52 protein-coding genes and 2 pseudogenes (1 of these 54 cut by a window edge) are annotated in these 55,791 nt (G+C 72.7%); 29 read left to right on the top strand and 25 right to left on the bottom strand.

The features are described from left to right. Positions 1 to 169: 169 nt before the first annotated feature. From IF19_RS0125505 to IF19_RS0125435, 15 genes and pseudogenes are all read left to right on the top strand, one after another. Positions 170 to 997, top strand: coding sequence for an isocitrate lyase/phosphoenolpyruvate mutase family protein (locus IF19_RS0125505; protein WP_229318417.1), 828 nt, complete (start codon positions 170 to 172; stop codon positions 995 to 997). Positions 998 to 1,045: 48 nt separating this feature from the next. Beyond that, positions 1,046 to 1,414: pseudogene (locus IF19_RS1000000136460) on the top strand (pyridoxal-phosphate dependent enzyme); the annotation flags it as partial. A 502-nt stretch (positions 1,415 to 1,916) separates the two neighbouring features. Further along, the gene (sbnB, locus tag IF19_RS0125495) at positions 1,917 to 2,948 is read left to right on the top strand and encodes a 2,3-diaminopropionate biosynthesis protein SbnB (protein WP_050499002.1); all 1,032 of its coding nucleotides are present in this window, start codon (positions 1,917 to 1,919) and stop codon (positions 2,946 to 2,948) included. Further along, the gene (locus IF19_RS0125490; protein WP_234313232.1) at positions 2,945 to 4,681 is read left to right on the top strand and encodes an amino acid adenylation domain-containing protein; all 1,737 of its coding nucleotides are present in this window, start codon (positions 2,945 to 2,947) and stop codon (positions 4,679 to 4,681) included. The genes sbnB and IF19_RS0125490 overlap by 4 nt, the downstream gene beginning before the upstream one ends. A 1-nt stretch (position 4,682) precedes the next feature. After that, positions 4,683 to 5,840, top strand: a complete 1,158-nt coding sequence (locus IF19_RS0125485) for a nucleotidyltransferase domain-containing protein (protein ID WP_030276995.1) — start codon at positions 4,683 to 4,685, stop codon at positions 5,838 to 5,840. Further along, complete coding sequence (locus tag IF19_RS0125480) at positions 5,837 to 6,772, top strand: amino acid kinase family protein (protein WP_030116107.1); 936 nt, start codon at positions 5,837 to 5,839, stop codon at positions 6,770 to 6,772. Before IF19_RS0125485 ends, IF19_RS0125480 begins: the two co-directional genes overlap by 4 nt. Then, on the top strand, positions 6,769 to 7,893 hold the full coding sequence (locus tag IF19_RS0125475) for a pyridoxal-phosphate-dependent aminotransferase family protein (RefSeq protein ID WP_030116108.1): 1,125 nt from the start codon (positions 6,769 to 6,771) through the stop codon (positions 7,891 to 7,893). The genes IF19_RS0125480 and IF19_RS0125475 overlap by 4 nt, the downstream gene beginning before the upstream one ends. A gap of 64 nt (positions 7,894 to 7,957) precedes the next feature. Then, positions 7,958 to 10,258 carry an FAD/NAD(P)-binding protein gene (locus tag IF19_RS0125470; protein ID WP_234313231.1) on the top strand — a complete coding sequence of 767 codons (2,301 nt, stop codon included), beginning with the start codon at positions 7,958 to 7,960 and terminating at the stop codon, positions 10,256 to 10,258. Further along, entirely contained in the window at positions 10,255 to 10,998 is a 744-nt protein-coding gene (locus tag IF19_RS0125465; protein ID WP_030116110.1) for a maleylpyruvate isomerase family mycothiol-dependent enzyme, read from the top strand. Before IF19_RS0125470 ends, IF19_RS0125465 begins: the two co-directional genes overlap by 4 nt. Before the next feature lie 147 nt (positions 10,999 to 11,145). Next, positions 11,146 to 11,697 (top strand): thiamine pyrophosphate-binding protein, encoded by a 552-nt coding sequence (locus IF19_RS0125460; RefSeq protein ID WP_030116111.1) that lies wholly within the window; start codon positions 11,146 to 11,148, stop codon positions 11,695 to 11,697. Position 11,698: 1 nt separating this feature from the next. Next, positions 11,699 to 12,247, top strand: a complete 549-nt coding sequence (locus IF19_RS0125455) for a thiamine pyrophosphate-dependent enzyme (protein WP_199807284.1) — start codon at positions 11,699 to 11,701, stop codon at positions 12,245 to 12,247. Positions 12,248 to 12,280: 33 nt separating this feature from the next. Continuing rightward, a complete protein-coding gene (locus tag IF19_RS01000000134970; RefSeq protein ID WP_032746695.1) occupies positions 12,281 to 12,550 on the top strand; it encodes an acyl carrier protein in 270 nt (89 codons plus the stop codon). Between the two features lie 23 nt (positions 12,551 to 12,573). Beyond that, complete coding sequence (locus IF19_RS0125445; RefSeq protein ID WP_030116114.1) at positions 12,574 to 13,596, top strand: FomB family phosphonate monophosphate kinase; 1,023 nt, start codon at positions 12,574 to 12,576, stop codon at positions 13,594 to 13,596. Continuing rightward, complete coding sequence (locus IF19_RS0125440; RefSeq protein WP_030116115.1) at positions 13,593 to 14,444, top strand: EamA family transporter; 852 nt, start codon at positions 13,593 to 13,595, stop codon at positions 14,442 to 14,444. Before IF19_RS0125445 ends, IF19_RS0125440 begins: the two co-directional genes overlap by 4 nt. A 13-nt stretch (positions 14,445 to 14,457) precedes the next feature. After that, positions 14,458 to 14,919 (top strand): CYTH domain-containing protein, encoded by a 462-nt coding sequence (locus IF19_RS0125435; RefSeq protein WP_030116116.1) that lies wholly within the window; start codon positions 14,458 to 14,460, stop codon positions 14,917 to 14,919. Positions 14,920 to 15,048: 129 nt separating this feature from the next. Here the strand turns inward: IF19_RS0125435 and IF19_RS0125430 are convergent, their stop codons facing one another. The 4 genes from IF19_RS0125430 to IF19_RS0125415 all read right to left on the bottom strand — a co-directional run bounded on the left by IF19_RS0125430 (position 15,049) and on the right by IF19_RS0125415 (position 19,263). Further along, the gene (locus IF19_RS0125430) at positions 15,049 to 16,029 is read right to left on the bottom strand and encodes a hydroxyacid dehydrogenase (protein ID WP_030116117.1); all 981 of its coding nucleotides are present in this window, start codon (positions 16,027 to 16,029) and stop codon (positions 15,049 to 15,051) included. Positions 16,030 to 16,130: 101 nt separating this feature from the next. After that, entirely contained in the window at positions 16,131 to 16,982 is an 852-nt protein-coding gene (locus tag IF19_RS0125425; RefSeq protein WP_030116118.1) for a carbohydrate ABC transporter permease, read from the bottom strand. Then, positions 16,979 to 17,923, bottom strand: a complete 945-nt coding sequence (locus tag IF19_RS0125420) for a carbohydrate ABC transporter permease (RefSeq protein WP_030116119.1) — start codon at positions 17,921 to 17,923, stop codon at positions 16,979 to 16,981. The genes IF19_RS0125425 and IF19_RS0125420 overlap by 4 nt, the downstream gene beginning before the upstream one ends. Continuing rightward, positions 17,920 to 19,263, bottom strand: a complete 1,344-nt coding sequence (locus IF19_RS0125415; RefSeq protein ID WP_030116120.1) for an ABC transporter substrate-binding protein — start codon at positions 19,261 to 19,263, stop codon at positions 17,920 to 17,922. Before IF19_RS0125415 ends, IF19_RS0125420 begins: the two co-directional genes overlap by 4 nt. Before the next feature lie 333 nt (positions 19,264 to 19,596). Here IF19_RS0125415 and IF19_RS0125410 point away from each other — a divergent pair, with 333 nt between their 5' ends. Next, positions 19,597 to 21,504 (top strand): DUF2264 domain-containing protein, encoded by a 1,908-nt coding sequence (locus IF19_RS0125410; RefSeq protein ID WP_032747916.1) that lies wholly within the window; start codon positions 19,597 to 19,599, stop codon positions 21,502 to 21,504. Between the two features lie 133 nt (positions 21,505 to 21,637). Here IF19_RS0125410 and IF19_RS0125405 read toward each other — a convergent pair whose 3' ends face one another. Together IF19_RS0125405 and IF19_RS1000000138455 are read right to left on the bottom strand one after the other, a co-directional pair. Next, on the bottom strand, positions 21,638 to 22,474 hold the full coding sequence (locus IF19_RS0125405) for a substrate-binding domain-containing protein (RefSeq protein ID WP_234313237.1): 837 nt from the start codon (positions 22,472 to 22,474) through the stop codon (positions 21,638 to 21,640). A 78-nt stretch (positions 22,475 to 22,552) separates the two neighbouring features. Then, a pseudogene (locus IF19_RS1000000138455) lies at positions 22,553 to 22,711 on the bottom strand (DeoR family transcriptional regulator); the annotation flags it as partial. A gap of 242 nt (positions 22,712 to 22,953) precedes the next feature. Between IF19_RS1000000138455 and IF19_RS0125400 the strand changes: the two are divergent. Then, positions 22,954 to 24,459: a right-handed parallel beta-helix repeat-containing protein gene (locus IF19_RS0125400; protein WP_223872432.1), complete on the top strand. Its 1,506-nt coding sequence runs from the start codon at positions 22,954 to 22,956 to the stop codon at positions 24,457 to 24,459. A gap of 114 nt (positions 24,460 to 24,573) precedes the next feature. Here the strand turns inward: IF19_RS0125400 and IF19_RS0125395 are convergent, their stop codons facing one another. From IF19_RS0125395 to IF19_RS0125380, 4 genes are all read right to left on the bottom strand, one after another. Beyond that, complete coding sequence (locus IF19_RS0125395; protein ID WP_030116124.1) at positions 24,574 to 24,903, bottom strand: hypothetical protein; 330 nt, start codon at positions 24,901 to 24,903, stop codon at positions 24,574 to 24,576. A 12-nt stretch (positions 24,904 to 24,915) separates the two neighbouring features. Then, the gene (locus IF19_RS0125390) at positions 24,916 to 25,173 is read right to left on the bottom strand and encodes a hypothetical protein (RefSeq protein WP_030116125.1); all 258 of its coding nucleotides are present in this window, start codon (positions 25,171 to 25,173) and stop codon (positions 24,916 to 24,918) included. A 287-nt stretch (positions 25,174 to 25,460) separates the two neighbouring features. Further along, positions 25,461 to 25,757 carry a hypothetical protein gene (locus tag IF19_RS0125385; protein WP_030116126.1) on the bottom strand — a complete coding sequence of 99 codons (297 nt, stop codon included), beginning with the start codon at positions 25,755 to 25,757 and terminating at the stop codon, positions 25,461 to 25,463. A 219-nt stretch (positions 25,758 to 25,976) separates the two neighbouring features. Then, entirely contained in the window at positions 25,977 to 27,083 is a 1,107-nt protein-coding gene (locus IF19_RS0125380) for a M23 family metallopeptidase (RefSeq protein WP_030276991.1), read from the bottom strand. A gap of 284 nt (positions 27,084 to 27,367) precedes the next feature. Here IF19_RS0125380 and IF19_RS0125375 point away from each other — a divergent pair, with 284 nt between their 5' ends. After that, positions 27,368 to 27,907, top strand: a complete 540-nt coding sequence (locus IF19_RS0125375) for a protein-tyrosine-phosphatase (RefSeq protein ID WP_030116129.1) — start codon at positions 27,368 to 27,370, stop codon at positions 27,905 to 27,907. A gap of 136 nt (positions 27,908 to 28,043) precedes the next feature. On the opposite strand, the gene IF19_RS0125370 is transcribed toward IF19_RS0125375, so the two are convergent. The 3 genes from IF19_RS0125370 to IF19_RS0125360 all read right to left on the bottom strand — a co-directional run bounded on the left by IF19_RS0125370 (position 28,044) and on the right by IF19_RS0125360 (position 31,081). Further along, positions 28,044 to 29,522 carry an FGGY-family carbohydrate kinase gene (locus tag IF19_RS0125370; RefSeq protein WP_030116130.1) on the bottom strand — a complete coding sequence of 493 codons (1,479 nt, stop codon included), beginning with the start codon at positions 29,520 to 29,522 and terminating at the stop codon, positions 28,044 to 28,046. A gap of 126 nt (positions 29,523 to 29,648) precedes the next feature. After that, complete coding sequence (locus IF19_RS0125365) at positions 29,649 to 30,422, bottom strand: DeoR/GlpR family DNA-binding transcription regulator (protein ID WP_030116131.1); 774 nt, start codon at positions 30,420 to 30,422, stop codon at positions 29,649 to 29,651. Between the two features lie 5 nt (positions 30,423 to 30,427). After that, positions 30,428 to 31,081: a histidine phosphatase family protein gene (locus IF19_RS0125360; protein WP_030116132.1), complete on the bottom strand. Its 654-nt coding sequence runs from the start codon at positions 31,079 to 31,081 to the stop codon at positions 30,428 to 30,430. A gap of 236 nt (positions 31,082 to 31,317) precedes the next feature. Between IF19_RS0125360 and IF19_RS0125355 the strand changes: the two genes are divergently transcribed. The 6 genes from IF19_RS0125355 to IF19_RS0125330 all read left to right on the top strand — a co-directional run bounded on the left by IF19_RS0125355 (position 31,318) and on the right by IF19_RS0125330 (position 38,574). After that, positions 31,318 to 32,367 carry a 2-hydroxyacid dehydrogenase gene (locus IF19_RS0125355; RefSeq protein ID WP_030120621.1) on the top strand — a complete coding sequence of 350 codons (1,050 nt, stop codon included), beginning with the start codon at positions 31,318 to 31,320 and terminating at the stop codon, positions 32,365 to 32,367. 107 nt (positions 32,368 to 32,474) lie between these two features. Beyond that, complete coding sequence (locus IF19_RS0125350) at positions 32,475 to 33,932, top strand: FGGY-family carbohydrate kinase (RefSeq protein WP_030276989.1); 1,458 nt, start codon at positions 32,475 to 32,477, stop codon at positions 33,930 to 33,932. 120 nt (positions 33,933 to 34,052) lie between these two features. Continuing rightward, entirely contained in the window at positions 34,053 to 35,135 is a 1,083-nt protein-coding gene (locus IF19_RS0125345; protein WP_030116137.1) for a substrate-binding domain-containing protein, read from the top strand. Between the two features lie 92 nt (positions 35,136 to 35,227). Continuing rightward, on the top strand, positions 35,228 to 36,094 hold the full coding sequence (locus IF19_RS0125340; protein WP_030116138.1) for an ATP-binding cassette domain-containing protein: 867 nt from the start codon (positions 35,228 to 35,230) through the stop codon (positions 36,092 to 36,094). After that, on the top strand, positions 36,091 to 37,350 hold the full coding sequence (locus IF19_RS0125335) for a sugar ABC transporter permease (RefSeq protein ID WP_234313230.1): 1,260 nt from the start codon (positions 36,091 to 36,093) through the stop codon (positions 37,348 to 37,350). Before IF19_RS0125340 ends, IF19_RS0125335 begins: the two co-directional genes overlap by 4 nt. 48 nt (positions 37,351 to 37,398) lie before the next feature. Continuing rightward, the gene (locus tag IF19_RS0125330) at positions 37,399 to 38,574 is read left to right on the top strand and encodes a hypothetical protein (RefSeq protein ID WP_030276987.1); all 1,176 of its coding nucleotides are present in this window, start codon (positions 37,399 to 37,401) and stop codon (positions 38,572 to 38,574) included. Between the two features lie 25 nt (positions 38,575 to 38,599). Here the strand turns inward: IF19_RS0125330 and IF19_RS0125325 are convergent, their stop codons facing one another. Genes IF19_RS0125325 through IF19_RS0125300 form a run of 6 tightly spaced genes read right to left on the bottom strand, consistent with a single transcriptional unit; the run spans position 38,600 to position 43,116 of the window. Then, the gene (locus IF19_RS0125325; protein WP_372340721.1) at positions 38,600 to 39,304 is read right to left on the bottom strand and encodes an urease accessory protein UreD; all 705 of its coding nucleotides are present in this window, start codon (positions 39,302 to 39,304) and stop codon (positions 38,600 to 38,602) included. A gap of 59 nt (positions 39,305 to 39,363) precedes the next feature. Further along, entirely contained in the window at positions 39,364 to 40,116 is a 753-nt protein-coding gene (gene ureG / locus IF19_RS0125320) for an urease accessory protein UreG (RefSeq protein WP_030116144.1), read from the bottom strand. Beyond that, positions 40,109 to 40,774, bottom strand: coding sequence for an urease accessory protein UreF (locus IF19_RS0125315; protein WP_030116145.1), 666 nt, complete (start codon positions 40,772 to 40,774; stop codon positions 40,109 to 40,111). The genes ureG and IF19_RS0125315 overlap by 8 nt, the downstream gene beginning before the upstream one ends. Continuing rightward, positions 40,774 to 42,477, bottom strand: coding sequence for an urease subunit alpha (locus IF19_RS0125310; protein ID WP_030116146.1), 1,704 nt, complete (start codon positions 42,475 to 42,477; stop codon positions 40,774 to 40,776). Before IF19_RS0125310 ends, IF19_RS0125315 begins: the two co-directional genes overlap by 1 nt. 1 nt (position 42,478) lies before the next feature. Beyond that, positions 42,479 to 42,817 (bottom strand): urease subunit beta, encoded by a 339-nt coding sequence (ureB, locus tag IF19_RS0125305; protein WP_030116147.1) that lies wholly within the window; start codon positions 42,815 to 42,817, stop codon positions 42,479 to 42,481. After that, positions 42,814 to 43,116 carry an urease subunit gamma gene (locus IF19_RS0125300; protein WP_030116148.1) on the bottom strand — a complete coding sequence of 101 codons (303 nt, stop codon included), beginning with the start codon at positions 43,114 to 43,116 and terminating at the stop codon, positions 42,814 to 42,816. The genes ureB and IF19_RS0125300 overlap by 4 nt, the downstream gene beginning before the upstream one ends. A gap of 289 nt (positions 43,117 to 43,405) precedes the next feature. On the opposite strand from IF19_RS0125300, the gene IF19_RS0125295 reads away from it, so the two are divergent. Then, positions 43,406 to 44,626, top strand: coding sequence for an NAD(P)/FAD-dependent oxidoreductase (locus IF19_RS0125295; protein WP_050493923.1), 1,221 nt, complete (start codon positions 43,406 to 43,408; stop codon positions 44,624 to 44,626). Further along, a complete protein-coding gene (locus IF19_RS0125290; RefSeq protein WP_030116150.1) occupies positions 44,607 to 45,548 on the top strand; it encodes a sigma-70 family RNA polymerase sigma factor in 942 nt (313 codons plus the stop codon). Before IF19_RS0125295 ends, IF19_RS0125290 begins: the two co-directional genes overlap by 20 nt. Before the next feature lie 14 nt (positions 45,549 to 45,562). Here IF19_RS0125290 and IF19_RS1000000138450 read toward each other — a convergent pair whose 3' ends face one another. Next, a complete protein-coding gene (locus tag IF19_RS1000000138450; RefSeq protein ID WP_234313228.1) occupies positions 45,563 to 46,234 on the bottom strand; it encodes a hypothetical protein in 672 nt (223 codons plus the stop codon). A 135-nt stretch (positions 46,235 to 46,369) separates the two neighbouring features. Here IF19_RS1000000138450 and IF19_RS0125280 point away from each other — a divergent pair, with 135 nt between their 5' ends. Further along, entirely contained in the window at positions 46,370 to 46,642 is a 273-nt protein-coding gene (locus IF19_RS0125280) for a DUF3253 domain-containing protein (protein ID WP_030116152.1), read from the top strand. Between the two features lie 114 nt (positions 46,643 to 46,756). On the opposite strand, the gene IF19_RS0125275 is transcribed toward IF19_RS0125280, so the two are convergent. Then, positions 46,757 to 48,295: a glycoside hydrolase family 43 protein gene (locus tag IF19_RS0125275; protein WP_106973586.1), complete on the bottom strand. Its 1,539-nt coding sequence runs from the start codon at positions 48,293 to 48,295 to the stop codon at positions 46,757 to 46,759. A 146-nt stretch (positions 48,296 to 48,441) separates the two neighbouring features. On the opposite strand from IF19_RS0125275, the gene IF19_RS0125270 reads away from it, so the two are divergent. Both IF19_RS0125270 and IF19_RS0125265 read left to right on the top strand, forming a co-directional pair. Next, positions 48,442 to 49,059 (top strand): GNAT family N-acetyltransferase, encoded by a 618-nt coding sequence (locus tag IF19_RS0125270; protein WP_078580473.1) that lies wholly within the window; start codon positions 48,442 to 48,444, stop codon positions 49,057 to 49,059. A 112-nt stretch (positions 49,060 to 49,171) separates the two neighbouring features. Continuing rightward, on the top strand, positions 49,172 to 52,579 hold the full coding sequence (locus tag IF19_RS0125265; protein ID WP_030120614.1) for a S8 family peptidase: 3,408 nt from the start codon (positions 49,172 to 49,174) through the stop codon (positions 52,577 to 52,579). A 109-nt stretch (positions 52,580 to 52,688) separates the two neighbouring features. Here IF19_RS0125265 and IF19_RS0125260 read toward each other — a convergent pair whose 3' ends face one another. The 4 genes in view from IF19_RS0125260 to IF19_RS0125245 are tightly spaced (at most 60 nt apart) and all read right to left on the bottom strand, a layout consistent with a single transcriptional unit that may run on beyond the window. After that, on the bottom strand, positions 52,689 to 53,270 hold the full coding sequence (locus tag IF19_RS0125260; protein WP_030116157.1) for a hypothetical protein: 582 nt from the start codon (positions 53,268 to 53,270) through the stop codon (positions 52,689 to 52,691). Next, positions 53,267 to 54,757: a sensor histidine kinase gene (locus IF19_RS0125255; protein ID WP_050493922.1), complete on the bottom strand. Its 1,491-nt coding sequence runs from the start codon at positions 54,755 to 54,757 to the stop codon at positions 53,267 to 53,269. Before IF19_RS0125255 ends, IF19_RS0125260 begins: the two co-directional genes overlap by 4 nt. Further along, positions 54,754 to 55,437: a response regulator transcription factor gene (locus tag IF19_RS0125250; RefSeq protein ID WP_030116159.1), complete on the bottom strand. Its 684-nt coding sequence runs from the start codon at positions 55,435 to 55,437 to the stop codon at positions 54,754 to 54,756. The genes IF19_RS0125255 and IF19_RS0125250 overlap by 4 nt, the downstream gene beginning before the upstream one ends. A gap of 60 nt (positions 55,438 to 55,497) precedes the next feature. Next, a protein-coding gene (locus IF19_RS0125245; protein WP_030116160.1) for a class I SAM-dependent methyltransferase crosses the window boundary here: on the bottom strand, positions 55,498 to 55,791 show its 3' portion. The gene runs 333 nt beyond the window's last position; 294 of the gene's 627 nt are visible here — the last part of the coding sequence; the start codon falls outside the window, past its right edge; the stop codon is at positions 55,498 to 55,500.

Raw genomic sequence — 55,791 nt, 5'->3', positions numbered from 1 at the left:
GGCGTTCACCCCGGGAGCCAGCCAGAAGGCAGGGAACTGCAAGAGGCAAGTCCTTGCCCAGACATTGCTCAAGCATTGCCTACAACGGCGTAGAGCGATTCGATCAACCACATCGAACGATTCAGGAGTCTCAGGCGTGCAGCGGTCCATCCATCCTTCATTTCGCTCTGTGCTGGCCGACAACGAGATAGTTCGTGTGGCGGGCGCCAACCACGCCCTCGGCGGGCTCCTCGCCGAGGAGGCCGGGTTCCAGGCCGTCTGGTCGTCCAGCCTCGAGGTCTCGGCGTCGCGGGCTCTGCCCGACGCGAGCATCCTGAGCATGACCGAGTACCTCGAGGCGGCCGCCAACATCCAGAAGGCGCTGCGGATCCCGGTCGTCGCCGACTGCGACACCGGCTACGGCGGCAACCTCAACGTGGCCCACATGGTCCACGAGTTCGAGGCGGCCGGCATCACGGCGATCTGCATCGAGGACAAACTGTTCCCGAAGATGAACAGCTTCGCCGCGGGTGGCCAGACCCTTCTCGGCACCAAGGAGTTCGCCGACAAGATCCGCACCGCCAAGGCGGCCCAGGCCACCCAGGACATGTTCGTCATCGCCCGCACCGAGGCCCTCATCAGCGGGCTCGACGTCGACGCGGCCCTCGAGCGGGCCCGCGCCTACGCCGACGCCGGCGCCGACGCGGTCCTCGTCCACTCCAAGGTGAAGACCCGTGACCAGGTCGTCGGCTTCCTCGAGGGCTGGGACAACCGCGTTCCGGTGGTCATCGTCCCGACGACCTATCCGGACTGGCACATCGACGAGATCAAGCAGGCCGGTGTCTCCGTCGTCATCTACGCCAACCAGGGGCTGCGCGCCACCGTCAGCGCGCTGCGCGAGACCTACCGCTCCGTCTACGAAACCGGCGACTCCACGGCGGTCGAGAACTCCATCGCCTCCGTGCAGGACATCTTCGCGCTCCAGGGTCTGGAGGCCTGGCAGAAGCTGGACGTCTGAGCGCCGGACGGACCGTAGGGGGCGGGACGAAAGAAGCGGAAACGACTCTTGGCCATCATCTCCACAGCGGACGAACTGTTCGACAGCGACGTCTACGTCGACCTCGGGCACACGCTCCGCATCCCGTTGCACCTCAAGTGCGAAGGTTTCAACTTCGCCGGCTCCGTGAAGCTCAGGGCCGCCACCTCCATGGTCGCGTCGGCACTCCGGCTCGGCCTGATCGACGAGCACTCCACCATGGTCGAGTCCTCCTCGGGGAACCTCGGAGTGGCGCTCAGCGTGGTGGCGGCGGCCCGCTCCCTCCGGTTCGTCTGTGTCACCGACCCCAAGTGCAACCCCGCCACCGTCAAGCTCATGCGGGCCTTCGGCAGCGATGTCGTCGTCGCCGACCGGCCCGACGCGGACGGCGGTTACCTCACCGCCCGCAAGACCCTCGTCCGCGAGCTGTGCTCCCGCAACTCCGGCTACGTGTACCCGGTGCGGCGGTGCACAGAAGCCTCGAAGGGAACCGGGCCGAGGTCATCGACCTGGTGGAGGCCGCCTACCGCCGCCACGGCGAGGGCGGCACGGGGGGGCGGGCCCGGCGCCGGGGCCCCCGCGGGCGCCCGGCGCCGGGGGGGGCCCGGGGGGGGGGAGCCGATGCCGCTGGTCGAGGCGACCCCGATGGACGAGATCGTCCGGGTCCACGAGCGCGACAGCGTACGGATGTGCCGTCGCCTCGCCCGGCACGGGTTCCTCATGGGCGGCTCCACCGGAACCGTCGTCAGCGGCGCCGCCCGCTGGCTGGAGCGGCACGACCCGGCCGGCGCCCTCACCTCGGTGGCCATCTCCGCCGACATGGGCGACCGCTACATCGAAACGGTTTACGACGACGCCTGGGTGCGGAGCATCTACGGCGACCTCGACAAGGAACAGGAAGATACCCGGTGCGGCGGTGCACAGAAGCCTCGAAGGGAACCGGGCCGAGGTCATCGACCTGGTGGAGGCCGCCTACCGCCGCCACGGCGAGGGCGGCACGGTCAACCCTCCCTCGTACTTCCTGCGCTTCCCCGACCGGCCCACCGCCCGGATCATCGCCCTGCCGGCCTCGGTCGGCGGTACGGACGACACCGAGGGCACCGGCGGTGTGGACGGGATCAAGTGGATCTCCAGCTTCCCCACCAACCTGGAGCGGGGCGTCCCGCGCGCCTCCGCCGTACTGCTGCTCAACGACCCGGTCACCGGCTACCCGTACGCCTGCCTGGAGGGGTCCATCATCAGCGCGGCGCGCACCGCCGCGTCGGCCACCGCCGCGGCCCGCCGGATCGCCGCCCAGCGCGGCACCACCCCGCGCCGGATCGGCTTCTTCGGTACGGGACTGATCGCCCGCTTCATCCAGGACTACCTGACCGAACTCGCCTGGGACGTCGACGAGTACCACGTCTTCGACCTGAGCGAGGAGTACGCCTCCTCGTTCGGCAAGCAGGTCCTCGAACCCACCGGCCGGCCGGTCGTGATCCACGACTCCGCCGAGGAGCTCGTCCGCTCCTGCGACCTGGTCGTCTTCGCCACCACCGCGGGAACGCCCCACGTGACCGACCCGGACTGGTTCTCCCACCACCCGGTGGTCCTGCACGTCTCGCTGCGCGACCTGGGCACCGACGTGATCCTCGACAGCGTCAACATCGTCGACGACGTGGAGCACGTCCTGAAGGCCGACACCTCGGTGCACCTGGCCGAACAGCTCACCGGCGGTCGGGAGTTCCTCGACGGCACCTTCTACGACGTGCTCACCGGCGACGTCACCGTCCCCGCCGACCGGACCGTGGTCTTCTCCCCGTTCGGGCTCGGCATCCTCGACCTCGCGGTCGGCGCGCACGTCCACCGCAGGGCCGTCGCCGCCGGCGAGGCCGTGCCGATCGGCGGCTTCTTCCACGAGCTGGACCGCCACCAGAGCGCGGGTGCCTCGTGACCGCGTCCTCCCCCGCGTCCACGTCCGGCTCCGTGTTCGCCGCCGCCACCGCGTTCGCCCCGCTGCCGCTCGCGGACGGCGCGGCGGCCCGCGCCACGGCGCTCTCCCTGGGCCGGTCCGCGGAGTTCGACACCTGCACCGGCGTCCTCCACCACGTCACGCGGTTCGCCGCCGCGACCCCGGACGCGCCCGCCGTCATCGACGGCGACACCACCCTGACCTACCCGGGGCTGCTCGCCCGCGCCGCCCGCGTCCGTACCGCCCTCGTCGCGGCCGGCTGCGGCGCCGGCAGCGTCGTCGCGGCCGTCGGCGAGCGCTCGGCGGACACGATCGCCGCGTTCCTCGCCCTCGAAGGGCTCGGCGCCGTCTACCTCCCCCTCGCCACCGACTGGCCGGCGCAGCGGGTCACCGAGGTCCTCGAACGCGCCGCGGCAAGCCACCTGCTCGACTACTCCGCGGCCCCGGACGGCACCCCGAACGGCGGCCCCGGCGGCGAGACCGCCGTCAAGGCGGCCGCAGGACTCGGCGTCACCGTCGTCGGCGCGCCCGGCCCGGACGCACACGGAACGGACAGCCCCGACGCCGACCCGTACGGCTCCGACGGCCGCGACCAGTCCCGCGAGCCCCGCTACTGCATCTTCACCTCCGGCACCACCGGCCGCCCGAAGGGCGCGGCCGTCGAGCACCGGGGCATGGTCAACCACCTGTGGGCGAAGGTCTCCGACCTGGAGTTCTCCGCCGGCGACCGGCTCGCGTTCACCGCGCCGCTGGTCTTCGACATCTCGATCTGGCAGATGCTCACCCCGCTGCTCGTCGGCGGAGCCGTCGTCGTCGTCCGGCAGGAGGACCTCGCCTTCCCGCGCCGCGTGCGGACGGTCCTGGAGCGCACGGGTGTCACCGTGGTCGAGCTCGTTCCCACCGTCGTCGGCTGGCTCGTCGGGGAGGCGGAGCGCCGCGCCCCGGTACTGCCCGCACTGCGCTGGCTGATCTCCACCGGCGAGGAGCTCCGCCCCGAGCTCGCCGCCCGCGCCCTCGCGGCGCTGCCGCACGCACGCCTCCTGAACGCGTACGGGCCGACCGAGTGCTCCGACGACGTCACCCACCACGAGGTGACCGCCGCCGACACCACCAGGCCCCGGCTCCCCGTCGGCGGGCCCGTCGACAACGCCCGGCTCTACCTGCTCGTACGCGACGAGGACGAGGGCCCGTGGCGGGCCGCCGAGCCCGGCGAGGCCGGCGACCTCTTCGTCGGCGGTGTCGTCGTCGGCCTCGGGTACGTCAACGACCCCGAGAACAACCCCCGCGCGTTCTTCACCGACACCGTCGACCCGGGCTCCCCCACCGGCCGGCTCTACCGGACCGGCGACCTCGCCCGCTTCGAGGACGGCGTCGTGCTCTACCTGGGCCGCGTCGACCGCCAGGTCAAGGTCGCGGGGGTGCGCATGGAGCTCGACGAGATCGAGGCCGTCCTGCTGCGCCACCCGGCCGTCGACCGCGGGGCCGTCACCGTGCCCGTCGTCGACGGACACCCCGTGCTCGCCGCCCACTACACGGTCCGCGGACCCGTGACGCCCGAGGAGCTCCGCGCGCACCTGGCGGCCTCGCTCCCCGAGGCGATGGTGCCGCGCCGGCTCACCGAGCTGGACGCGCTCCCCCTGACCCCCAACGGCAAGACCGACCACCGTGCGCTGCGGCAGCTCACGCAGGACGGCACGTCCCCCGCAGAGGTGTGACATGGCAGACAAGACCGACGCCCGCGAACTGACCGCCGAGGACCTGCCGGTCCACTCCCGGCTGCTGCTGAGGATGGCCAGGCTGCGTCTCGGCGCCGACGACATCGCCCGGATCCGCGACCTCGCGAGCCGCCCCGAGCTGGACTGGGGCGCGTTCCTCGAGGCCGCCGCCTGGCACAAGCTGCTGCCGCTCATCGGCCGCCACGTCGACCGGCACCGCCTGGACCGCAAGGCCGGCGAACAGCCCGGCTTCCCGTACCCGTGGGTGTTCACCGGCGCCTACCTCGCCAACCGGGCCCGCAACCAGGGCCTGTCCGACGAGTTCGGCCGGGTCTTCGCCGAGCTCTCCGCCGCCGGGCTGCGCTTCGCCGTCCGCAAGGGCTTCTCCCTCGGCGAGGGCGAGTACCGCGATCCGGCGCTGCGCCGGATCGCCGACCTCGACGTGCTGCTGGCCCGCGAGGACGCCCGCGCCGCCCACGAGGTGCTGCTCCGGCTCGGCTACATCCAGGGCAAGGTCGCCGAGGACGGCGAGCGGATCGAGCCGTACAGCCGCGAGACGCAGGCGTTCTGGAAGATGAACCTCAGCAACCAGCTGCCGTACCGCAAGCCCGGCGGCCGCCCCGACATCACCGACTTCAACGTGGACATCTGCCACGACATCTTCCAGAAGAAGTCCGGGATCAGCGCGGGCGCCGGCGAGCTGCTCGACCGGGCCGTCCCCGTCGTGCTGTGCGGCGCGCCCTCCTTCGAGCCCGCGCCGGACGACCGGCTCCTCGACCTCTGCTCGCACCTGCACAAGGAGGCCACCAGCCTCCACTTCATCGAGGACCGCCAGGACCTGCAGCTGAGCAAGTTCCTCGACCTCGCCCTGGTCGCCGAGGCGTGCGGGGAGGACGCCTGGCAGCGGTTCCTGAAGCGGGTCGAGGCCGTCGGCGCCGAGGCGATCGTCTACTACTCGCTGCACTTCACCTCGGTCCTCTACCCGGAGGCCGTACCGACGCGCGTCCTGGACGCGCTGCGCCCCGAGGACACCGCGTACCTGGAGCTGTACGGCTCCCTCGACGGGCAGAGCTCCCGTTGGGAACAGCCCTTCCTGGAGCGGCTGTTCAACGCCCGCCGGCACACCGCCGGGACCGTCTCCAACGTCCCGCTCCAGTGAACGCGGCCGTCACGTCGACCGTCCCCGCCCCCGCGACGGTGCCGGGCCCGGCGCCCGCGCCGGGCGGGGAGCCGGGGCTGCTCGTCCTCAAGGTCGGCGGCAGCCTCCTCTCCGACAAGCGGCACAGCGGGCAGACGGATCACGAGGCGATCGGCGCGTACGCCTCCGAGGTCGCCGAGCTGCTGAAGGCGCACCCCGGCCGGATCGTCCTGGTCACCGGCGGAGGCGCGCTCTGCCACCCGGTCGGGCTGCGCATCAAGGCAGCCCAGGACGACCCGTACGCGGCCGTCGCCCTGACCGAACCGGCCTTCCACATGCGCTGGGCGTGGACCACCGCGCTCCGCGCCCGCGGGGTGCGGGCCGTGCCGCTCCAGACGACCTCGATGCTCAACGAGCTGCCCGACGGCACCGCCGTCACCGAGACCGGCGTGGTGTCCCGGCTCCTCGCCGAGGGCGCGCTGCCGGTCCTCTCCAGCGACTGCGTGGTCACCGCCGCCGGCGCCCTGCGCATCCTGAGCAGCGACGACGTCCCCGGTGTGGTCCTCGACGCGGCGGTGGCCCCCGGCCCCGTCCGGGTCGTCGCCCTCACCGACGTGGCGGGTATCCACCTGACGCGGGACCCGGAGAGCCCGGTCCTCCCGTACCTCGACCCCGACGACGTGACCGCCGTACGGCGGCTGTTCTGGGACGACGCGTGGGACGCCACCGGGGCCATGGAGGGCAAGGTCGAGGCGCTCGCCGCGCACGCCCGCCGGGGCGCCGAGTGCGTCATCACCCGCGGAGACAACGGCCCGGGCGGTCTGCGGCACCTCTTCGCCCCGCTGGACGCCTGGCCCGCCGACGTCCCCCGGACCCTGATCCGGCGCCGTACCCCGGCGGCCACCACGGCCGCCACCGCCGCCACCGAACCGTCCCAGGAGGACCTGACATGACCGGCACGACCGGACGGCCCGACCGGGTCGTCCTGCTGAACCCGGGGCCCGTCAACGTGCACGACCGGGTCCGCGCCGCCCTGGCCGGACCCGACGAATGCCACCGCGAGCCCGAGTCCCAGGCGCTCCTGGGCACCGTCGGCGGCAAGATCACCGAGGTGTGCGGGGCCGGCCGTGACAGCCACGCCACCGTCCTGTTCACGGGTTCCGGCACGGCCGCCCTGGAGGCGGTCCTGAGCTCGGTCGTCCCCGCCGACGGCCGCCTGCTCGTCCTCGACAACGGGCACTACGGCGAGCGGCTGCTGCGGATCGCGGACGTCCACGGCATCGCGACCGTCCGCCTGGAGTTCGGCTGGGCCGTGCCCCTGGACCTCGACGCCGTCGACGAGGCGCTCGCCGCCGACGCGGGCATCACCCATGTCGCGGTGGTCCACCACGAGACCAGCACCGGCATGCTCAACCCGCTGCGCGAGCTCGGCCCGCTGGTCGCCCGGCACGGGCGCTCGCTGATCGCCGACGCGATCAGCAGCCTGGGCGCGGAGGACCTGGACGTCGTCCGCGACAGCGTCGACTGGTGTGTGGGCACCGCCAACAAGTGCCTGGAGGGCATGCCGGGCATCAGCTTCGTGTGCGCGCCGCGCGAGCGCCTCGAAGCGCTCGCGGACGTGCCCGCCCGCACCTTCTACTTCGACCTGTCGGCGAACTACCGCGCCCAGGTCGTCAAGGGCAGCCCCCAGTTCACGCCGGCCGTCCAGGTCCTGCGCGCGCTCGACGCGGCGCTCGACCTCACCCTCGCCGAGGGAGTCGCGGCCAGGACCGCCCGCTACGCGGCGCGGGCGGCGGAGATCCGCGCCGGTCTGGAGGAGCGCGGCATCGAGCTCCTCCTGCCGCCGGAGCGGCGGGCCGGCTCGATCACGAACGCGCACCTCGCGAACGGGATGACGTACGACGAGCTGCACGACGGTCTCAAGGAGCACGGCTACGTGATCTACGCGACCCAGGAGAAGTCCGCCGGGGTGTTCCGCCTCGCCAACATGGGCCAGTTGACCGGCGAGGACATCGCCGGCTTCTTCCGCGCCTTCGACGAGGTCGTCGCCCGGTGCGCGCCCTCGACCCGATGATCCACCCTGCCGAGAAGACCCGGAAGAGAGATGGAGCGGTGAGCCGGTGACTACCGACAATTCCGTGAACGCTGCGCCCCTTCACCTGGCGATCGTGGGCGGCGGTCCGACCTGCACGTACGTCCTGGAGCGGCTCGCCGCCCTGGTGCGCGGCCGGCGGGACCCGGTGGCCCTGGAGATCGTCGTCTACGACCTCTCGGGCGAGTTCGGGCCCGGCCAGGTGCACAGCCCCGACCAGACGAGGACCAGCTACCTGAACCGCGTCGTCGGCCAGGTCGCGTTCGCCGCCGACGAGAGCGTCGTCGACGCCGGGCCGCTGCTGTCGGCCGTCGAGCGGCCGACGCTCCTCGAATGGTGCCGCAAGAAGTTCGAGGAAACCGGCGACCCGATCTACGACATGGTCGCCGAGGACTGGCCGAAGCGGTTCGTGCACGGCGAGGCCCTGCGCGACCAGTTCACCGGCTACGTGGAGATCCTGCGCGCCACCGAGGGCGTCGAGGTGACGCTGCGGCAGGCCGAGGTCGTCGACCTGGAGGAGCGCGGGGACCGGTTCGCCGTCCTCACCGCCGACGGCGCGCCCGCCTACGAGGCGGACTACGTCCTCATGCTGACCGGACACTCCTCCAACCGTCCCGAGCTGGACCCGCGCCAGGCGCACCTCGCCCGGTTCGCCGCCGAGCACGAGGCGCGCCTGGTCCCGTCCGCGTACCCGCTGGAGCGGTCCCTCGACCCGGCGTACACCGGTCCCGGCACCACCGTCGCCTGCCTCGGGATGGGGCTCACCGGCATCGACGTGCTGCTGTACCTCACCGAGGGCCGCGGCGGCACGTTCGAGCGCGACGCGGACGGCGAGCTCCACTACGTGCCGTGCGGAGCCGAGCCGGACTCGATCGTCGCGTTCAGCCGCTCGGGCCTGTTCACCTTCGCCCGGCCGTACAACGAGAAGGAACGCGACATCGCGTCCCTGGAGTACAAGGGCCCGTTCCTCACCGCGGGGGCCGTCACCGAGCTGCGCCGGACGGTCGGCGTGCCGAACGTCATCGGCGGCGCCCCCAAGCGCCAGCTCGACTTCGAGCGGCACGTCTTCCCGCTGATCCTGCTGGAGATGGCGCTGCTGCAGTACGGCGTCCAGTACGGCCCCGAGTTCCGCGAGGCCGCGATCGCCGCCGCGCGGCCGGCGTACGAGAAGTTCCTCGCCGACGCGGACGCGTTCGCGGACCACCAGGAGGCGGGCGATTTCCTCGTCGCCCCGGTCGAGGAGCTGGCCCTCGCCGTCGGCGAGCGGGTGGACGACGTCCTGACGGGCCGCACCGCCCTCGCGGTGCACGCCGGCGGGGAGCCGGCCGACCGGGACAGCGCCGGCCTGCCGCCGGTCGACCGGGCGGTGCGCGCGTTCCTCACGGTCGTGTACGGCGCGGAGCGCACCGAGGCGCTGCTGTCCGAGGCGGCCGACCCGCACGTGTTCGCCGCCGCGGTCGCCGCCGCCGAGTCGCCCTGGCGGCACGCCACTTCGGCCTCCGAGCACCGCTTCTCCTGGGAGCGGACCATCAACCCGGTCCCGGTTCCGGAGGGCGGCTACACGAGCCCCGAGGAGTACGTGGAGACGTTCCTCGACTTCCTCGACCGGGACATCCGCTGGGCGGCCCAGGGCAATCTGAGCAACCCGGCGAAGGCGGCGGCCGACGCCGCCTGGCGCGACATGCGCGGCGTCGTCATCGAGGCGGTCGACTTCGGCGGCCTCCTCGCCTCCTCGCACCGCACCTTCCTCGGCGTCTACACCCCGCACCACAACCGGCTGTGCCAGGGCGCGTCGGTGGAGGCGATGGAGAAGGTCACCGCGCTCATCAGGAGCGGGCGCGTCGACGTCTCCGTCGGCCCCGGCGCGCGCCTCGAATGCGACGAGGAGCGCGGCCTGTTCCGCGTCGACGGCCCGGCCACCGGCGCCGCGCGGTACGCGGACGTCCTCGTCGACGCGCGGGTCCATGGCTTCGACGCCGAGCGGGACGTCATGCCCGTCTACCCGAACCTGCTCCGCCGCGGCATCGTCCGCAAGTGGGCCAACCCCGGCCTCGGCGAACCCGACTTCGTGCCCGGCGGCCTGGACCTCACCCCCGAGTTCCACCCGGTCAGGGCGGATGACAGGGTCGAGTCACGGATCACCTTCCTGGGTCCGCCCAGCGAAGGGGTGATGTACCACCAGATCGGCGCGCTCCGGCCGAACAAGGACCACCACGTCATCCGGGACATCCTCTGCTGGATCCACGCGTTCATGCCGCGGGAGGACTCGTCCCCGGCGCAGGGGTCCACGGCGCAGCCGCCCGCGGCCGGAGCGATGACGAAGGAACTCGAAAGGAACCCCTCATGAGCACCACCATCGACTACACGGCGTACGAGTACGGCGGCATCGACGTCCCCGAGCGGCTGAAGGAGATCCGCGCCGCGCACGAGCGGCTGCGCGCCGCCGTCGCGGAGATCACCGAGGAGGGCGCCCGCGAGGCGATCCACCTGCCGGGCTGGACGCGCGGCCACGTCCTCATCCACCTCGCCGACCTGTCCCGGGCGTTCGCCCGGCAGGCGCGGTACGCCGCCGAGGGCCGGACGATCGAGGTGTTCGACGGCGGTCGGCCCACCCGCAACCGGCGCATCGAGGAGCTGCACGACCGCCCGGTCGAGTGGCTGCGCGAGCAGCTCGACGAGGGCCTCACCGCCCTTGAGGAGGCCTGGGACGCCCTCGGCCCCGACGGCTGGGAGCGCCCCTGCGAGTACCGGAACTCGCCGCTGTTCGCGACCCAGCTCGCCTGGTGGCGCGAGTCCGAGCTGCACACGGTCGACCTCGCTGTCGGCCGTTCCTCCGAGGAGTGGAGCACCGCGCTCTCCTCGCACGTCGTCTCCTTCCTCACGGTCCGCCTGCCCGAGGGCCTCGTGCTGACCGCGGAGGACACCGGCGAGGAGTGGTCCACGGCGGCCGAGGGCGCGACCCCGGTCGCGATCCGCGGCTCGCTGCTGTCGCTGGCCGCCTGGATCTGCGGCCGCCCGCACCCGGCCGTGCCCGTCGTGGACGGCGACCCGGCCACCGCGCTCCCCGAGCTCAACGCCTGGCCGTAGGACGGCCGGCACGGGTGGGCCCGCATGACGCGGGCCCACCCCGCTCCCCAGGGGGTGTCCGCGGCCTCACCGGTCGGACACCCCCGGATTCCGCGAGCCGCCGACCCCGGCCGCGTGACCCGTACTCAGGAGAAGAGTCCCCTCCCCATGACAGACGCCCAGACCCTCACCGCGGAGCGGTCCGCCGCCGCCCCGGGCCGCCGGAGCGCGGCGGAGATCCTCGTCCAAGCCTTCGTGGACCGCGGGTTCACCCACTTCACCGGCGTCCCCTGCTCGCTCCTCAAGGGCGTCTTCCGCGTCCTCGAGTCCGGCGAGGGCCCCGCCGAGGGCGTCTCCTACCTGCCCGCGCCCCGCGAGGACTCGGCACTCGGCGTCGCCTCCGGCCTGTCTGCGGCCGGCGCCAAGCCGGTGGTCCTCATGCAGAACTCGGGCCTGGGCTACTCGCTGAACGTGCTGACCTCGCTCAACCTCATCTACGACCTGCACGTGCCGCTGATCGTCAGCTGGCGGGGCCACGACGGCAACGACGCCGTCGAGCACGACATCATCGGCAGAGAACTCCTCAACCTGCTGGACGTGTTCGGCCTGCGCCACACCGTCTTCGACGCGACCGACCCGTACGCCTCCGTCGAGCGCTGCCTCGCGGCGTCCGAGGACGGCCTCTCGACCCCCGTTCTCATCGTCAAGGAAGGCATCTGACGTGTTCGGCATCCAGGACGCGATCCGCGCGGTCACCGAGAAGTTCCCCACCTCCCTGTACGTCTCCACCTGCGGGTTCATCACCCGGGACCTCTACAACACCGTCGACAGGCCGGAGAACTTCTACCTGGTCGGCTCGATGGGCATGGCCGCCCCGGTCGGCCTCGGCGTGGCGCTCGCCCGGCCGGGCCGCCATGTCGTCGTCCTCGACGGCGACGGCTCCTTCGCGATGAACCCCGGCGCGCTGCCGATGATCGCCGAGCACAACCCGGACCTGGTGCACGTGGTCCTCGACAACGGCGTCCACGAGAGCACGGGCGGCCAGCGCCCGGTCCGCATCGCCGACCCGGCGGGCATGGCGCTCGCCGCCGGCTACTCCGCCGCGTACACGGCGGCCTCGGCCGAGGAACTGGCCGCGGTCGACCCGGAGTCGGGCGTCACGTCGCTCCTCCACATCACCTGCGCGCCGCGCGGAGCGCACGCCGGCAAGCGCGTGGAGTGGACGCCGCAGCAGTTGGTGGCCCGCTTCCGTACGGCAGCGGCAGCCTGACCCGCCCCCCTCTCTCATAGGAGCACACCCACGATGGAAGACACCGCCGTGACCACGTCAGGGCCGACGGAGCGGGTCCGGAAGGTCCTGTTCTCGGTCCTGGGCGGCTCCGTCGACGCCTCCGCCGTCGGCCCCGACACCGACCTGTGGGAGTCGGGCCTCGACTCGCTCCTGAGCGTCAGTCTGATGGTGGCGCTGGAGGACGAGTTCGACGTCGAGTTCCCCGACGAGATGCTGACGCGCGAGACGTTCTCGTCGGTCCGCCGCATCAGCGACGGCATAGCGACTCTGGTGGCGGAGTGACGACGACAGCCTCCACCACCGGCATCGCGGGCCCGGCGGACCTCGGAACACTCCCCGTCCGCTCCTCCCGCCACGTCGACCTCAACCTCCTCACCATCCGGATCCTCAGCAACCGGGAGGAGTTCGACGGCTACGCGTACTTCTCCCGGGACGCGCCCTCCGGGACGGCCGCGGACCACGAGATCGTGTGCGTCGACCTGGACCGGGACCCGTACGACCCGGAAGTGCTGCGGGCGCTGAGCGACCGGACCCTGCGGGCCAAGCGCTTCCGCTCCGGCTACTACCTGAACCACATCTTCGGCGAGCCGGCGTACCTGATCACGGAGGGGCGGCGCTCGTACGTCTTCGGGCGCCGCCTGGAGCGGACGATCTGGCCGTACTTCGTGAAGCGCGTCCTCACCGACTTCGCGGTCGACCACGGCTACCTGCACCTGAAGGCGGCCGGCTTCACCCTCGACGACGGCAGCGCCACCCTCCTCGTCGGCCCGAACGCGGGCGGGAAGACCGTCTTCCTCACACAGGCGTGCCTGGACGGGGCGAGGTTCCTCACGAACACCCACGTACTGGTGCGCGACGGCGAGGCACACGCCGTGCCCTCCGCGGTCCGGGTGCGCCGGTCCCCCCAGTTCGAGCAGCTGATCGAGGGCCACGGCCTGACCCCGCACCTGGAGAGCGGCGACTTCGTGGCGGCGCCCGAACTCCTCTTCCCCGGCGAGCCCAGGGACCGGGGCAGGGTCCGCTCCATCGTCATCACCGACTACTCGCCGGACCGCCCCCGGACCTTCGAGCGCATAGATCCGGAGCAAGCAGCCCTGTTCCTGGGCCTGTTCGCGGACGGAGTGGTCAACTACGGCCTCAAGGACGACCTGCTGGCGCATCACGAGGGCGACTTCACGGCGTTCACCGGCTCGCTCGCCGGGATGCGGGAGCAGTTGGCGAAGCTGGTGGAAGGAGCCCACTGCTACCGGGCGAACGTGGACATGCTCGACCCGTCGGTCCGTGAGCGCGTGCTCGCGGAACTGTCCTCGAACGGGCACCGCGGGTGACTCCCCTCGTCGTCGGGGTGGTGCTGTTCGCCGCGGTCACGCACGCGGGCTGGAACGCGATCACCCACCGCATCAAGGACGAGCTGGCCTGTCTCAGCCTGGTCGGCGCCGGACGCACCCTGTGCGGCGCCGTCCTGGCGTGCCTCGCCCCGCTCCCCGCCCCGGCCGCCTGGCCGTACCTGATCGCCTCGGTCCTCATCCACATCGCGTACCAGGTGGCGCTGATGCGCTCGTTCCGGCTGGGCGACTTCGGGCAGGTGTACCCGATCGCGCGGGGGGTCGCGCCTCTTCTCGTCACCCTGTTCGCGGTCTTCGCACTGGGCGAGCACCTGGACGGCGCGAGCGCGGCGGGCGTGGCGATCGTGATGACGGGAATCGTGGGACTCGCCCTCTGGGGGGTCCGCGACCGGACGAGCCGGCCGAGCGGCCCGGCCGTGGCGATGGCCGCGACGACGGGCGTGATGATCGCCGCCTACACGGTCGTGGACGGCGTGGGGGTACGCGAGGCGGGCGCGGCCCTCGGCTACACCGCCTGGCTCATGCTCCTCGACGGCCTGGCGATCCCGGCGTACGCGGCGGCCACCCAGCGCGCCGCCCTCGTCGCGAGACTGCGCCCGGTGCTCGTCCCGGGGCTCGTCGGAGGCGTCCTCTCGGTCCTCTCGTACGGCCTGGTCCTCTGGGCCCAGACCCGGGCCCCGCTCGCGCCGGTCGCCGTGCTCCGCGAGTTCAGCGTGATCGCCGGAGCGGCGATCGCCGCGTTCCTCTTCAAGGAACGCTTCGGCGGCCCCCGCATCGCCGCCGCGATCCTGATGGTGACGGGCATCGCCCTGATGCTCGGCACGACGTGAAGGAGCCGCCGTCATGCCCACGGAGACGGAACGCAAGTACCTGGTCAGCGCGGACGACCCCCGCTGGCGCGCCGAGGTCCGGGAGACCCGCACCCTCCGCCAGGGCTATCTGTCCCCCGACCCCGCGTGCGAGATCCGGATCCGCGTCATCGACGACACGGCCGCGTACCTGACGGTGAAGGGCCCCCGCGACGGCCCGACCCGCGCCGAGTACGAGTACCCGGTCCCGGTGGCGGACGCCCTGGAACTCCTCGGCCTGTGCGGCCCCCGCGTCCTGGTGAAACACCGCCACACACTCCCCGACGACTGGATCGTCGACGAGTACGCACCCCCGCACGCGGGCCTGGCGGTGGCCGAGATCGAATGGCAGGGCGACCCCGCGACCCCGCCCCCTCGCCCGCCCTGGGCGGGCGAGGACATCACCGGCGACCGGGCGTACTCGAACGCGACGCTGACCACCTCTCCCTCTCCGTGAGACATCGCGCACACAGAGCGCCGGCAACAGAGCGGGATCTGTACAAAATCGTACGGCTGGAACTCCAGGGGCCTCCCCCGCTCCCCCGCCCCGCGGGGCTCCGGACCCTTGCGGGGTCCGGAGCCCGCTTCAGGCCGTGCGGGAGATGGCCTCCTTCGCCACCGGGTGCGCGAAGGGGCGTCCGGCCGTCCACAGGGCGACCTCGTCGACGGCGGCCGCGGCCATCCGGTGCAGTTCCCCGCCCAGGGAGCCCGCGATGTGCGGGGTCAGCACGACGTTCGGCAGGTCGTACAGCGGTGAGGCTGCCGGCAGGACCTCGGGGACGGTGACGTCGATGACGGCGTTGAGCCGGCCCGAGACGAGTTCGGCGGTCAGAGCGTCCTGATCGACGAGAGAGCCCCGCGAGGTGTTGATCAGCGTGCTGTCGTCCCGCATCAGGGCGAGCCTGCGGCCGTCGAGCAGATGACGGGTCTCGGGAAGCTCGGGGGCGTGCACGCTCACCACGTCGCCGCCCGCGCACAGTTCGTCCAGGGTGACCGAGCGGGCTCCCAGACGGACGGCCTCGGCCGGCTCCACGTACGGGTCGTACAGCAGCAGGTCCAGGTCGTAGGGGCGCAGCAGGTCCATCACCCGGCGGCCGATGAGGGACGCTCCGACGATCCCGACGGTGCGGCGGTAGTTGCCGGCCCGCGCGTAGGCGCTCTGCCAGTCGTGCGGGGCGCGCCGGGCCCGGTAGTCCTCGCGGATGCGCAGGAGCCGCTTGTTCGCACCGAGTACGGCCGCGACGGTGTACTCGGCCACGGGCAGGGCGTTCGCCCAGGCCACGGAGGCGACCTCGATGCCCCGTTCCCAGCAGGCCGCCGTGATGTGGTGCTTCACCGACCCCGCCGCGTGGACGACCGCCCGCAGGCGGGGGGCCGCGGCCAGGGTGTCCGCGTCGATCGGCGGGCAACCCCAGCCCGAGACGATCACCTCCGCGCCGGCGAGCTCCTGCCGGGCCGCGGCGGTGGTGAAGTCGTCGAGCACCACCGCCGGGTCGATGTCGGTCAGGGCTGCCAGCCGGGCCATCGTGTGGGTGTCGATCAGGCGGGCGGGAAGATCCCGGTGCATCGCGAGGACGGCACGTGGGCGGGGCCCGGGCTCGCCGGCGGCGGACGGCCGGGGGGCGGGCGTGGGCTCCTCCTCGTAGGAGCCGGCGGGGGCGGGTGCGGTCATTTGACGCTCCCCGCGGTCAGGCCCGCCTTCCAGTGCCGCTGGAGGAGGACGAAGGCGAGGATCAGCGGGATGACGGCGAGCAGCGCCCCGGTGACGACCAGGGGGTAGTACTCGGGGAACGACCTGGTCTGCACGTTCCAGGTGAACAGGCCCAGGCTGACGGGGAAGAGCTTGTTGTCGGAGAGCATCACCAGCGGCAGGAAGAAGTTGTTCCAGATCGCGGTGAACTGGAACAGGAACACGGTCACGAAGCCGGGCATCACCATCGGCAGGCCGACCGACCAGAAGGTGCGCAGTTCGCCCGTCCCGTCCACGCGGGCCGCCTCCAGCACCTCACCGGGTATGTAGCCGGTGCAGAACACGCGGGCGAGGTAGACGCCGAAGGGATTGACGAGGGAGGGCAGGAAGACGGCCCAGAAGCTGTTGACGATGCCCACCTCGGAGGCGAGCAGGTACATCGGCAGGGCCAGGGCGGTGGTGGGGACCATGACTCCGACCAGGACCAGGCCGAACAGCTTCTCCTTGCCGGGGAAGGTGTAGACGTGGAAGACGTATCCGGCGGCGACGCAGATCAGGGCGCAGAGCGCCGCGCCGAGGCCCGCGTAGAGCAGGGAGTTGGCGTACCAGCGGAAGTAGATGCCGTCGCCGGTGGAGGCCAGTTCGCCGAGGTTCCTGCCGAGGTTGAAGTTGTCCGGGGTGAGCGTGTTCCCGCCGAGCAGGTCGGCGGTGTTCTTGGCGGCCGCGGTGAGCAGCCAGCCCAGGGGCAGCAGGGTGTAGGCGGTGGCCAGGACGAGTACGCCGTTGACGACCGTTCTGGACAGGCTCCAGTGCCGGGGTCCGCCGCTCATGCCGCACGCTCCTTCCGGCTCTCGGGCCGGGGCCGGGCGAGCCGGGTGACGGCGAAGGACAGGAGCGCGGCCGCGGCCGCGAGCAGCACCGAGGAGGCGGCGGCGAGGCCGTAGTCGCTGCGCTCGAAGGCGGCGGTGTAGGCGTACATGTTGGGTGTCCATGCGGAGGTGACGGCGGGGGCGGTGCCGTGGAGGATCATCGGCTCGGTGAACAGTTGGAGCGATCCGATGACGGTGAACAGGCCGACCATGGCGAGGGAGGCGCGGATCAGCGGCATCTTGATGCTGATCGCGGTGCGGACCGGGCCCGCGCCGTCGACGACGGCGGCTTCCAGCACTTCGCGGGGAATGGCCTGGAGCGCGGCGTAGAAGATGACCACGTTGTAGCCGGTCCACTGCCACAGGGCCATGTTGACGACGGCCGGGAGGGGGTTGCCGAGGAGGTCGGGGCGGGTGCCGGCGGTTTCCAGCAGGTCGAGGACCGGGCTGATGCCGGGGGTGTACAGGTACATCCAGATCAGCGCGGCGATGATGCCGGGGACGGCGTGCGGGATGAACAGGGCGAGCTGGAAGAACCGCTTGGCGCGGGCCAGCGCGGAGTCCAGGAGCAGGGCCAGGGCCAGGGCGAGGGCGATCATCAGCGGGATGTACATCAGGCAGTACAGGGCGATGTTCGCGAAGCCTTCGAGGAAGGCGTCGTCCTTGAGCGCGCGGGCGTAGTTGCCCCAGCCGGTGAACAGGGTTTCCGTGCCGCCGAATCCGAGGCCGCCCCGCTGTTCGGTGTAGAGGCTCAGATGGATCGCGTAGCCCACCGGCACGAGGGTGCAGGCGGTGAAGAGCAGCAGGAACGGGGCGAGCAGGACCGCGGGGGCGCCGTACCTCCCGCGCCGCCGGGAAGAGGCGGCGCGGGAGGTCGCGGACCGGGCGGTACGCGTGGTCACGGGGCGACCTTCAGCCCGCGGTTCTTGAACTCGTCCAGGGTGGCCTGCTGCGCGGTGGTGAGGGCGTCCTGGATCGTGCCGGTCTTGCCGGCGACCTTGCCGAAGGAGTCCTTCAGGGAGCCGTTGGTCACGCCCATGACGGGGCCCCAGGTCCAGCCGGGCTTGATCGACTCGGCGGCCTCGGCGTAGAGGCCGTAGATGTCCTGCCCGCCGTAGAACTTGGTGTCGAACGCCTTCTTGGCGACGGGGAGCAGTGCGGTGGCCGCGGGGTAGGAGGACGAGGTGCCCGAGTCGATGCGGGCCTTCATGCCTTCGGGGGTGGTGGTGGCCCAGGTGGCGAACTCGACGGCGGCCCTGGCCTTCTTGCTGTCCTTGGAGACCGCGAAGGTGGTGCCGCCGAGCATGCCGCTGGCGGGCTGCCCGTCCCAGGTCGGCATCGGTGCGACCGCCCAGTTCCCGTCCATGCCGGGCGCCGATCCGAGGTTCGCCTTCAGGACGCCCGCCCCCCAGGAGGCTCCGAGGTATCCGGCCGTCTCGCCCTTCTGGAGCGAGGCGGTCCACTGCTGGCTGAACGAGGGCTGGACCTGGACGAGGTCGTCGTCGACCATCTTCTGCCAGTAGTCGGCCGCCTTGCCGGTCTCAGGGCCTTTGAGGTTCACCTTCCAGGCGTCGTCCTCGGCGGTGAACCAGCGCGCGCCGTTCTGCCAGGCCATCGCCTCGAACGTGGTCGGGTCGTCCGGGAAGAACGTGGCGATCCGGGTCTTGGGCTGTGCGGTCTTGAGCTTCTTCGCCGCGTCACGGAACTCGTCCCACGTCCGGGGCACCGTGATGCCCGCCTTCCGGAAGAGGTCCTTGCGGTAGAAGAACGTCTGCGGGGCGACGTCCAGGGGCAGGGCCCAGGTCCTTCCGCCCAGGGCGGTCAGCTCGGCCGCCTGGGGCAGGTACTTGCCCTTCAGGCTGTCGTCGACGAGGGAGCTGATGTCCTGGACCGCTCCCTGACTGACGAAGTCGGGCAGCTGCGGGTATTCGATGTTGAACACGTCCGGGGCGTTGCCCGCCTTCACGGCGTTGGTGATCTTCGCGTATCCGCCGGCGTTCCCGGAGGGGATCTCCTCGAACGTGACCCGGATGTCCGGGTGGCTCGCGTTGAAGTCCGCGACGACCTCCTGGGTGCCCTTGGCCCAGCCCCAGAAGGTCAGCGTGACCGGCTTGCCGTCGGCGCCCGGTACGTCGTCCTGGTCGCCTCCGCAGGCGGCCAGGAGAGACCCGCACAGCGTGGCCGCGGCGATCGCGGCGCCGGCGCGGAGGGATCTGCGGCGGGAGAACAGGGGTGAGCGCATGGCACGGCTCCTATGAGGGGGCGCGGGGTCCGAATGCCTTGTTCCGGGAAGGTGAACCGGGGGCGATTGCCAGCCATCCTGAGCACACGGTTGATCAGAGTCAAGATGCACGGATCAAATGATCAATATGATCAACCCGCTTGCCATCGCCCCTTCCTCACCGCTGCCGCCCTGATCTGGGGTTGACGGCGAAGGAGGCCGGCCACGGACGGGACATGACGATCAGGTCAAGTAGTTCATTCGACCTGATCTTCTTGACGAATGATCAGTCGGTTTCTAGATTCCGCCCGGAGAACCCCGTTCCGGCGGGACCGACCGACGAAGGACACACCCATGCCCCTGCCTCCCGAGGACCGACAGCTCAGCCCGTACACCGGCTGGACCAGGGAGCACTGGGAGGCGACGGCCGACGACCTGCTCGCCGCCGTCCGCCCGTACGCGAGCCCCGGCCGGGCGCTCGTCGGCCTTCCCGGCGACCGTCCGAGCTGGTCGGGCCGCCGCTCCGACGCGCTCGAAGGTTTCGCCCGTACCTTTCTCCTCGCCGCGCTGCGTATCGCGGGCGCCGGCGGCGCCGACCCGCACGGCGTGCTGGAGGACTACGCCCGCGGGCTCGACGCCGGCACACGTACGCCCACGTCCGAGCGCGACCTCGCGGACGGCGACCGCGAGTCCTGGCCGCCGATCACCGACCGCGGCCAGGCCATGGTGGAGGCCGCCTCCATCGCCTTCGCGCTCCGCCTGACCCGGCCCTGGTTGTGGGACCGTCTCGACGGAGCCGTCCGAGGCCGGGTGGGACGCTGGCTCGCGGACGCCCTGCGCCGGACCCCCAACGACAACAACTGGCATCTCTTCCCGCTCTCCGTCGGCGGCTTCCTCGCCGAGGCCGGCATCGAGGAGAAGGAGGCACGGGCCGCGGTGCGCCGGGGACTGGAGAGGATCGAGCGCTTCCACCTCGGCGATGGCTGGTACACCGACGGCCGGCCGCGCGCCTTCGACCACTACAACGGATGGGCCCTCCACCTCTACCCGGTGCTCCACGCCCACCTCGCGGGCGACGCACCGCTGCTGGCCGAGTACGGGAGCCGGCTCTCGGCCCACCTCGCGGGATACGCGCACACCTTCGGCGGCGACGGAGCCCCCGTCCACCAGGGCCGCTCGCTCACCTACCGCTTCGCCACCACCGCCGCCCTGTGGGCCGGAACGCTCACCGGCCACACCCCCCTCCCCCACGGCACCACCCGCCGCCTGGCCTCCGGAGCGCTGCGCCACTTCCTGGACCGCGGAGCCCTCGACGCGAACGGCCTGCTCACCCTCGGCTGGTACGGACCCGAACCGCGCCTGGTGCAGCCCTACTCCGGCCCCGCCTCCCCCTACTGGGCCGCCAGCGCGTTCACCGGGCTGCTCCTGCCCGCGGGCCACCCCGTCTGGCGCGAGCAGGAGCTGCCCGCCCCCGCCGAGATCCGCGACACCGTGCTGGCGCTGCCCCGGCCGGGGTGGCTGGTGCAGTCGACCGCGCGCGACGGCCTCGTCCGCCTCCACAACCACGGCAGCGACGACCAGCCGGCCGACACCGTGCTGCCCGACAACCCGCACTACGCCCGCCTGGCCCACTCCACCGCCACCGGCCCCGTCCACGAGGGGCCGGCCGACAACCACCTCGCCCTCCTCGTCGACGGCCGACCCACCGAACGCGGCCGGATCCACCCCCTCGGCGCCGGACGCGGCTGGGCGGCCTCCGCCTGGCGACCCCGTGCCGCCGGCCAGGACCTCCCCGGCGTCACCGTCACCTCCCTCACCCTCGTACACGGCGCGGACGAGGTCCGCCTCCACCTGGTCACCGGGGCCGGAGCCGGCACCCCCGTGACGCACGGCGGATGGGCGGTCGCCGGGACGCAGACCGTGGCAGGCCCCGCCGCGACCGCCCGCGCCGACGGCCGGCTCACCAGCGAACTGCGCGGCCTGCACGGCTTCACCGACGCCGGGACCACGGTCGTACCGGAGGGCACCGCCTTCGGACCGAGCGCGCTCCTGCCCCTGCTCACCGGGACCCTGCCGGGCGGCACCACGCTCCTGGCCTGCGCCGCCCGGCTCACCCGCGACGACGCCCTCCACCCGCTCGACGCCGTCGGCCTCACCGTCGAACCGGGCGAGACCTGGCAGCTGGGCCTGAGCTGGCCGGACGGCACGGAACGCACCGTGCGCCTCGCCCCCGAGGCGGTGGCAGTCCGGGAAGACATCTGAGAGGGTCCCGCCGCTCCCCGCCCGGGGAGCGGCGGGACCGCGAGCGCACACGCCGTCTCTCAGCCTCCGCAGGACGTACCCACCCGAAGGGCGGGCACGGCGGCAACGTGCTGAGTAACGGTCACGCCGCCCCTCACCCCCCGCAGGACGTACGCACGCGCAGGGCGGGCAGCAGCAACGTGCGGTGGACCGGCAGATCGCTCTCGCCCGCGAGCCGCCGCAGCAGCAGGGCGAACGCCGCTTCGCCCACCGCCCGCTTCGGTGGGTCGACCGCGGTCAGCGGCGGGGCGGCCAGCGCCGCGAACACGTCGTCGTAGGCGATCAGCGCGATGTCGTCCGGCACGGTGAGGCCGAGCGCCCGCAGCAGGGGCGGGAGCTGGATGGCGTCCTGGTCGTTGTGGACGAGCACGGCCCGGACGCCGGCCGCCGCCGCTTCGGCGATACGCCCGGCGAGCCGGGCCGGGTCGGAGCCCGCCCCCCGAGGCCCGAGCGTGTCGAGGACCGGCAGCGGCTCCATCCCCAGCAGACGCGTGGACTCGGCGTACCCCGCCCGCACCTCCTCAGCGGTCCACGAATCACTCCGGGCGGCCAGCAGCACCCGCTCGTGGCCGAGACTCGCGAAATGCCGCAGCGCCCCCAGCACCCCGTGACGGTGGTCTGATCCGACGGAGTCCAGCAGCGAGCCGGGACCGTCGAAACTCGGCGAGCGCCGCTCCACGAGCACGGCGGGCACCGGCAGGGAATCCAGCCACCCGCACGCTTCGGGGGCCTGGCCGGGAAGCAGACCCGGCGCGAGCAGCAGCCCCTGCGCCCCCGAATCCACCAGTTGCCCGGCCTGGGCCCGGTCATCGTCCGATCCGTACGGAGCGATACCGAGGACCAGCCGTGCCCCGGCCGACGCGGCCGCGGTACGAACGCCGTCGATGACCTCGTCGAAATACGAACCGACGGACGGCACCAGCAACCCCACGGTCCTCCCCGCGGCACCGTCCGCCCGCCGGGGACCCTCCGGGGCGGCACGCCCGAGAGAGACATAACCGTGCGACCGCACGATCCGCCCGGCATCCGCCAACGCCACCACATCGCGCCGCACCGTGACAGCGGGAATGCCCAGTCGCCCGGCCAATTCGGACAACCGGACATGGCCCCCCAGCTCACCGACCGCCGCCACGATGAGCCTGCGACGCTCCTCCGCGGACCTACGCATCCCGTCCTCCACATCCCGCATCACACCCACCAACCCACCGGCGATCAGACTGTATCATTCGATCGACATTTCGATCAGACGCAGCACACCCCCGTGCCGGAGTCATGCGCAATACCCGGCAACACCCCGAGGAGCTGACCATGTGACGGTCATTCACTCAATGATCGATCGATTGACGAGAATCTCTTGACCTGATCAAGTGCGACCCCTACTTTCGGGCCACCCACCCAGGAGGTACTCGCATGGAGATCAGCGTCATCCGCAGAAAATCGGCCGGGCGGCTGCTCCTCGCCGCGGCCGTCGCGCTCACCGGCACGGCCTTCCTGCCGGCCCGGTCGGCGACGGCCGCCGGTTCCACCACCTACGTCGACTGCTCACGGCCCACCGCCGGGACCGGCACCGAGGCCAGCCCCTTCAACAGCGTCGCGCAGGCGAACAGCGGGAGCTACGGCCCCGGAGACACGCTCGCCCTCGCGTCCGGTACCACCTGCACGGGCGCGCTGGCCCCGAAGGGCAGCGGCACGGCGAGCGAGCCCATCACCCTCACCCGCTACGGCACGGGCGCACGGCCCGTCCTGAACGGCGGCGGCGCAGCGGACGCGGTCTCGCTGACCGACCAGGACCACTGGAAGATCAGCGACATCAAGATCACCAACCCGGCCGGCTCCCTCGCCCGCCGCACGGGACTGCGCATCTCCGCCACCGACGGCAGGGCCCACACCGGTTTCGACATCGGCGGCCTGGTGATCGACCGTGTCGCCGGCCAGACCGACAAGACCGGTTCGGTCACGGAGGACTACGTCCAGTCCGGCGGCATCGTCACCGGCGCGACCGGGGCCGGCTCCACGCTCGACGACGTACACGTGCACGACAACACCGTCAGCAACACCGGGGGCGGCGGCCTGAAGATCCGCACCGGCTCCATGGCCAACAAGGGCGACGGCGTCCTCGTCGAGCGCAACACCGTCAAGGACGTCGGGGGCGACGGCATCATCGTCAGCTACGCCGACGCCCCGATGATCCAGTACAACGACGCCTCCGGCGTGGGCAACGGCGTCTACCCCTTCTCCGGAGGCAACTTCGCCGGGATCTGGGTACTCGGCGACCACAACCCGACCATCCAGAAGAACGCCGTGTACGACATCACCAGGATGTCCGTCGCCGACAGCCAGGCGTTCGACTGCGACTGGGGCAACACCGGCACCTGCCTCATCCAGTACAACTACAGCCGCGACAACATCGGTGGGTTCTTCCTCGACTGCGACGGCTGCGGAACCATCGGCGGCGCCCGGCAGACCATCCGCTACAACATCTCCGAGAACGACTGCCGGATGAGCAGCAACAGCGCCGGCCGGTCGGCGCTCCACCTCTACAACAACGTCTTCTACTGCACGGACAAGAAGTTCGACGTCAAGCTCCCCACCCGGAGTGTGGTGGAGAACAACATCTTCGTCGGCACCACCGACTCCCGGCTGCCCACCGGAGCCGGGATCACCTGGAGCTGGAACGTCTTCCAGGGCGTTCCCCGGCCCACGGCCAACGGCATCACCGACGACCCGCGGTTCGTCGCACCCGGCACCGGCGGCAGCTCGATCCACGCGGTCGACGGCTACCGGCTGAGGTCCACCTCCCCCGCCCTCGGCAACGGCGCCGTCATCGCCGACAACGGCGGACGCGACTACTGGGCCAACCCGGTCTCGTCGACCGCCAAGCCCAACCGGGGCGCCTACCAGGGGCCGGGGCTGTAGGACCCGGGCCCGTGACGTGCCCGTGCCCGCCACCGCGGCGAACGCGGTGACGGGCACGCGGCTCTCGCTGGAGCCCGGGACGCCCCGACGGGCGTCGCCCCTCCCCCGCCCCTCTCAGGTTCCGGGGATCCAGCCGGAGGACATCCATGTCGCCGCGGCGGCTCCGCACAGGACGCACACCGCCTTGTCCGCCCAGCGGGGCGCACCGAGCCGGACCGTGGCGTGGGCCGCCTCGACGGTGATGAGCAGGCCGCTGATGAGGACCAGCGGGGCGTCTGCCCAGGTGATCTCCGGCCGGCCGATCGCCAGCCAGCCCGCGGTGATGCCGAGGAGGCACAGAGCGGTGTGGAGCGTGCAGGACTCGGGCCGTGAGCCGGTGCGGTTCTTCGCCCGGTGGACGAGGATCACGGCGATCTGCGCCAGCAGCGCTGCGAGAGCGAACACGGGTGACGGCTCCTAGAACGTGCGGACGGTCCGGATCGCGGAGATGCCGAGCAGGGCGGTGACCGCCTTGCGACGCGTCGCCGTCAGTTCGCGGCCCTCGGCGTACGTCCGGATCAGGTTGGCCGTCTTCTTCACACCGATACGCTTCACCGGACGCACGGCCGTCAGGACACGGACGGCCTGTTCCGCTCCGGGTTCCGCCTTCGCCCTGTCGCCGTCCGCGACAGCCGGGTGCGGCGTGTCCGACAGGACGGCGCCGGCCGTGATCATGGCGACGCTCCCCGCGCGCCAAGTCGTCTTCAACGTGAGTTCTCCCCTTGATGAGCTTGCTCACGGTACAGATGTTCCGGAAAGCAAAGCGTCTTCACGTCGGCCATATAAGCACATATTTACTCGCTGAACCTAAATAGATATGGACATATGGGCGGTCTGTTCCAGCATGCGGAAACAGGTGTGGCAACTGTTGTGCAAAGAGCTGGAGTTACGGGAGGCCCCGGCGCCGCACCGGGTGGAAGGGTGCGGCGCCGGGGCCTCAAGGACCGGGAGATTCGGCCGGGTTACCGCCACCACCGGAGGCGGCGCTTCCCGGCCGGCGCCGGTTCGGCGGGCGGATCGATGGCGAGGAGCGGCGCCGTCCGCTCGGCGTCCAGACCGACCCGGCCCGGATGCACGCACACAGGGGTCCGGTCATCGACCGTGTACCGGTAGCCGTCCGCCGCGTCGAACGGCCAGAGCCTGCTGGGACGGTCGGCGACGAGGAACCCGGAGCGAGGAAGGCGCAGCGCCGGACAGAACCAGCAGCACGGATAGTCGGACTCCGGGTCGATGAAGGGCGGCTGCGCCTGGTCGGACATGCTTCTCCTGCGGGCGCACGGCCCGGTGCGGTCGTCACGGTCGGGCCCCGCGGGTACGCGCTGCCGGTGCGCCTCGCGAGCGCGCCGGGAGGCTCCGCCGGGCACCCGGCCATCCTTCCTCATGCCCGAGGCGCGGGAGGCCCGTTCCACCGACGGGGCGTCGCCCGGACACCGCCCGCGGCTCCGGCCCGGGCTCGCGGGCCCGGGCCGAAGGGCCTGTCAGCCGGCGCGGTTGTAGATCGCCGTACCGGGGCAGGCGGTGACACCCAGTCGGGTCGCGCACCCGGAGTACTGGCCGGACCCGTTCGACCACAGCCAGCCGCCGATGGTGCGGCCGTTGAGCCAGGTGTACTGGCCGTTGTAGTTCGCGTCGTACGTGCGCAGGCTCCAGTGGACGTGGGCTCCGGTCGCGGCCCCGCCGGCGCAGGTGTCCGTACCGATGCTGCCCAGCAGTGCGCTGCGGCCGATCGAGGTGCCGTTGTAGTACGTGGTGTTGAACATGTGGTAGTAGTCCGTCGAGAAGCCGCCGGGGTGGATGACCCGGGTCCACCCGCCGCCGGCGCCGCACATGGAGGTCGCCGTGCCCTCCCTGGACGAACGGACCCGGCCGCTGGCGTTGCCGCCGGCGAAGTCGAGGCTGCTCCAGTAGCCGGTCGAGCCGGTGTGGGAGTGCGCTCCGCCGGTGAGCGTCATGTAGTAGTCGGGCATCCACGGCAGGAGGAGCCCGTTGGTGTTGGCGGCCGCCGCTCCCACGGACGGCTTCCCCTGCTCCGGTGCCGCCTTGCGCTGTGCGTAGGCGGTCATGTCGCGTCGCTCCGCCTTGCCGACCAGCGGCGACGTGGCCACGTGGTCGGCGAACTCGCGGTCGCCTTCGAGTCCCGCGATCCACTGCCCGTCCTTGCGGTGAGCGATGTAGAGCCAGCCCTCCGGGTCGCCATGGCGCGTGCGGGGCGCTTCGACGTAGGCGACCCCGCGGGCCCAGTCGGCCGAGGCGGTACGGACGTCGACGACCACCTTGCGCCCCTCGTCGGCGAGTTCGGCGACGGCGGCTTTCGCCGAGAGCCCCTTGGCGTCGTCGGACCGGGCCAGGACGTCCGTGGATACGGCGTCCACCAGCGCCTTCCGGGATGCGCCGAGGTCGTCGGCGGCGGCGGGCGACATCTTCACGGTGACGCCGTCGGACGGCGACGGGGCGGCGTCCGCGACCGCTCCGGCGGTCGGCGCGCCGGCGTCCCGGGGAGCCGCCGTCGCCTGGGGTACGGCGACGAGGAGCCCGGTGACGGCGAGGGCGGCGACTGCGGTTCTCACAGACAGTGTGGAGAGCATGGGTGGTGTCCCTTCCGAACATGAGGGCCTGCCGGACCGGCAGGGGCGAGAACATGGCGGGCGTGACCATGCCGCACGAAGGACAAGAACAGGTGAATGTCATGCCACGTTCAAGTTCTATGCGCATAGACTAGGCGGGGCGCCGCACCATCACAACAGAGCAACTGGCTTTGATATCAAGTGAGTTACCGTCGAGAAGGGCCGGGGCTCACCTGCTTCGCCGTGCCACCCCTTCCCCAGGAATCGGCCGATCCATGGGCGGACGTCCGTGCGAGGATCGCGCCGTGGACGATCTGCGCTTCCGCCTCGCTTCCGAGGGCGACCTCCCCTGTGTCGTACGACTGCGGGACGCTGCCGCCCGCTGGATGCTGGCGCGGGGTGTCACGGGTCAGTGGCAGCCGGGCGAGCTGGGCGTGGAGCACTTCCGAAGGGTGTCGGAGATCGGCGAGGTGTGGCTCGGGGAGAGCACGGTCGGTGTGGTCGGCGCCTGGGAGTTGTGGTGGGAGGACGAGGACGCCTGGGGGCCGCGGGCCTCGGCCGCCGGGTATGTGCACCGGCTGATGGTGGCCCACGCGGACGTTCCGCCGGGGACCGGTCGCCGGCTTCTGCGGGCTGCGGAGCAGCGCGTGGCCGCCACCGGGCGCGGCCTGGTGCGGCTGGACTGCCTGGCGGGCAACGCACGGCTCAACGCGTACTACCTCGCCGCCGGTTACCGTGCTGTCGGGACCAAGGAGGGCAAACCGCAACCGGACGGCTCGGTCAAGTCGTTCACCCTTCTCGAGAAGGACGTACGGGACGACGGCAGCGCGGTCTCGTCCCGTTGAGGCCCGGTTCCCCGGGCTGAGCCCGGCCCGATTCCGGGGGCGCCGCCTCCGCGGGCAGGCGGGCGGGCGGGCGGCTGCGCGGCGGGTAGGTGGCGGCCGGCTGCGCGGCGGGTAGGTGGCGGCCGGCTGCGCGGCGTCAGCGTGGTCCGTCGGGGAGCCATCCCCGGGTGCGCAGCTCCTCGGTGAAGCGGCCGTACGCGTCGTCCAGTGCCGGGCGTTCGGCCGCCACCGGTTCGATCAGGGCGCCACCGCCCGCCATGGCTGCGGCGCTCGCCGCGAGGTTCTCGTGGAGGGTTCCGGTCGCGGCGAGGAGCGCAGCGCCGAAGGCGGTCTCGGCGCGTTCCGCCACGCGGACCGGACGGTCCAGCACGGTGGCCCGGATCGCGGTCCACACGGAGCTGCGGCTTCCGCCGCCGGCGGCGTGCAGGGGGCCGCGCACCGCGACCCCCAGGCGCCCGACCCGTTCCAACGCCAGGCGCTCGACGAAGGCGACCCCTTCGAGCGCTGCCCGATGGGCGTCGGCCTCGTCGCGGGGAGCACCGAGGCGAAATCCCCGGGCCGGTCCGGAGACGAAGGGGAACCGTTCGCCGTCGCGGCGCAGCGGGTAGCGCACATACGACGCGGGGCCCCGGGCCTCCGCCGCGGCGTCCAGCGCGGGCAGGCGGTCCGGTGGCACCTCGGCCAAGCACTCCCCTCCGGTGTTGGACGCGCCGCCGGGCAGCCACCAGCCCTCGGGGTGGCGGTGGCTGTAGAACGCCCCGGCCGGGTCGCGGACCAGTTGCTCGGACACCCCTTTGAGGACGTACGTGGTGCCGAGCACACCCACGAACCGGCCGGGCTCGACCGCCCCGGTGGCGATCTGACCCGCGCAGCCGTCCGTCATGCCCAGGCGTACGGAGCATCCCTCGGGCAGTCCGGTGGCCTCGGCCGCCCGGGGGCCGACGGTGCCGGCCTCGGTGGCGGGGGCACGTACGTCGGACAGGAGTGCGGTCGGGAGGCCGAGGGCGTCGAGGACCTCGTGCGGCCACTGCTCGGTGCGGGCGTCGTAGCCGGTCTTGAGGGCGTGGCTCCAGTCCACGGGCACGGGGTGGCCGGTCAGTTCGCGGCCGATGACCTCGGGGGTGTGCAGGACGCGGCTCAGGGCGGCGCCGTACGTCCGCAGGCACCAGACGGCCCGGCCGAGCGCGGCGGTGGGTCCCACCGAGTGGCCGAGCGCGTCCCAGCGGGCGCTGCCCGCCCGTTGGGCCTCGGCGTTGAGGTCGGCTGCGCGCCGGTCGTCGTACATCAGGGCCGGGCCGAGCGGGGCGCCGTCGGCTCCGGTCGGCACGATGGTCCCGGAGGTGGCGGACACGGCCACGGCGGCCACCTCGCGGCCGCCCCGGGGCAGTGCGGCCGTGGTGCGGCGCAGTGCGGAGCGCACGGCGGGCCACCAGGTGCGGGCGTCCTGCTCGCTGGCTCCCGGGGCGGTGCGTACCGGGACCGGCAGGTCCTCCCGCGCCTCGGCGAGGACCCGTCCCCGTCCGTCCACACAGACCGCGCGGACGGACGCGGTCGCCACGTCGACGCCGATCACGGCCGGGGACGTGACCGCGGTGCGGCGGGGAGCGCTGCTCATGGGACGCGTCCTTCCCGGCGGGGCGGGCCCCGCGTGTCCGGTGATCGCACGGCAGTCGGTCGCGAGGGCCGCGCAGATGTGAAATTAACACGCGTTCCATCACGGGAGGACGGGGCGGGTCGGGGCTCAGCGCGCGGCGGCCACCGTCACCCGGGTCCGTTCGCGGAGTCTGCCGAGCAGTTCGGGGTCGGCTCCGTCGTCCACGACGAGGTGGTCCAGGTCGCCGACGGGGCCGACCCGGTGCAGGGCGGTCCGGGCGAGCTTGGTGTGGTCCATGAGCATCACCTTGGTCGCCGCCGACGTGAGCATCGCGCGTTTGACCAGCACCACGTCCTGTTCCTGGTGGTAGGCCGATCTGGCGTCGAGCGCGGAGGTCGAGACCGCGACGAGGTCGACGGAGAGCGCCTGGACCGCCTCGACGCAGGGCATGCCGAGGAAGGAGTCGTGGGTGCGTGAGTACTCGCCGCCGAGCGCGATCAGGCGTATGTCCTCGCATCCCGCGAAGACGTCGAGGACCCTGCGGGCGTTGGTGACCACGGTGAGCGGGGCGAGATCGACCAGCAGACGGGCCATGGCCAGGACCGTGGTGGAGTCGTCGAGCATCACCGACATGCCGGGCTCCACCAGCGCCGCGGCGGCGTGCGCGACGGCGTTCTTCTCGGCCGTGTGGACGCCGAGGCGGTAGTCGAGGCTGGACTCGAACACCGTGGAGGGGAGGGCGGAGGCGCCGCCCCGGAAACGGCGCAGCACCCCTTGGCGTGCGAGGTCGTCGAGGTCGCGGTGGACGGTCATCAGGCTGACGCCCGTCAGCCCGGCGAGTTCGGCGCCCGTGACCGTGCCCTGCTCCACGACGTGGTCGGCGATGAGCCGTCGCCGCTCTTCGGCGGATCTCTTGGTCATGGGGGTCAGTCTCCCGCAGGGGCGGGCCCGGACGAGGCGGCGGGGGGCGTCGTGGTGGTGGGCACGTTGAGCGAGCGGAGCGCCGTTCCCGTGTCGCGGATCTCGATCTCCGTCACGGCCCCGTTGTCCAGGCGCGGGAAGACGTGCCGGTAGCGGCCGAGGGGCAGTCCGAGCAGGTCGCACAGGGCGATGCGCAGCAGGGTGTTGTGCGCGACGACGAGCACCGTGCCGTCCCGGTGGCGGCGGGCGAGGTCGCGAAGGGCGGCGGTGGCGCGGGCCGCGGCGTCCGCGACGGGTTCCGAGCCGGGGAAGGCGCCGGAGTCCGCGTCCTCGCGGAACCTGCGTACGGCTTCGGGGTCCTCCGCGGCCATCTCCTCGACGGTCCGGCCCTCGCCCCATCCGAAGCCGACTTCCCGCAGCCCTTCTAGGACGTCGACATCCAGCCCCAGCGCGGCCGCCGCGGGGGCTGCCGTCAGCCGGGCGCGACTGAGCGGCGAGGCGGCGACCGCGACCGCGCCGCGGCGGGCCGCCCAGGCTCCGAGGTCGGCTGCCTGGTCGAGGCCCCGGGGCGTCAGGGCGACGTCGGTGACCCCGGCGTAGCGGTTCTCGGCGTGCCATGCGGTCTCGCCGTGCCGGACCAGCAGGAGACGGGCGGTCATGCGGTGGGCCTTCCGGGAACGGGGCTGGTGGAGCGGGGCGCGGTCCGTGTCTGTCGTACACGCCGAGTGCGCCGAGCGCATTGCCGGTTCACGCGGGCGCTGTTAAATTTACGCGGGCACTGTTGAATCTAACAGAGTTTTCACACCCGGGTTCCCGGCCCTCGCGGCTCGGATCAGGCGGTGCCCTGTTCGGCGCGCCGCCCTGCTCGCTCTTCTCGCGGAAGGGTTCCGACGTCATGCGCATTCTCGCCGCAGGCGACCACTTCGTCCGTCCGGAGCTGATCCGCGCGGCGGTGAGCCAGGAGCTGTCGGGCACGGGGGGCGAGCTTCCGGAGTTCGGTGAGCTGACCCTGCCCTGGCCCCATGAACCCTTCGGGCCGGTCGGCGGGGTCCGTGAGGCGAGCGGTACGGAGGACGGGCTGGTCGAGGCCCTGGAAGGGGCGGCCGTCTGTGTCACGCAGATGGCCCCGTTCACCGAGCGGGTGTTCGCCGCCTCGCCGGAGCTGCGGCTCGTGGCCGTGTCGCGGGGCGGGCCGGTCAACGTGGACCTGGCCGCCGCCACCCGCCACGGCGTGCGGGTCAGCTTCGCCCCCGGCCGCAACGCGCCCGCGGCGGCGGAGTTCGCCGTCGGGCTGATGCTGGCCGCCGCACGGCGGATCGGCACGGCGGACGCGGAGCTGAAGCGGGGCGTGTGGCGGGGGGATCTGTACGCGTACGAGGAGAGCGGGGGCGAGCTCGGCGGGTCCACGGTCGGGCTCGTCGGTTACGGTGCGATCGGCCGCATCGTGGCACGGGTGATGCGCGCCTTCGGGGCTCACGTCCTCGCGGCCGACCCGTACGCCGATCCCGCGGCGGTCCGGGCGGACGGGGTCGAACCGGTCGGGCTCGACGACCTCCTGAGCCGTAGTCGGGTAGTGAGCCTGCATGCCCGGCTGACCGAGGAGACCCGTCACCTGCTGGATGCCCGCCGCCTCGCCCTGCTGCCCCGCGGCGCGGTCCTGGTGAACTCCGCGCGCGGCGGGCTCCTCGACCACGCGCCGTTGCCGCAGATGCTGCGCGACGGCCGTCTCGGCGCGCTGGCCCTCGATGTGTACGACGTCGAGCCGCTGCCCGACGACTGGCCGCTGCACGGCGTGCCGAACGTGATCACCACCCCTCATCTCGCCGGGGCGACCCGGCAGACGGCCCACCGCGCGGCGGCCATCACCGCGGCCGAGGTCGGCCGGTTCCTGCGCGGGGAGGAGTTGTTCCACCTGGCGAACCCGGCCGTCCGAGGGGGTGTCTGACCGTTCCGCGCGGGCGGGACGGTCGAGCACCCCCTCGAACGGCCGACCGGTCCTGCCGGCGGCAGTCGGCGGCCGGGAATCCCTCGGCTCATACGGGAGGCACAGGCGTGGGCACCATCATCGGTGTGGACATCGGGACGTCGGTCACCAAGGCCGTGGCGTTCGACGAAGAGGGTGGTGCGCGAGCCGCCGCCGTCCGCCGCTCGCACGTCGCGATGCTGTCGGGCGGGCGGGTCGAGCAGGACCTGGACGACGTCGTGGCCGGTGTCGGGGAGGTGGTGCGGGAGGTCGCCGGAGCGATCGGCGGGATGCCGGACGCGGTGGCGCTCACCGGGCAGGGGGACGGTCTGTGGCTGCGGGACGAGCGGGGCCGCCCGGTGCGGCCGGCGATCTCCTGGATGGACGCGCGGGCCGCGGAGCTGGTGACGCGGTGGCTGGCGGACGGCACGGTCGGGGCCGCGTACGCGCACACCGGTTCCGGCATGTTCCCGGGGTGTCACGGCCCGCTGCTGCACTGGCTCCAGGAGCACGAGCCCGAGGCGCTGGACCGGGCGGCCGTCGCCGGGTACTGCGTGGACGCCGTGGCCCAGCACCTCACCGGCCGGGTCTGTCTGGATGCCTCCGACGCGACGTTGCCGTTCCTGGACCCGCGTACCCGCCGCTACGCCCCCGAGGCGCTGGCGGCGTGCGGGGTGGAGGGCCGTGCCGAGTTGCTGCCGGCTCCCGCCGCTCCCGGGACGGTGCTCGGGCTGGACGGGCGGGGCGCCGGGCTGCTGGGGCTGCCGGAGGGGCTGCCCGTCGTGGCGGGGCCGTACGACCTGCCGGCCTGTGCGATCGGCAGCGGGGTGCGCGAGGTGGGCGACGGGGTCCTCATCCTCGGCACGACGCTCGCGAGCCAGGTGCTCACGGACCGGGTGGATCTGGACCCGGCGGCCGAGCCGGCCGGGATGTGGCTGTGCACGCCTGACCCCTGCCGGTGGCTGCGCGCCATGCCCGCCATGGTGGGGACGGCGGCGCTGGAGTGGGTGCTCGCCCTGGTCGGCGCGACCACCGCCGACGTGGACGCCCTGCTCACCGAGAGCCCGCCCGGCGCCCGGGGGGCGCGCGCTCTGCCCTTCCTCTCGGAGGCGGGCGAGCGGGCTCCCTTCGTCGAGCCGTCGGCCCGGGGCAGGCTCGACGGGCTCAGCCTGGCGACCGGGCGGGCGGACGCGGTGCGCGCCGTCTGCGAGGCCATCGGCTACGCGGCCCGGCACTGCCTGGACACGGCGGGGCTGAGCGGCACCCTCGCCCTGTGCGGCGGTGGCACGCGGTCGGTGATGTGGGCCCGGCTGATGGCGGACGTGCTCGGCCGGCCGGTCCGCATCCCGTCGGAGGAGCAGGTCGGGGCGCTCGGCGTGGTGACGGTCGCCAGGGCGTCGCTGGACCCGGGGTACCGGGCGACGCAGGGGCGCCACCGGGTGGTCGAACCGCGTGCGGACCTGCGGGCGCTGTACGAGGACGGATACGCGCGCTACCGGGCCGAGTTGACGACGGCTCGGGCCGGGTGGGGCGGCCGGGCGCGGTAGCCGGGGCTCCCTGGCCCGCGCCTCCTGTTACTTGTGACAGGACCATTGACACTCCTAACACGGTCGCTGTTAATTTGAGGCGGAGGAGGGCTCTCTCCGCCTGAAGACCGGGAGATTCCAGTGACCCCACGCTCTGTCAGATCACTTGCCGCGGCCCTGTCCACGATGGCGGTGATCGTCTCCGCCGCCGCCTGCACGACGAAGGCGCCGGGCGGATCGAGCGGCGGCGGATCGTCGCGGGACGCGAAGATCGCGTTCCTGATGCCCGATATCGCCTCCACCCGGTACGAGCTGTACGACGCGCCCCTCTTCAAGGCCAAGGTGCGGGACCTCTGCGGTGGTTGCGAGGTGCTGTACCAGAACGCGGGCGGCGACGCCGCGAAGCAACAGCAGCAGGCCGACTCCGCTCTGGCGCAGGGTGCCGACGTCATCGTGATCGACCCGGTGGACTCCGCCGCGGCGGCGAGCACGGTGCGTACGGCCCAAGGGCGTGGAGTGCCGGTCATCGCGTACGACCGGCCGATACCGGCGGTCAAGGCCGATTACTACGTCTCCTTCGACAACGAGAAGATCGGAGCCATGATCGGAGCCTCCCTGGTGGAGCACCTGAGGGCGACCAAGGCGAAGGGCGGCCTCCTTCAGGTCAACGGCTCACCGACCGACGCGGCGGCGGGGCTGATCAAGAAGGGCGTCCACAGCGCAGTCGACTCCAGCGGTTTCGCGCTGCTCGCGGAGTACGACACGCCCGCCTGGGAGCCGGGGAAGGCGCAGAGCTGGGTCAGCGGCCAGATCAGCAAGTTCCCGGGGAGGATCGCCGGGGTGGTCGCCGCCAACGACGGCACGGGCGGCGGTTCCGTCGCCGCCTTCAAGGCCGCGGGCGTCGAGGTGCCGCCGGTCACCGGGAACGACGCCGAACTCGCCGCCGCCCAGCGGATCATCAAGGGCGATCAGTACAACACCATCTCGAAGCCGATCAGGACCGTCGCGGAAGCCGCGGCCACCGCGGCCCACGCCTTCGCCCGGGGGGAGAAGCCCCGGGGCAGGACCACGCTCTTCGGCACCCCGTCCGAGCTCTTCACTCCGACCGTGGTCACCCGCGAGAACATCGGGGAGGTCCTGGTGGGCGACGGGAAGCCGCTCAAGACCTCCGAGGTGTGCACGGCGACGTACGCCGCCGCCTGCGCCGAGGCCGGCGTCGGTTAGGGAGCGTCAGGTCCACATCCGCCGAACGCCCCTCGGTGCGGGGGACGTTCGCGGACCGCATCCTCCCCAGCCCGCCCCGTGGAAGGCCGGTCATGTCCGCTGAGTCCTCACCCTCCCCGCCGGGGGCGCCCTCCGTCCGCGCAACGCCCCGTGAGCCGCTGCTCTCGCTGCGCGGGATCAGCAAGTCGTTCGGCGCCGTCGCCGCGCTCACCGATGTCGCTCTCGACGTCGCCGCCGGAGAGGTCGTCGCCCTCGTGGGCGACAACGGCGCGGGCAAGTCCACCCTCGTCAAGGTGCTCTCCGGAGTGCACCGGCCCGACGCCGGAACGGTTCGGTTCGACGGCAGGGCGGTCACGGTCCCCTCCCCCGGTGCCGCCCAGCGGCTCGGCATCGCGACGGTGTTCCAGGACCTCGCCCTGTGCGAGAACCTGAACGTGGTGGAGAACCTGTTCCTCGGCCGGGAGATGCGGAGGCTGCGGCTCGACGAGGTGGCCATGGAGGTCCGCTCGCGCGCCCTGCTCGGGGAGTTGTCGGCGAAGATCCCCTCGGTGCGCACCCCGGTGGCGGCGCTCTCCGGCGGCCAGCGGCAGACCGTGGCGATCGCGCGGAGCCTGCTGGGCGATCCCAAGGTGATCATCCTCGACGAGCCGACCGCCGCGCTGGGCGTGGCCCAGACCGCGGAGGTGCTCCGTCTGATCGAGCGGCTGAGGGAGCGGGGCCTCGGCATCCTCATGGTCAGCCACGACATGGCCGACGTGCGGGCGGTCGCGGACACCGTGGCCGTCCTGCGGCTCGGCCGCAACAACGGGGTCTTCGACGCCGTCGGGACGACGGCGGCGGACCTGGTGGCGGCCATCACGGGGGCCACGGACGACCTGGTCGTCCGCCGCCCCGGACGGAGCCGGGGCGGGAGCGCGGCCGGTACGGCGGAGGCGACGCGTGAGGGGGAGGCGTCATGACAAAACCGGCCGTTGCCGCGGACCAGGACGGAGCCGGGGGTGGGGCGCGCAAGGTGCCGGGGCGGGGTTCCGGGGCGGTGCGCGACCGCCGGCGGGCGGTGTCCGGACGGCTGCGCGGCGGCGAACTCGGCCTGCTGCCCGTCCTCGCCGGGCTCGTCGTGATCTGGGTCGTGATGCAGATCCTCAATCCGGTGTTCCTGTCGAGCGCCAATCTCACGAACCTCGCCCTGGAGAGCGTGCCCTCCGGCATCATCGCGCTGGGCGTCGTCTGCGTCCTGCTCGTCGGCCAGATCGACCTGTCGGTCGGCTCGGTCAGCGGGCTCGGGGCAGCCGTGCTGGCCGTCCTCTTCGTGGACCGGGGGCTGCCGGCCTGGGTCGCCGCTGGAGCCGCCCTGGCGCTGGCGGGGGTGATCGGCTGGCTCTACGCCCAGGTCCACCACCGGATCGGGGTGCCCAGTTTCGTCATCACCCTCGGCGGTCTGCTCGGCTTCCTCGGCGTGCAGTTGTGGCTGCTGGGGCCGAAGGGGTCGATCAACCTGCCCTTCGACTCGGGTCTCGTGACCTTCGCGCAGCTCCAGTTCCTTCCGCCGTGGGCGGCGTACACGCTGGTCGTCGTGGGAGCGGCGGCGCTGTACGCGACCGGCGCCGCGCGGGCCGGGGAGCGCCGTCGGGCCGGTCTGGACGCCGCCTCCCGCCAGTTCCTCGCCGGACGGAGCCTGGCGTTGCTGGCCGGTCTCGGCGCTGCGGTCTGGTATCTGAACCGGGACCGCGGGGTGGGCTGGATGTTCGTGTTCTTCCTCGCCCTGGTCCTGGCGCTGCACTACGTCCTGTCCCGCACGTCGTTCGGCAGGTCGATGTACGCGGTCGGCGGCGGCAGGGAGGCCGCCCGGCGCGCGGGGGTGAAGGTGAGGGCGGTCCTGACCACCGCGTTCGTGCTCTGTGCGACGCTCGCCTGTCTCGGCGGGATGCTGTCCGCCGCCCGCCTGGCGGCCGCCAATCAGAGCAGTGGGGGCGGCGACGTCAACCTCAACGCGATCGCCGCTGCGGTCATCGGAGGCACCAGTCTGTTCGGCGGGCGGGGCTCCGCGTTCGCGGCTCTGCTCGGTGTTCTCGTCATTCAGTCGATCTCCAGCGGCCTCACTCTGCTGAATCTCGACTCCGCGTACCGCTTCATGGTCACCGGCGGGGTATTGCTGCTGGCGGTGTCGCTGGACGCCGTGGCCCGGCGGTCGCGGGTCTCGCACGGCAGGGCCTGAGGCGCCAGGCACCGTCCACCGCAGGACCACCACGATCCCGGAGGCCTCATGCGAAGCCGCCCACACGCCCGCTTCCTCGCCCTGTTCCTGTCCGCCGTCGTCGCGTCGGGCCTCTTCGTCGCGGGCGGGGGCGGCGCCCATGCCCGTGCCCGTGTGCCGTCGCCGCCCGCCTCCGTGGACGGCGGGGCCTGGAAGTCCGGACACCTCCAGGGCACGGCGATCGACCGGAGCACGGGCCATATGTACTTCTCGTTCACCGATCTGCTGGTGAAGACCGATCTGGCGGGCCGGCCCGTCGGCTCGGTGACCGGGTTCACCGGGCACCTGGGCGATCTGGACGTCGACCCGCGTGACGGCCGGGTCTACGGCTCCCTGGAGTACAAGGCCGCCCAGGCGTTCTACATCGCGGTCTTCGACGGTTCGCGGATCACCCGGATGAACATGGACGCCCGGACCGCCGGGGTCGTCTCCACGGTTCATCTGAGGGAGGTCGTGCGGGACTACACCGCGGACATGGACGGTGACGGCGTCTTCGACGGCGACACCGCCGGCACCGCCGACCACCGCTACGGCTGCAGCGGGATCGACGGGATCGCCTTCGGCCCCGACCTCGAAGGGCGCGGGGGCAGCCGCCTCACCGTCGCCTACGGGGTCTACGCCAACACCGCCCGCACCGACAACGACCACCAGGTGCTGCTCCAGTACGACGTGCGCGACTGGGCGAGGTACGAGCGCCCGCTCGGCGAGGGCGCGTCGCACACCAGCGGCCCCCGCTCCCCGGACGGCAAGTTCTTCGTGTACACCGGCAACACCCGGTACGGGGTGCAGAACCTGGAGTACGACGGGTACAGCGGCAACTGGCTGATGGCGGTCTACCGGGGCGGGAAGGCGGCCTTCCCCAACTACTCCCTCTATGTGGTGGACGGGTCGAAGCCGGCCCGCCGGGGTGTGGTGCGCGGGCAGCCGCGCCCGGAGACCGGCCGGATCGTCTCCCTGCTTCCGCGCGGTCTGCACCACGGCCCGTCCGGTGTGTACGGGTACGAGTCGGGGGGCCAGTACGGCCTGGTCTCGCTGGACGACGGACGCTTCTACGTGGCCGAAGCCGGAACGGTCGACTCCGGTGGAACTACGTTGCAGACCGGGCGGGCCGTGCTGCGGCGGTGGACGGGGGCCACACCGGACCCCTTCGCCGAGGCGTCCACGGCGTCGGGGGCCGGCCGGTGAGCCGCGCCCGGTCCCCGCGAGGACGTCAGCCGGGTCCGGTCTCCGTACGCCACCGCTCGTACAGGGCTGACAGGTCCGCTTCCATCTCCGGCGCCCCGGTGTCCACCAGCCGGACCTGGGCCCCGGGGCCGGCGAGGTCCGTCCGGTAGGGGTGGGGCGGTCCGGGCGGGCGGACGCCGAGGGCGGTGACGGAGCCGACGACCCGGTTCGGTCCGAGGACGCCGGGCAGTTCGCGCAGACCGGGGTCGGTCAGGTCGAGGTCCTCGACGAGCAGTTCCCGGCCGTCGTGCACTGCCCGGGTCCTGGCTCGCACCGCGCCGCCGCGTTCACCGGAGCGCCCCAGGACGAGGGTGTCGCGCCAGAGCATGCGGGCGCCGGGCGCGAGCGTCACCTCGGTCGTGCGGTCGACCCGGGCCCCGTGCGCGATCACGAAGGGCTGCCCGTCCCAGTCCAGCCGGCCCCCCGCCGCGATGTGGACGACAGCCCGCCAGGCGGACGCTCCGCCCCGGTGGTCGTACGCCACCAGGCCGGAGGGTTCGACCAGTTCGAGGCGGGCGCCCGGCCCGACCGTGATGTGCAGCCGCAGGTCGTCGCCGGCCAGGAGGCCCGCCCGGGTGCCGACGAGCGCGATCCGCATGCGGTCCGGGCAGGGCAGCAGGGGCCGGGGGGCGAGAAACGCTCCGGGGGTCAGCTCGCGGGCGAGGTGACGGCCCGAGGCGTCCCGCTCCACGGCGACGACGGCGGGATGGTGGGGCTCGGCCGCCTGTCCGCCGGCCGCGGTGGGGCCGCTCACGTGTGGTCGTGGCCGTGGCTGTGGGGCGCCATGGGTCCGGGGTCGGCCGGGACATGGGTGCCGGAGCGGTGACGTACCAGCACCGACCTCACCCAGTCGGCCAGCCGGGCGATCGACTCCGGGTCGTGCTTGGACAGGGCGAGGACGGGCAGGCCGTCGCGGGCGTGTTCGGCGTCGGCGACCATCTCGGCCACGTCGACCTCCACATGGGGCGCCAGGTCGGTCTTGTTGATGACCAGGAGGTCCGCGCCGGTGATGCCCGGCCCGCCCTTGCGGGCGACGTCACCGCCGCCCGCGACGTCGATGCTGAAGAGCTGGGCGTCGGCGAGGGCGGGGCTGAAGGTGGCGGTGAGGTTGTCGCCGCCGCTCTCGATCAGGACCAGGTCCAGCGGCCCGTACGCCTCTTCGAGGTCTTCGACGGCGTCGAGGTTGGCGCTCACGTCGTCGCGGATCGCGGTGTGGGGGCAGGCTCCCGTCTCGACGGCGCGGATGCGCTCGGTGGGCAGGACGCCGGCGGAGCGGAGGAAGCGGGCGTCCTCGTCGGTGTAGATGTCGTTGGTGACGACGGCCATGGAGAGTTCGCCGGCCAGCTCCCGGCAGAGGGTGGCGAGGATGGAGCTCTTGCCGGTGCCGACGGGTCCGGCGACGCCGATGCGCAGGGCGCGCGGCTGGTTGAGCGGCTGGTGGTAGTGCTCGTTGGGGCCCTGGGCGGGCGCTGTCGGCTGCTGGGCGGCTGCGTTGTCAGGCAAGGAAGAGTCTCCGTTCGCGTCGGTCGTGTTCCAGTGCCCACCGTTCGATGAGCGGTGGGGTGCGGGCGGGCAGGTCGGTGGGGGTGCGTACAGCCAGGGCTTCGGCGACGACGGCGGCGGCCTCCGGCTCGACGGCGACGATCCACGCGACCGAGTCGAGGGGGTCGCCGGGCAGCAGCTTGAGCGCCGCGGAGGCGATGGTCTGCAGTTCGTCGTAGACGATGCCGTGGGCCAGGGCCTCCTCCCCCACGTCCAGTACGGCCGCGAGCGCCCCGAGGGCGATCGGTCGCAGGGGGCGCGGCCGGAGCCGTGCCAGGGCGGTGACGGCCGGGTGGTCGGGGGCGAGGCGTCGGGCGAGGCGGTGTACGCCCCGGCCCAGCGCGGCGGACGCGTCGCGCAGGGGCGCGGTCGGTGTGCGGGCGGCGAGGGCCTGTTGGACGGGTTCGTGGTCGACGGGGTCGTGGTGGGAGGCTCTGAGGGCGAGGACGGCGGCGGCCGTCTCGGTGACGACGGTGGTGTGCAGCCGGGCCTTCAGCAGCGCGGGGATCCGGGCGCGGGTGAGGCCGGCGGCGACGGCGGGTTCGAGGCCCGCGCTGTAGGTGTGGGCGCCGACCGGGAAACGGCCGTCAGTGAGGAGGAACGGGGCGAGGCGCGCCATCAGAACATGCTGTACCGCTGGGCGAGCGGCAGTTCGGACGCGGGGGCGGGTTCGACGAGTTCTCCGTCGATGCGGATGGCGAAGGTCTCGGGGTCCACGTCGATGGCCGGGAGCGCCGTGTTGTTCGGCAGGTCCGCCTTGGTGAGGTGGCGGGTGGGCCGTACGGCGACCAGTTCCCGCACCAGGCCGAGCCGTTCGGCCAGCCCGTGGTCGAGGGCGAGGGGGGAGACGAAGCTGACCGAGAGGTGCGGTGCCGCGGCGGCCGCGGCGGTGGCCCGGAGGAGGACAGGCTGGGTGGTGGGGATCGCCGCCGCCGCGTCGCCGAGCGGCGCGTACACGGCCATGCCTCCCTTGATGACGGTGGCGGGCCGGATGCCGAAGAACGCGGGGTCCCAGAGGACGAGGTCGGCGAGCTTTCCCGGTTCCACGGAGCCGACGACGTGGTCGATTCCGTGGGCGACGGCCGGGCAGATCGTGTACTTGGCGACGTAGCGGCGGGCCCTCTCGTTGTCGGCGGGCAGGGCGCTGCCGCGGTCTCCGAAGCGCTGTTTCATGACGTGGGCGACCTGCCAGGTGCGGCAGACGACCTCGCCGATGCGGCCCATCGCCTGGGCGTCGGAGGAGGTGATGGAGAGCGCGCCGATGTCGTGCAGCACGTCCTCGGCGGCGATGGTGGTGGCGCGGATCCGGGATTCGGCGAACGCGAGGTCCTCGGGGACGCGGGGGTTGAGGTGGTGGCACACCATGAGCATGTCGAGGTGTTCGGCGACGGTGTTGACGGTGTGCGGGAGCGTCGGGTTGGTTGACGCCGGGAGGATGTTGGGGTGGGAGGCGACGGTGATGATGTCGGGGGCGTGGCCGCCGCCCGCCCCCTCGGCGTGGAAGACGTGGATGCCGCGTCCGGCGATGGCGTCGAGGGTTCCTTCGACGTAGCCGACCTCGTTGAGGCTGTCCGCGTGCAGGGCCACTTGGAGTCCGTGGGCGTCGGCCGCCCGGAGCGCGGCGTCGATCGCGGCGGGGGTGGCGCCCCAGTCCTCGTGGACCTTGTAGCCGCCGGCGCCGTCGAGGGCGGCTTCGCGCAGGGCGTCCTCCCCGACGGTGGAGCCCTTGGCGAACAGCATGACGTTCAGCGGGACGCGGTCCAGGGACCGGTGCATCATGGCGAGGTTGAACGCGCCGGGTGTGACGGTGGTGGCCTTGGAGCCCTCGGTGGCGCCGGTGCCGCCGCCGATGACGGTGGTGGTGCCGGTGGCGAGCGCCTCGTGGAGGGTCTCGGGCATCAGAAAGTGGACGTGGGTGTCGACGGCTCCGGCGGTGAGGATGCGGCCTTCGCCGGAGATGACGTCGGTGCCGGGGCCGATCACCAGGTCGGGGTGGACGCCGTCGCTGATGTCGGGGTTGCCGGAGCGGCCCAGGGCGACGATCCGGCCGTCGCGGATGCCGACGTCGGTCTTGACGACGCCCCAGTGGTCCAGGACGACCGCGTTGGTGATGACGAGGTCGGGTGCGCCGTCGGCGCGGGACGCGGTGGACTGGGCCATCGACTCGCGGATGGACTTGCCGCCGCCGAAGACGGCCTCGTCGCCGCCGAAGCAGCGGTCCTCCTCGACCTCGATCCACAGATCGGTGTCGGCGAGGCGGACGCGGTCGCCGGTGGTGGGGCCGTAGAGCGCGGCGTAGGCGGCGCGGGTCAGCTGGGCCATGTCACATGTCCTCCGTTCCGGGGGTGCTGTCGTCGGTGGGGGCGCGGGTGCCGGCCGGCACGATCCCGGGGACCCGGCGGCGGCCGCGCAGTTCCACGAGGGCGACGTCGGCGCCGACCCCCGGTTCAAAACGCAGGGACGTACCGGAGGGGATATCGAGCCGAAATCCGCGTGCCGCGGCCCGATCGAAAGAAAGTGCTGGATTTGCGTCGAAGAAATGCAGATGGGAGCCGACCTGAATGGGGCGGTCCCCGTCGTTCACCACGGTGAGGAGTGATATCGCGCTTTCCGCGTTGATGTGCAGCACTCCGGACCCGGTCCGGATCTCGCCCGGGATCATGGGATCGGAGAGGTGATCGTGACGAGCTTGCGCCCGTCCGGGAAGGTCGCCTCGACCTGTACGTCCTGCAGCATCTCCGGTACGCCTTCCAGCACGTCAGCGCGGGTCAGTACGGCCCTGCCCGCCGTCATCAGCTCGGCGACGGGCGCCCCGTCACGGGCCCGCTCCACGGCCCAGCAGGCGAGCAGGGCGACGGCCTCCGGGTAGTTGAGGCGGACACCGCGCGCACGCCGCTCCCGCGCGACCATTCCGGCAACACTCAGCAGCAATTTCTCCGTGTCGGACGGAGTCAGAAACATGGGAAACCTCCATGGCAGCCTCACCGGAATTCCCGGTGAGGCGTGATCCACATGCCTCTTATAGCTCTCTTCCTGGATGGCTGGCAAATTTTTCCGTGCGGCAAAAAATCCCTTTTTGTGGTTACGACCCACTACATACGGGCAAAGCGTGCAAAATTCGCCCCCTGACGGCGCTCGAACGACGCGCTCCCCCGCCTACCCGCCGGTGACCCACATCACAGCAGCGTTCTGTCAGCTATCGCTGCGCCATCCCGTTCAAGGGGTACGCGAACGAGACAGGAGCCACCTCATGAAGCACCGCATCGTCGTCCTCGGCGCCGGATACGCCGGGGCCTTCGCCGCCGGGAACCTGGCCCGCAGGCTCTCCCCCGCCGACACGGAGATCACCGTCGTCAACGCCGCACCCGATTTCGTCGAGCGGATGCGGCTCCACCAGGTGGCGGCGGGCCAGGAGACCGCGCGCCGCAAGCTCTCCGACGTGTACGCGGGCACCGGGGTGCGGCTACGGCTGGCCCGCGTGACCGGGCTCGACCCCGAACGCCGAACGGTCGCTCTGACCGGTGAGAACGGGCCCGGGGAGCTGTCCTACGACACCCTCCTCTACACGCTCGGCAGTTCCGCGGCCCACCACGGCGTTCCCGGTGCGGCCGAGTACGCCTACGACGTCGCCGGGCTGGGTCCGGCACTGCGGCTGCGCGAGCGGCTGGCCGGGCTTCGCGAGGGCGGTTCCGTCCTGGTCGTGGGCGAGGGACTGACCGGTATCGAGACCGCGACCGAGCTGGCCGAGTCCCACCCCGGACTCTCGGTCGGGCTGGCCGCCCGCGGCGAGTTGGGCGCCTGGCTCTCGCCGAGGGCCCGCCGCCATCTGCGGGCCGCCTTCGACCGGTTCGGCATCACCGTCCACGAGCACACCGCCGTCGAGGCCGTCGAGCCGACCCGGGTGGTCACCGTCGGGGGGACGGTGCTTCCGGCCGATGTGACGGTGTGGTCGGCCGGGTTCGCGGTGGACTCCATCGCCGCGGACGCCGGCCTGGAGGTCGCCGGGACCGGGCAGATCGTGGTGGACGGCACCATGCGCTCGCTCTCGCACCCGGACGTCTACGCGGCGGGCGACTGTGCCTACGCGATCGGCGACAACGGCCGGCCGCTGCCGATGTCCTGCGCCTCCGCCGGGTTGACCAATCTGCGGGCGACCGCCGCGATCGTCGCTCGCCTGACGGGCGGTACGGTGCCGGCCACCGGGCTGAAGTACTTCGGCAACCACATCAGCCTCGGCCGGAGCCACGCCGTCTTCCAGATGGTGGGCGGAGACGTCCGGTCGAAGTCCTGGTACGTGGGCGGCAGAACCGCCGCACAGCTCAAGGCCGGTGTGCTCAAGGGTGCGGAATGGGGCATCGCCCACCCGACCTTCGGGCTGCCGACGCGCAGGCGTCGGGTGGAGGCGGATCGGAGCCGGACCGGTGGGCCGGTCACCGTCCAGGGCGCTCGGCATGGACAGCGCAGCCGTTGACGGGTTCGAGGCGGGCCGGGGCAGGCTGGCCTCGCTGGCGTACCGTCTGCTCGGCTCGGCGGCCGAGGCCGAGGACGCGGTGCAGGACACGTTCCTGCGCTGGCTGGCGGCCGACCGCGAACGGATCGACGTGCCGGAGGCGTGGCTGACCAGGGTTCTCACCCGGATCTGCCTCGACCGGCTCCGCTCGGCGCGGGCGCGTCACGAGCGGAGCGCGGGCGCCTGGTTGCCCGAACCGCTCCTCGACGGCGACCCGATGCTCGGTCCCGCCGACACCTTCGAGCAGCGGGAGTCGGTGTCGCTCGCCGTGCTGACCCTCATGGAGCGCCTGTCGCCGAACGAGCGGGCCGTCTACGTCCTGCGGGAGGCGTTCGCGTACAGCCACGCCGAGATCGCCGCGATCCTCGACATCACGGAGGCGGCGAGCCAGCAGCACGCCCACCGGGCCCGGGCGCGGGTCGCCGGGGAACGCCGTCGCGGCGGCGCGCCCGACCCGGTGTCCGCGCGCCGGGTGGTCGAGGAGTTCCTGACCGCCGCCGCGTCGGGGCGCACCGAGCGGTTGGTGGCGTTGCTGACGGAGGACGTGACGGCTGTCTCGGACGGCGCGGGGTTGGCCCGGCGGCTGCTGCGGCACCGGACGCCGGAGCGGGTCGCCTCGTTCGTACGGGCCGGGTTCAGGCCGACCGCGGCGAAGCGGCGTCTGACCGGCGGTCCGGCGGCCATGCATGTCGCGCGGGTCAACGGGTCCCCGGCCGTCATCGCCGTGGTCGGGGGCCGTGTCGTGGGGGCCGTGGCGTTCGACGTCGACGGCGGCGGCAGGGTCGCGGCCCTGTACGGCGTCGGTGCGGCACACCGGCTCGCCCGGCTCGACGCAGTCTGGCGGCGGCACGAACCCGGAGTGCCGGTGATCGGGGCGTGGTGAACCGGGGGCGGAGGTCACCAGTCGACGTGTTCGGCGATCCATGCGGTGAGGGCGTCCTCGTCGTCGGCCGGGGGCAGGCCGGGAGCGCGGTCGAGGGGCGTGAAGGACAGCTGGAGGTGGGTGAGGTAGCCGTAGGGACCGTTGTCGGCCGACGGTCCGAGGACGAGCGCGTGGGTGGGGGTGCGCCAGACGCGGTGGGTCATCGCGGGCCCGGTGACCACCGTGACGTCCGAGAGCACGACCCGCTCGGGGCCGGCCCCCAGGTGCTCGGTCACGGCTCGGGCGGCCCGGGCGAGGGTCGCCTCGCACTCCTCCGCGGTGGACGGCTCGTCGAGCTCCCAGCCGGGTGTTCGGGCCCAGAGGTCCATGTACGGGTGGAGCCAGGGCAGGCTCGTCCGGTCCTCGTCCTCCTCGTCGACCGGGTACAGCTCTCCGAACACGAGGAAGGTGGGGACGTCGGCCCGCCCGAAGGGGTTCCTGCCGTCGGAGCAGAGCACGTGGCCGTGGCCCGTGAGGAAGGAGTCGCAGACCCGTTCGTGCTCCCAGGCCCAGCCGCGGCGCGTCAGTTCCGCGTCGAGGGCGTCGACGTCGTCGGCCACCGGCGGCGCCGCGGGGAGTGCGACGAGTTCCGCGACCGCGGCGGTGGTGAGCGGCCGCCGGGCGAGCAGGTGTACGGGGGTGGGCATGCCGGTCGCTCCGGGAAGTCGTCGTGCGGTCGTCCGGGATGATCGTAGGACGGGCACGACAAGGGCCCGGGGGCGGGACCGGCGCGGCTGAGGCGCGCCCGCGCGCCCTCGGCGTACCGCTGCCACCATGAGGGGATGAGCGAGCACGAACGGCGGACCGGCCGGCTCCTGGAGCAGGCCGTCCTCGACCTGCTGGAGCGGCGTGGCCCGACGGCGACGATCTGCCCTTCCGACGCGGCGCGTTCGGTGTACGAGGGCGACGACGACGGCTGGCGGTCGCTCATGGAGCCGGCGCGGCAGGCGGCACGGCGGCTGGTCGCGGAGGGCCGGGTCGAGATCACCCAGCGGGGCCGCCCGGTCGATCCGGACAAGGCGCGGGGCCCGATCCGGATCCGCCGCGTCCGGTGACGTGCCGTCGAGGGGCGGGCGGGGTGCGTCCGCTTGGCGGTCCCCCTCCCCGGGCTGCGTCGCCCCGCCGGTTCCTCCGGGGGGGGGGCCGGCGGGCCGAGAGGGCGGGCGGGGTCAGTCCGTGTAGACCTCCGCGCGGTCGATGCTCACGAAGGACGCCCCGGAATGGGAGGCGTGCTCGCCGGTCACCCTGACCCGGAGGGTGTGCGTGCCGTGCGGCAGGCGTGGGCTGGTGTACTGCACCGCCTCCCCGACGCGGATCGCGTTGTACAGGTCCACGCGTTGCTCCGGGCCGCCGTCGACGCTGATCGCCGCGTAGCCGTTGCCGGTGTCCTTGACGGAGAGCAGGGCGATGCGGGTGCCGGTGAAGGTGAAGGTCGCCGTCGCCCCCGCCCGGTCGCTCCAGTGGTCGTCGCCCCAGAAACACTGTGCGGCGCAGCCGGTGCCGGAGTTCCAGCTTCCGGTGTACGTGACCCCGCCGGGGCCGCTGGAGCGGCCGTCGTCGTTGATCCAGTAGTTGCCGGAGCCCGGGTCGCCGGAGGGCAGGTTCTGGGTCGCGCCCATGGCCAGGGGTCGGCCGAAGTCGGGGCTGCCGTCGGACCGCCAGGTGAACTTCTGCGCCCGTGTCGTGCGGTTGCTGTAGGTGTTCACCGATGTCGTCTTGGCGTGGTAGACGATCCAGTCCTCCGTCCCGTCGGGCGACCGGAAGAAGGCGTGGTGCCCGGGCCCGTACACGCCCCGGTCGTCGGCCCGTGAGAAGACCGCGCCCTGGTGCCGCCGCCAGTTGGCCGGGACGAGCGGATCGGAGGTCAGCGGCATCGACATCATCCAGACCTGGTAGTCCGGCTTTCCGGTGTCGCAGGTGGAGTAGGTCATCCAGACCCGCCCGTTGCGGTACAGGAACTCCGGCCCTTCGCGGACCTCGGGGCAGCCGCCGGGCCCGTCGATGGCGACCGCGTCGCCGGAGACCGTGTACGGGTTGGACATCGGTGCGATGTTGAGGCCGTTGTGCTGGTACTGGTTGAGGCCGCTGTACGCGAGGTAGAGGCGGCCGTTCAGTTCGAGGACGCCTGCGTCGATGGCGAAGTCGTTCGCGTGGTTGGGCGGCGCGAGCTTCGCCTTGAAGCGGTACGGGCCCGCCGGGTCGTCGCGCTCCGACTCCAGCACGTAGAGCCGGTGGTGTTCGTCGACGCCGTCGTCCGCCGTGTAGTAGAGGTACCAGCGGTCGCCGAAACGGTAGAACTCCGGGGCCCAGATGTTGCGGTTGCGGGAGGGGTCGGAGTCGGTCCAGACGGTGGTCGCGGTGGCGGTCGCCAGGGTACCGAGCGACGGGGAGCGCCACATCCGGATGCTGTTGCCCTGGGTGGTGGTGAGGTAGTAGTTCCCCTTCCAGTGCGTCATGAAGGGGTCGGGGCCCGAGTTGAGGGGGTTGCGGAACGTCCCGGCCGCCGCGGCTCCCGGTCCCGGGACGACGGCTTCGCGGGGTGCGCGCGGGGACGCTGCCGCGGGGGCGGCCAGCCCCGGCAGCAGCCCCACGAGGAGGCCGAGGAGCGCCGCGAGCAGCAACGCCGTACGGGGGCGGTGGGTCCCGGCCGGGCGGGACCCACCGGGGGAAGCGGCAGGGAGAGTGCGGCTGGTGGGGCTGGGAGGCACGGGTGTCCTTTCCACAGCGCTTCGCGTCCGGGGCCTGTCATGCCGACAGACGCTTTACATCGATGTAATGACGAGGCGTCACGCTAGGGACGGCCCGCACTCATGTCAACAGGGCCTTCGCACGGGTGTGCGCTACCTTTCCCGGCATGCCCGAACTCGACCGTGTCCCATGGCCACCCGCTCCGATCACCACGTCCCGGCTCGTGCTCCGCGTCTCCGAGGCCCGCGACCGTGCCGCGTTCGTCGACCTGTTCGCCTCGCCGGAGGTGGGTCTACATCTCGGCGGTCCCCGTCCGCGCGAGGAGCTGGAACGCGCCGTTCCCGAGGTGCCGGGGCGGCGCCCCGGGCTCTTCGTGGTGGAGCTCGGCGGCGCGATGATCGGTACGGTCACTCTGGAGCGGCGGTCCGCCGACCGTACGGGCGGTGACCTCCTCCCCGGCGACGGCCTCGCCGAACTCGGCTACATGTTCCTGCCCCGGGCGTGGGGGGCCGGGTACGCCGCCGAGGCGTGCGCCGCCGTGCTCGACTGGTTCGCCGACGCCTCGCCCGGCGAACGGGTCGTGCTCTGCACCCAGGTCGCCAACACCCGGTCCCTGCGCCTCGCGCGGAAGCTGGGCTTCACCGAGGTGGCGCGGTTCGAGGAGTTCGGCGCGGAGCAGTGGTTCGGCCGGTGGGGCCCGGTCGCGCCGCCCGTCCGGCGCGCTCGCGCGCCTCTTGCGAACGGGCCGGAAGGAGCTGGTCCGCTGTTACACAACGATCATTGAGTGCGCCGGAACGGCCTCGGCATACTCAGGAATCCGGGGCCGAACGCGTATCCGAACGCACCCCGTGCGGCTGGGCTTTCGCCCGCCGAACCACTCCTGAGCAGGGGTCATCTTGCGAAAACGATCAACGAGGACGTGCGCGCTCGCCGCCGCGGCGGCGGTCGCCCTGACGGCGGGCATGACCGGCCCGGCGTCGGCGAAGACCGGTGGACCGGACACCGTCCGCACCGGCACCGTCCTTCCGGACACGGCGTTCCCGGGTACGGGACTTTCGGGCACCGCTTCTTCGGGCGAGGCCGAGGGCTCGAAGCCGGGGGGCCGGTCCGGTGGGACCGTCACGCTGATCACCGGGGACCGGGTCCTCGTGGACTCCCGGGGCCGTGCCGGCGGCATCCAGCGGGCCAAGGGCCGCGAGGACATGCCCTTCTTCACCGAGACCCAGGGCGGCCGCACCTATGTGGTCCCGCGCGACGCCCGGCGGCTGATCGCCGACGGGACGCTGGACCGGCGGCTGTTCGACATCACCGAACTCGCCACGGCGCAGAGCCGCAAGGCCCACCGCGCCGGGCTCAAGGTGATCGTCGGCTACCGGGGCGCCGATGCCGGCGCCGCCCGCACGGAGGTGCGTTCCTCGCAGGGCACCACGCTCCGCCGGACCCTCTCGGTTCTCGACGCCGACGCCGTCACCGGCGCCGAGAGCGCCACCGGGAAGAAGGGCGCGCTGTGGGACGCCCTGACCCGCCCCCGTGACGACGGGTCGGCTGCCGTGGCGTCCGGCATCGCACGGATCTGGCTGGACGGGGTGCGCAGGGCGACGCTCGACCGGAGCACGGGCCAGATCGGAGCTCCGGCCGCCTGGGACCGCTCGTACGACGGCACCGGTGTGAAGATCGCGGTCGTGGACACCGGGATCGACTCCTCCCACCCGGACCTGGCGGGCAAGGTGGTGGCCGAACGCGACTTCAGCGGCTCCCCGGACGCCAAGGACCGCAACGGGCACGGCACGCACGTGGCCTCCACCGCGGCCGGTACGGGAGCGAAGGACGCCCGGTTCAAGGGCGTGGCGCCCGGGGCGCAGCTGATCAACGCCAAGGTGCTCGACGACCAGGGCGTCGGCGACGACTCCGGCATCATCGCCGGGGTGGACTGGGCCGTCGCCCAGGGCGCGGACGTCATCAACATGAGCCTGGGCAACGCCGACTCGGCCGGGATCGACCCGATGGAAGCGCAGGTGAACAAGGTCTCGGCCGAGAAGGGCGTCCTGTTCGCCGTGGCCTCGGGCAACAGCGGGCCGGAGCGGGGGACGGTCGCCTCGCCGGGCAGCGCCGACGCGGCGCTGACGGTCGGCGCCGTGGACGACGACGACCGGATCGCGGAGTTCTCCAGTGCCGGACCCCGGATCGGGGACGGCGCGGTCAAGCCCGATCTGACCGCGCCGGGCGTGGCCGTCACGGCGGCCGCGGCGGCGGGCACGGGCGGGCAGAACCCGCCCGGGTACACCACCAAGGACGGCACCTCGATGGCCACCCCGCATGTGGCGGGCGCGGCCGCGATCCTCAAGCAGAAGAACCCCGGCTGGACGGGCGCACAGCTCAAGGCCGTCCTGACGGGGTCGGCCGACGGCGGCTCCCCCACCGTGTTCCAGCAGGGCGCGGGCCGTCTCGCCGTGGGCCGGGCGATCGACCAGACCGTCGTCTCCGAGCCGGTCTCGGTCAACCTGGGCACGCAGGCGTGGCCCCACTCCGACGACGCCCCCGTCACCCGGCAGGTGACGTACCGCAACAGCGGCGACGCCGACGTGACGCTGGATCTGGAGCTCGCGTCGCCCACCGGCGGGGACGGGCAGCCGGCCCCTGCCGGGTTCTTCTCCCTCGACGCGCGGCGGGTCACGGTCCCGGCGGGCGGCAGCGCCGCGGTGGGCCTGACGGCCGACACCCGGCTGGGCGGCACGGTCGACGGCTCGTACGCGGTGACGGTCGTCGCGTCCGGCGGCGGCCGAAGTGTGCGCACCCCGGCCGCGGTGGACCGGGAGAGCGAGTCGTACGACGTCACGTTCACGACCCTCGACCGCAGCGGTGCGGTCTCCACCGGTTGGCAGGCCGACCTCAAGGGCTACCGCGACTCCGCGTCGGGCCTGCGGTTCTTCCCCGATCTGTCGTCGGGATCCACCACGGTCCGGCTGCCGCGCGGAACCTACAGCCTCGCGGCGGACCTGCTGGTCGACCCGGCGGCCCCGCGCAAGGGCGCCGATCTGATCAGCGTTCCGGAGCTCTCGGTGACCGGTCCCACCACCGTCACGCTCGACGCCCGGACCACCCGGCCCGTGAACGTCAAGGTGCCCGACCCGGCGGCGCGCTCGACGCGTGCGGGGATGATGTACACGATCAGCACGCCCGAGACGTTCATCATCGAAGGCAGCGAGTTCAGCGGCTTCGACAACGTCCGTACCGCCTACCAGGGGCCGAAGGCCGACGAAGGCGTCCTGGCCCAGCAGTGGTCCGCGCACTGGGAGCACGACGGCGCCGAGTATAACGTCCTGACGGGCGGCCCGGTCCGTGAGCTGGCCACCGGCTTCACGAAGACCTACACGGCCAAGGACATGGCCCTGGTGAAGGCGGGCATCGGCTCGTCGGCGCCGGGCGCCGACGGCGCTCTCGCGGCGCACGGCCTGCTCGACCACGGAGGCGGCGTCGACGCCCTCTACACCGTGCGTCCCGCCCCGGAGACGCGGAAGGTGTACCTGTCCACCGAGGACGGGGCTTCCTGGAACATCGTCGCGGGCGTCCTGGGCGCGCCGGACGCGGACGGCAACCGCGCTTTCGACTCGGCCTTCGAGTTCGGCGGGCACCGGCGGTTCGCCGCGGGAAAGACGTACACCGAGACGTTCAACGTCGGTGCGGTGGGGCCGCGGATGGGCGCCGACGAGGGCATCGTGCGCGACGGCGACGACATCTACGGCGCGTTCCCGATGATCAGCGACGGCGCGGGGCACTCCGGGTTCGCGCGGTACACCGGCGCGAGGACCACGATCCACCGCAACGGCGAGCTGTTCCTGCGGAAGGACGCCGCCATCGACCGGGACCTGTTCACGCTGACACCCGAGTCCGCCGCGTACAAGGTGGAGACCACCGTCCACCGGGACCCTGCGGTCAACCGCACCGGCACCCGGATCGACGCCTCCTGGACCTTCACCTCGGCCGCCGCGCAGAGCCCGACGCCGCTGCCGGTCTCCACCGTCCGCTTCCTGCCGAAGCTCGCGCTGGACTCCACCGTCGTGGCCGGCGGCAGGCAAACCTTCCCGGTCCAGGTGCAGGGCGCGGCGGCCGGCGCGCAGCTGAAGTCGCTGCGCGTCCTGGTCTCGTACGACGGCACCACATGGCAGTCGGTTCCGGTCGTGGCGGGCAGTGTCACGGTGCGCGGTCCGGCGAAGGGCAAGGCGGTCTCGCTGCGGGCCGTCGTCTCGGACAAGGGCGGCAACGAGTCGACGGTCACACTCCACAACGCCTTCTTCGGCCGGTGACCGTACGGGCCGCGGGGCTGAACCCACCCGACGCCGAGTGAGACGGGCGCGGCCCACCGGAGCATCCCTTCCGGTGGGCCGCGCCCTGTCGCCGTGGCCGGGCCCCTGATCAGCGTGCCGGGGCCGGGACCGGGCGGACGGAGCAGTCGGCCGGGGGCAGACGTCCGTCCCGGCCGGCCAGGGCGACGGGCCGGGACCCCTTGGGGTGCGCCGCGTAGGCGGCCGTGCAGACGAGCTGGTCGCGGGCGGGGGCGGTGAGCGTGCGCACCCCGGTGGTCAGCCGGACCTCGACAGCGGGCCCGTCCGTCACGACCCGGTCCACGGCGGACGCCGTGCCCGGCAGCGAGGAGTCGTTGCGGAAACCGGCCCGGCGCTCGTCCTCGTCGGGACCGGTGAGCTGGGCGGTGACGGCGGCGAGCGGCGAGAGCGCCTGGTCCGCCTCCTCGCCGTCCGCTGGCGAACCGCCGCTGTGCCAGGGGACGTCGACGATGCGGGGCACGGGAAGCAGTTCGCCGTCCGGGCCGTGGAAGAACAGCAGCAACCGGGTCTCGCGCGGCGGTAGCAGGTCGCCGACGGCCGGCCTCCCGGCCTCGACGACCTCGGTCTCCTGGATTCCGCAGCCGCTGAGCGGCACCGGGGCGAGCGCCAGCAGGACGGCGAGCCGGGCCGCCCGGCCTGTCCGCCTCCTCATGGGGCGCACTCCGTCCGGCCGGGCCCGCTCCGCGAACCCTCCTCGCGGGAGGCCGGCCCGTCGAAGGGCAGTTCCACGGTGAACAGCGCGCCGCCGCCGGGCGCGTTCCGCGCGTCGACCGTGCCGCCGTGCAGCCGTACGTTCTCCTGGACGATCGCGAGGCCGAGGCCGCTGCCCGGGGAGCGGGAGCGGGCGGCGTCCGCCTTGTAGAAGCGGTCGAAGACGTGCGGCAGGACGGTGTCGGCGATGCCCGCGCCGTGGTCCCGTACCTCGACCGCCAGGGCGCCGGCACGTCGCGACAGCCGTACGGTGACCGGTTCCGCGCCGTGGCGCAGGGCGTTGCCGACGAGGTTGGCCACGATCACGTCGAAGCGGCGCGGGTCGAGGCGGACGCGTATGCCGTCGGGCAGTTCCGTGCCGACCCGCTCGTGCCACCGGCGGCCGGACAGCGTTCTGCGGACGGCCTCCGCCGCGTCCACCTCGTCGGTGTTCAGCTCGGCTACGCGGGCGTCGAAGCGGGACATCTCCATCAGGTCCTCCACGAGCAGGGCCAGCTTCCCCGTCTCGGCGCTGATCAGGCGTACCGCCCGCGCGGTGTCCGGGTCGAGCCTCTCGGCGTCCTCGTCGAGCACGTCCGTGACGGCGAGCATCCCGGCGAGCGGGGTGCGCAGTTCGTGGGAGACGTCCGAGGCGAAGCGCCGGGCGCGGGTCCCGGCGTCCCGCAGCTCCCGCACGGAGTGTTCGAGGCGGGCGGCGGAGGCGTTGAACGTGCGGGCGAGGTCGGCCATCTCGTCTCGGCCGCGCACGGCGATACGGGTGTCGAGCCGGCCGCCGCCCATGGAGTGGGCGGCGCGTCGCAGTTCGCGGACGGGCCGCAGCACGCTGCGCGCGGCCAGCAGGGCGGGCACCAGGGCCGCGGCCAGTCCCGGCAGCGCGCCGTCGCGGGCGGCGGTCACCAGGGCGTCGATGTCGGTCTCCTCGTTCACCAGGGACATCACGGCGTAGAGGACCAGTCCGCTGGGGACGGCGGGTCCGCCCGCGACGACCCGTGTCATCACCGGCATCCCGATCGTCAGATACGCGTCCCCGTCCTTGACCACCCGTTGGAAGGCCCCGCGCGGCGAGGTGCGCGCCGAGCGGCGCAGTTCGGCGGTCAGGACCCCCGAGGCGGGCCGGTCGCCCGAGGAGACGCGGACCGACGCGTACTCGGCGAACACGATCCACGGGTGGGGCTTGGAGCGCGCCGCGATGTCGTACAGCTCCCACCGGACCGCTTCCCGGTCCAGCGGCAGGCGGGGGACGAACCGTTCGGCCTCCTCGCGGAACGAGGCGACGGCCGTGTCCTGGGCGCGTTCGAGGACCGCGTTGCGTGCCTCGCGGTAGGTCAGCGCGGCGGTCGTGACCGCGCTGACGGCGGCGACCAGGAGGAACGCGAGCACCAGCCGGGTGCGGACGCCGAACGCGGCGGTCGCCGCGGGCAGCTTCACAGCGGGCCGAAGCGGTAGCCGAACCCCCGCTGGGTCTGGATGTACCGGGGAGTGTCGGGCCGGTCCTCGATCTTGACGCGCAGGCGGCGTACGCAGGCGTCCACCAGCCGCACATCGCTGTGGTAGCTGTGGTCCCACACCTCTTCGAGGAGGTCCTGGCGGCTGAACACCCGGCCCGGTTCGGCGGACAGGAACAGCAGCAGCTTCAGCTCGGACGGCGCCAGGGCGACCGGCTCGCCCGCCCGGACGACGGTGTGCCCGGCGCGGTCGACGGCGAGGGCGCCGTGGTGTTCGACGAGGTGCCGTACGCCGGCAGGTGCTTCGACGCCGCGCAGCACGGCGCGGATGCGGGCCTCGATGACCTCGGTGCGGGCGGGTTTGACGACGTAGTCGTCCGCTCCGGCGTCCAGGCCGACGACGATGTCGACGTCGTCGCCCCGCGCGGTGAGCATGATGATCGGCAGCTGGCCGCGGGCGCGCACCCGGCGGCACACCTCGACGCCGTCCATTCCGGGGAGCATCAGGTCGAGCAGCAGCAGGTCGGGGCGGAAGGTGTTCACCGCCTCCAGGCCGGCCTCACCGGTCGCGGTGGCGAGGACGTCGTGGCCGCGGCGGAGGAGACCCATCTCGACGCCGTCCCGTACGGACGGGTCGTCTTCGACCAGGACGACGCGTGGCATGCCGGATCTCCAGGCGCTGGGAGTGGGGACGGGGGACGGGGGCTGCCGGGTCGTCGCGCCTCACGCGGTGGGGAGGATGTGGACGCTCACCGCGTACCCGCCGCCCTCGTGGTAGGGGTCGCCGCTCCAGGTCGCGTACCGCTGCCCCAGTGCCAGCCCGGCCCGGGCGCACCAGTCGTCGAACTCGGCGAGAGTCAGGGGCGCTTCCGCCAGCGGCAGGTGGGCCGCGTCCAGTCCCATGCCGGTGACCAGCAGGCCGCCGGGGCGCAGGGCGGCGGCGAGGTGGGCGACGACGGCTTCCCCGGTGCCGGGGGCGAGGAGGGGGATGACGTTGCCGGCGGCGAGCACCAGGTC

It is taken from the genome of Streptomyces californicus (genome assembly GCF_000717645.1).
Lineage (GTDB): Bacteria > Actinomycetota > Actinomycetes > Streptomycetales > Streptomycetaceae > Streptomyces > Streptomyces californicus.
This window is presented reverse-complemented; position numbering and strand designations above follow the sequence as displayed.

What these genes read in the sequence shown, in the direction of transcription:
- IF19_RS0125390 (WP_030116125.1), bottom strand. Translation starts at nt 25,173, where the DNA reads ATGATCACGGCCGGCGCCGTCCTGTCGGACACGCCGCACCCGGCTGTC.
- IF19_RS0125280 (WP_030116152.1), top strand. Translation starts at nt 46,370, where the DNA reads ATGAGCGAGCACGAACGGCGGACCGGCCGGCTCCTGGAGCAGGCCGTC.
- IF19_RS0125370 (WP_030116130.1), bottom strand. Translation starts at nt 29,522, where the DNA reads ATGAGCAGCGCTCCCCGCCGCACCGCGGTCACGTCCCCGGCCGTGATC.
- IF19_RS0125400 (WP_223872432.1), top strand. Translation starts at nt 22,954, where the DNA reads ATGGAGATCAGCGTCATCCGCAGAAAATCGGCCGGGCGGCTGCTCCTC.
- IF19_RS0125300 (WP_030116148.1), bottom strand. Translation starts at nt 43,116, where the DNA reads ATGTTTCTGACTCCGTCCGACACGGAGAAATTGCTGCTGAGTGTTGCC.
- IF19_RS0125385 (WP_030116126.1), bottom strand. Translation starts at nt 25,757, where the DNA reads ATGTCCGACCAGGCGCAGCCGCCCTTCATCGACCCGGAGTCCGACTAT.
- IF19_RS0125380 (WP_030276991.1), bottom strand. Translation starts at nt 27,083, where the DNA reads ATGCTCTCCACACTGTCTGTGAGAACCGCAGTCGCCGCCCTCGCCGTC.
- IF19_RS0125270 (WP_078580473.1), top strand. Translation starts at nt 48,442, where the DNA reads ATGCCCGAACTCGACCGTGTCCCATGGCCACCCGCTCCGATCACCACG.
- IF19_RS0125315 (WP_030116145.1), bottom strand. Translation starts at nt 40,774, where the DNA reads ATGGCGCGCCTCGCCCCGTTCCTCCTCACTGACGGCCGTTTCCCGGTC.
- IF19_RS0125465 (WP_030116110.1), top strand. Translation starts at nt 10,255, where the DNA reads ATGAGCACCACCATCGACTACACGGCGTACGAGTACGGCGGCATCGAC.
- IF19_RS0125295 (WP_050493923.1), top strand. Translation starts at nt 43,406, where the DNA reads ATGAAGCACCGCATCGTCGTCCTCGGCGCCGGATACGCCGGGGCCTTC.
- IF19_RS01000000134970 (WP_032746695.1), top strand. Translation starts at nt 12,281, where the DNA reads ATGGAAGACACCGCCGTGACCACGTCAGGGCCGACGGAGCGGGTCCGG.
- IF19_RS0125260 (WP_030116157.1), bottom strand. Translation starts at nt 53,270, where the DNA reads ATGAGGAGGCGGACAGGCCGGGCGGCCCGGCTCGCCGTCCTGCTGGCG.
- IF19_RS0125435 (WP_030116116.1), top strand. Translation starts at nt 14,458, where the DNA reads ATGCCCACGGAGACGGAACGCAAGTACCTGGTCAGCGCGGACGACCCC.
- IF19_RS0125250 (WP_030116159.1), bottom strand. Translation starts at nt 55,437, where the DNA reads ATGCCACGCGTCGTCCTGGTCGAAGACGACCCGTCCGTACGGGACGGC.
- IF19_RS0125410 (WP_032747916.1), top strand. Translation starts at nt 19,597, where the DNA reads ATGCCCCTGCCTCCCGAGGACCGACAGCTCAGCCCGTACACCGGCTGG.
- IF19_RS0125365 (WP_030116131.1), bottom strand. Translation starts at nt 30,422, where the DNA reads ATGACCAAGAGATCCGCCGAAGAGCGGCGACGGCTCATCGCCGACCAC.
- IF19_RS0125415 (WP_030116120.1), bottom strand. Translation starts at nt 19,263, where the DNA reads ATGCGCTCACCCCTGTTCTCCCGCCGCAGATCCCTCCGCGCCGGCGCC.
- IF19_RS0125355 (WP_030120621.1), top strand. Translation starts at nt 31,318, where the DNA reads ATGCGCATTCTCGCCGCAGGCGACCACTTCGTCCGTCCGGAGCTGATC.
- IF19_RS0125430 (WP_030116117.1), bottom strand. Translation starts at nt 16,029, where the DNA reads ATGCACCGGGATCTTCCCGCCCGCCTGATCGACACCCACACGATGGCC.
- IF19_RS0125425 (WP_030116118.1), bottom strand. Translation starts at nt 16,982, where the DNA reads ATGAGCGGCGGACCCCGGCACTGGAGCCTGTCCAGAACGGTCGTCAAC.
- IF19_RS1000000138450 (WP_234313228.1), bottom strand. Translation starts at nt 46,234, where the DNA reads ATGCCCACCCCCGTACACCTGCTCGCCCGGCGGCCGCTCACCACCGCC.
- IF19_RS0125460 (WP_030116111.1), top strand. Translation starts at nt 11,146, where the DNA reads ATGACAGACGCCCAGACCCTCACCGCGGAGCGGTCCGCCGCCGCCCCG.
- IF19_RS0125360 (WP_030116132.1), bottom strand. Translation starts at nt 31,081, where the DNA reads ATGACCGCCCGTCTCCTGCTGGTCCGGCACGGCGAGACCGCATGGCAC.
- IF19_RS0125485 (WP_030276995.1), top strand. Translation starts at nt 4,683, where the DNA reads ATGGCAGACAAGACCGACGCCCGCGAACTGACCGCCGAGGACCTGCCG.
- ureB (WP_030116147.1), bottom strand. Translation starts at nt 42,817, where the DNA reads ATGATCCCGGGCGAGATCCGGACCGGGTCCGGAGTGCTGCACATCAAC.
- IF19_RS0125290 (WP_030116150.1), top strand. Translation starts at nt 44,607, where the DNA reads ATGGACAGCGCAGCCGTTGACGGGTTCGAGGCGGGCCGGGGCAGGCTG.
- IF19_RS0125310 (WP_030116146.1), bottom strand. Translation starts at nt 42,477, where the DNA reads ATGGCCCAGCTGACCCGCGCCGCCTACGCCGCGCTCTACGGCCCCACC.
- IF19_RS0125335 (WP_234313230.1), top strand. Translation starts at nt 36,091, where the DNA reads ATGACAAAACCGGCCGTTGCCGCGGACCAGGACGGAGCCGGGGGTGGG.
- IF19_RS0125475 (WP_030116108.1), top strand. Translation starts at nt 6,769, where the DNA reads ATGACCGGCACGACCGGACGGCCCGACCGGGTCGTCCTGCTGAACCCG.
- IF19_RS0125340 (WP_030116138.1), top strand. Translation starts at nt 35,228, where the DNA reads ATGTCCGCTGAGTCCTCACCCTCCCCGCCGGGGGCGCCCTCCGTCCGC.
- IF19_RS0125330 (WP_030276987.1), top strand. Translation starts at nt 37,399, where the DNA reads ATGCGAAGCCGCCCACACGCCCGCTTCCTCGCCCTGTTCCTGTCCGCC.